This is a genomic window from Novosphingobium sp. BL-S-19 (genome assembly GCF_055521675.1).
Genome location: NZ_CM145498.1, coordinates 1,706,569 through 1,762,516, shown reverse-complemented (window position 1 = coordinate 1,762,516; position 55,948 = coordinate 1,706,569). Strand labels below are relative to the sequence as shown.

The following is a 55,948-nucleotide window of genomic DNA, read 5'->3' as shown; positions in this document are numbered from 1 at the left end:
TTCCCGTTGATACGCGGGGGCTGCACCTCGAACTGCCAGGCCGCATTGAAGACCGCGCGGCCAAAGCCCGATCCGCGCGGCGATTCTCCCAGGATCTGGCAATTGTCCACTTTGTAGTGCGGCTGGGTCTGGCAGGCGATCTCGCCCCAGCCGGACTGCGGACCACGATTCGGCAGATAGCCGGCCAGTTGGGCGTCGGTCGGCTCCTTGTACCAGGCAGCGTTATAGAGAACGACACCGCCGGGCCCTTCGCCGGGGCCGTAGACTCCACCCGAACCGCCAGCGGCCTGATCGCCCGAAGAGGACGAATCGCCCTTCATCTTGCCGATGTCGGCGGCGGCGAAATCGTTGCTGGACATATGCAGGAACGTGAATGCCTGCTTCTGCGCAGCCGCCGGCTTTTCCACCGGCTTGTCCGGCGCGATAACGGGTGTGACCGCCTTGTGCTCGGTATGCTTGGCCTGCTGCTGCTTGGGCTGCTGCGGGGTATCGCCGCCCTGTTCCTTTTCGTGATCAACCACATCGAATGTCGTAAGCGCCGATGTCTTCTTCACCAGCGCCGGGACAAGACCCGTCTGGGTGATCGCCAGCAGCAGCGCGATCACCAGAATGGCTGCTGAAAGCAGCGACGAGATTAAGCGCTGGCGCGGCGACCCGGGCTGATAGCCGGTGGGCGCCAGCTCGGATTCGGTGGGCATCACGCGGTCTGGATAGACGCGAGGAAGGTGCGCCGCAATTGCAGGCTTGTTGCCGTTTTATTGCGGGCCGGATGTGTTGCCCGAATGGCGCAGGGAGTGGCGCGTTAGCCGCTGAGGCCAAGGAACTTGAACGGCGCGTGGTCGACGAATTCCCCGGATGCCTCGCCAGAAAATGTGTGGTCCTGGTTCGGTCCCAGATCCAGTGTCTTCACCTTCCCGGTTTCCTTGGAGAAATCGATCTTCTTCAGGTCCACCCAGAAGGTGTTCGGGGTCAGCGCCGATTCGAAGAAATAGAGCTGGCGCTTGTGGTCGAACACCGTCCGCCAGCGGGTGGAAGAGATGTTGGGTTCCTCCGGCGTGTTGATCCCGTAAGGGACCGAGGCGTTGCGGATCACCGAAAACACGCTGGCCAGCGCCTTGTTCGGATCCTCATCCTTCGGGATCGCATTGATGTAGAATATCGCGCGGGCAAACCGGTCGGACGCGCGATTGGTGCCCGGCAGCATGACCGTGCCGCCGATCTGCTGCCAATAGCTGGCCAGCGCGAGCTGATGGTCGAAATGCGGCGAATTGGTCATGACCTGATATTGCCGGCCATGGTGGATCACCTGCTTGCCGCCAATGTATTCGACGATCGCGCTGTCTCCCGTGGCATCGGACATCGAAAGATGCAGCGTAGTCAGGCGATCCTCGCCCGGCACATTGTCGGTGACGATCGTGAACGGCTCCTTCTGAAGCGCCGTCACCGCCTCATCCACCGTCGCGAAGTTGTCTAGCATGTACTGCGCCCAGGCGGCGATCGTCAGGCCCGGCTTACCCTTGCCGTCGAAGTGCGGATATTCCGATTCCGCCAGCCAGAGCACATTCGCTTCCAGCCCCTTCTCGTTGACCCCGTCCGTGGTCGAAACGTCGTAGCCGCTGACGATCACGCTGCCGTATTTCGACGTCCACTTGATCGAATTGGGCCCGGCCTCCCCGCTGCGGGCGATACCGCGCGGCAGGATCCAGAGATTGCTAAGGATGTCGCTTTTCCAGTCCATCGAGCGCGCGGTGATGATGTTGCCATTGGGTCCCAGGTACACGGCCCGCGTGCAGGCATCGGCGGCAACGCCCGCCATCAGCATGGCCGAAAGCGCCAGCGCGCCGATCGGACGGAAGAACCTGGACGTGGCGCGCGATGCGGAATTGGGGAACATGCGGGGGCTCCTGTTCACGGTGAAAATCAGAAGAACATCGACAATCCCATCAGGGGTCCACGCTGCTGCATGTCCCAGATAAAGCGACCGCGACCGGTGAAGTCTTCCTGGTCGTACTTCTCGTAGATGAAGCGATAGCCGGCCCGCAGGATCGTCCGCTGGCCGAACACATGGGTGCGATAGCCGGCCAAGGCCACGGCATTCACGCTGATGTCCGATCCCGCCCCGAACCCGCCCGCATCGCCTTGAACAAAGAGATTCCAGTGGCTGGACAAATCCGCATTGATGCGGAGTCCCACGAAGGGATCGACCCAGTCCGCACCTTTGGAGATCTGCACCGCCAGCGGATCGACGGCGGCATCCGCCTTCAGATCGGTCCACCGCAGCCCGGCCGTGGGTTCGAACGAGATATTGCGCGGCACGCCGAAGGCCGTTTCGCCCGAAAGCGGGATGCTCCATGCCTTGTAATAGAAGCCGCCCGCCACGCGCGTGGTGCGGATGGAAAGATCGACCGGCAGCGAAAGCACCTGTTCCGTCTGCGACGTCTTCACATGCTGGGCATCGATATAGCCGCCCCAGCGGCCGCTGATGAATTCCACATTGCCCATCGCCGCAATGTCGAGATGCTTGAAAATATCCCCGAAGGGCAGATGGGCATTGCCCTGCAGGCCGGCCAGGCCAAGGTCACCGCCAAGCGATGCGCCCCAGACATAGGGGCTGACGATGATCGTCCAGTGCGTGCCCTTGCGGCCGGGCAAAGGCGCGGCAGAGACGGGATTCGCGACAGCCGAACCGTCGTCCTGCCCCAATCCGTCTGCAGAAACGCCGAAGTCCATTGCTGGCAGGGCGGCGTCGGAAGATGTCAGATCGTCACGTGCCTGCACCGCCGACGGAAGCGAGGCAGCCGCGCCTGCGGCGGCAACGGGTAGCAAGACGTAACGTAGCCAGCCCATCAACGTCTCCTTCACAGGAATACGTAATGGCGCGAAGGCTAACTATCTTTTCCTCAAGTATCAACCAAATAGGCGGGCGATCTTCTTGAGCGCGTTCACCACAAGTGCTGCAGGATACTTGTGAGCGACAGTACCTCGCAGGCATCGATGAGCCTCGGCCAAGTTGCCGAGGCTCCTGCCCGCGTGCCCAATCAGTAGCGGCGGGCCACCGCGAACTCCACCGCCTCGCACATCGCATCGCGCGCGGCACCGGCCGGGAAGATCGACAGCGCATCGCAGGCGCGCTGGGCGTAGAGCCGCGCGCGTTCGCGCGTCGCTTCCACGCAGCCGTGGCGGTTGATCAGTTCGACCGCATGGGCAAGATCTTCGTCCTCGGTACGGAAACCGGCGATGGCCTCTTCCCAGAACTTGCGTTCCTCGGCGTTGCCGCGGGCATAGGCCAGGATGACGGGCAACGTCATCTTGCCTTCACGGAAGTCGTCGCCCTTGTCCTTGCCCGATTCGGAGGCTTCCGAATCGTAGTCGATGGCATCGTCCACCAACTGGAATGCGATGCCCAGATTTCGACCGTAGGAATCAAGCGCCAGCTCCTCCGCCTCGCTCTTTTCGGCAACGATGGCCGGAATGCGCGTGGCAGCGGCGAACAGGGCGGCAGTCTTGGAACCGATGATCTGGAGGTAGTGTTCCTCGCTCGTCTCGATCCGGCGCTGCGCGGTCAGTTGGTCGACCTCACCCTCGGCAATAATCGAGCTGGCCTTGGAGAAGACCTTGAGAACCTTGAGGCTGCCGTCCTCGACCATCAGTTCGAAGGCGCGCGTGAACAGGAAATCGCCCACCAGCACCGTCGCCGGATTGCCGAATACGATGTTCGCAGCGGCCTTGCCACGGCGCATGTCGGACCCGTCGACCACATCGTCATGCAGCAGCGTGGCGGTGTGGAGGAACTCCACCGCTGCCGCCAGCTTGTGGTGGCGGTTGCCCTGATAGCCGCACAGCTCTGCCGCGGCGACCATCAGCATGGGGCGCATACGCTTGCCCCCGCCCGAAATCAGGTGGCCGGCCAGGGCCGGAATCAGCGGGATCTCGCTTTGCATGCGGTCGAGGATGACCGCGTTGACGCTGTTCATGCCCGGCGCGGTCAGCGCCAGCATGGGGGCCAGGGAAGGCTGCGATCCGCGCGTGCGCAGGGGAATGACATCGGCACTCATCGGTTCGGCGCATTGCGCGTTTGCAGGCATTTAGGCAAGAGCGAATGCCACGATACGGGCAAACGATCCGATTGGACCCATATCCCCGCGTGGACTGGAACCGCCCGCCAAGCCGTGCTAGCGGACCGACCCGATGACCGAAACCACGCCCGCAGCCGATCCCGTCCTGGCCTCCTTCCGCGCCAGCATCGACAATATCGATGCCGCGCTGATCCACATGCTTGCCGAACGATTTCGGATCACGCAGGCCGTGGGCGCGTACAAGGCCGAAAAGGACCTGCCCGCATCGGATCCGGGCCGTGAAGAGCGCCAGATCCAGCGCCTGCGCAAGCTGGCGGAAGACGCGCAGCTGGATCCCGATTTCGGTGAGAAGTTCATTCGCTTCATCATCGATGAAGTGATCCGCCATCACGAGCGCGCAAAAGCGGGCTGAACGGAGCGGCTGCCAGAGCCGCCTTAACATCGAAATTCCGAGCGGGATGCCGCCTCAGCGCCATCCCGCTCCGGCAGGCTCAATTCTCAACGAGGTCCTGAAGGCGCGTCATCAGCGCCTGGATGCGCGTGGCGGCTTCGGCGAAAGTCTCAAGGTCTTCCTTGTTGCCGTCTTCGCGCGCTTCCTTGGCGGCTTCAACATAGCCTTCCAGATCGGCTTCCAGAGCATCGACGATCATTTCGATCTCATCGGGCGACAGCGTGATCGTAACGGAATCGGTCATTAGGGGGGTATCCTCGATTACTGAGCCCGCGCCATGGAAGCGAACGGCCACTTCCGCAACTGCCGCCGACACCGGTTCCACCGGATTTTGCGCCTGAATTATGTCAGGCCAGAGATATCAGGCGCGGGATTCAAGCGAAAGATATCACGCGATCGCGCGCGGCAGGCATAGCCTTACCAGCAAGCCGCCAAGATCCTCGCTCTCGTCCAGTTCCACGGTTCCACCGTAAATTTCCACGACATCGCGCACGATGGCCAGCCCCAGCCCGGTGCCGGGCTTGCCGGTATCCAATCGCGCACCGCGATCGAATATGCGAATGCGTTCGGCCTTGGGAATACCCATGCCGTCGTCCTCGATCCAGATTTCGCACAGGCGCGAATCGCGCACCGCGTCCACCGTGACAAAGACGCTGCCACCGCCATACTTCGCCGCGTTCTCGATCAGGTTGCCGAGAATCTCCTCAAGGTCCTGCTTTTCCAGCGCCGCAACCGCATCGTGATTGCCGTCGAGATCGAATCGCGCCTGATCGTAAAGCCGCTCCACCGCACGCAGCACGGCTTCCAGGCTGGGCCAGACATCCGCGCGGGATTGCCCCACGGCGCGGCGGCCAACCGCCCTCGCCCGCGCAAGGTGATGGTCCACCTGACGGCGCATCACCGCCGCTTCCCGGATCACGGTATCGGCCAGATCGGGCGCCTTGGCGGTCGCCGCGTTCATCACCACGGTCAGCGGGGTCTTCAGTGCGTGGGCCAAGTTGCCGGCATGGGTGCGCGCTTCCTCTGCCTGCCGCTCATTATGCGCCAGAAGCGCGTTCAATTCCTCCACCAGCGGCTCCACCTCACGCGGGAGCGCGTCGTGGACCCGCGCCGAACCGGTGGTGCGCAGTTTCTGGATGGCGCGGCGCACGTGGCGAAGCGGGAACAGGCCGTACCACGTCTGCATCCCAGCCATCAGCAGCAGGCCAAAGCCCAACGCCACGAAGCTGTAGAACAGGATCGCGCGGATCATCTTGATCTGCTCGTCCAGGTCGGCACGGCTGGCGGCGACCGTGAACATCCATTTGGTGTTGCTGCCCGGCAAAATGATGGACCGTTCCATCACGCGCAGCGGCTCGCCAGCGAACTGGCCCGAATCGTACACATGCGGCTGCGCGTCGAAATGATCGGCCGGCACGTCCAGACTGCGATCCCATAGCGAGCGCGACGGGAAATCCTCATGCCCCTTGCCGCGAATCTGCCAGTAGAGGCCCGAATTCGGCTCAAGGAAGCGCTGGTCGCCCAGCGGGCGGTTGAAGAACACCTCGCCGTCCGGCCCGATCTCTGCCGATCCGATCATGCCGGTGAGCATGTAGCCCAGCTGCTCGTCGTAATTGCGGGTGACGAGGCCGGCCAGCGTGTGATCCAGCGCCAGCCCGCCGACCAGCAGGAGGATCGAGATCCATCCCGCCGCGATCAGCATCATGCGCCGCGCGAGCGAACCCGTGGACGCCTCATGCGGGAAACGCGCGCGCGAACCTTGCTGCGCGGGATCGGCGGTCACGGGCTCGGCGGCGGCCTCCGCCGCCCCTTCAGCCACGCGATCCTCAGCCGCGGCCGGGTTCTGCGGGATCGTCGAGACTGTAGCCAAGACCACGGATCGTCGTGATGACATCGGCACCCAGCTTCTTGCGAATGCGGGTGACGAAGACCTCGATCGTGTTCGAATCGCGGTCGAAATCCTGATCGTAGATATGCTCGATCAGTTCGGTGCGGCTGACCACCTTGCCCTTGTGATGCATCAGGTAGGACAGCAGCTTGTATTCCTGCGCGGTCATCTTCACCGGCTCACCGGCCAGCGTGACGCGGCCCGAACGGGTGTCGAGACGGACATCGCCCGCAGTCAGTTCGCTGGAGGTATTGCCCGAAGCACGGCGGATCAGCGCACGCAGGCGGGCGATCAGTTCCTCGGTCTGGAACGGCTTGGCCAGATAGTCGTCGGCGCCGGCGTCAAGACCGGCCACCTTGTCGGACCAGGAATCGCGCGCGGTCAGTACCAGCACGGGGAAGTCACGCCCTTCGCGGCGCCACATGCCCAGCACGGTAAGGCCATCGATCTCGGGCAGGCCAAGGTCGAGGATCACGGCGTCGTAATCTTCGGTGGAGCCAAGGAAATGTCCATCCTCGCCATCCGTCGAAAGGTCGACGGCATAGCCGGTCTGTTCCAGCGTGGTCTTCAGCTGGTTGCCGAGTGTGGGTTCATCCTCGACGATCAGGATGCGCAAATCGGTCTCTCCCTCGATGAGGTGCCCAGACTGGGCGGCATAAATGAATGAAGCAAATGGGATGAAAGGCCGAAAGCGTCAAGCGATCCGGCCGGTCGCTGCAACGCAAGGGCAGGAAACGTACAACCGGCCAATCAGCGCGATTGGCCGATCACGCGGCCGGTGCGGGCATCCACATCGACGAAATAGACCTTTCCATTCTGGATGAACTTGAGCCGGTACGCCATGGCGGCCGGATCGTAATCGGGGCCGAGATACTGCATCCCGCCCATGCGCGGCAGCACCAATTGCTCGATCTGGCGGATCGACAGGATATTGCCGGCCTTGCGCTCACGGCGTGCCTCGCCCTGATCCCCGCCCGGATCGGCGTGTGCGCCAAGCGTGGGCACGACCAGTGCAAACGCGGCAACCGCGATCGCACCCAACGATGCGCTCAAAGATGCGCTACCTGTTGCAAGGGAGGAGACGAAGCGTTTCATAATGCCTTGCGTGCCTAAGCACCGGGGCTTGAACAAGTCCTGAATGTGGCAGGAAGGAGGCACAGGCTGAAATGTGTTGCACGAATCCCACGCCTGTCTTGCAGCCTCCGCAGCGCAGCCCACCGTGAGAGGTCGCTTGCCAGCCCCCCGCTCTGGCCTGTAGGGCGCGCAGCCATGGCACTTGCACCAATTCTCAGCTGGGAAGGCCTTGGCCTGATCCAGGGCTCCGGCTGGCTCTTCCAGGACCTCGACATCAACATCGCCCCGCGCGACCGGCTGGCGCTGATCGGCCGCAACGGCGCGGGCAAGACCACGCTGCTGAAGCTGATCGCCGGCACCGTGGATGCGGACAAGGGCACGCGCTCCGTCCAGCCCGGCACGCGCGTGGTGACACTGGAGCAGGATCCGTTCTTCACCGGGTTCGACACCCTGCTCGATTTCGCGATCCACGGCGACGATGCGCCGCAACGGCACGAGGTCGAAGCGATCGCCGACCAGCTCGGTGTGGACCTCTCGCGCGAAGCCAAGAGTGCATCGGGTGGTGAACGCCGCCGCGCCGCGCTTTGCCGCGCCCTCGCCTCCGAGCCGGACCTGCTGCTGCTGGACGAGCCGACCAACCACCTGGACCTTGCCGCGATCGACTGGCTGGAAAGCTGGCTGCAGCGCTACAACGGCGCGTTCGTGGTGATCAGCCACGACCGTACCTTCCTGACCCGCCTGACCAACGCCACGCTCTGGCTGGACCGGGGCGGCCTGCGCCGCCGCGACATCGGTTTCGGCGGTTACGAGGCGTGGGAAGAGGAAGTCTATGCCGAAGAGGCCCGCGCCGCCGCCAAGCTTGATGCCAAGCTGAAGATTGAGGCGCATTGGCTGGAACGCGGCGTGACCGCGCGGCGCAAGCGCAACCAGGGCCGCCTTGCCAAGCTTTGGGAAATGCGTGCCCAGCGCGCCTCCATGATGGGCCCGCAAGGCGCGGCGAAGCTGGCCGTGGTGGCGGACGACAGCAAGACCAAGTCGGTCATCGTCGCCGAACACGTGACCAAGCGGTTTGGAGACCGCACGATCATCAAGGACTTCAACTTGCGCATCCAGCGCGGCGACCGCATCGGCGTGGTCGGCGCCAATGGTTCGGGCAAGACCACGCTGCTCAAGATCCTGATGGGCGAAATGCAGCCCGATGAGGGCAAGGTGACGCGCGCGGCCACGCTGGACGCCACCTTCATCGACCAGCAGCGCAGCCGCATGAATCCCGAAATGCGCATCCGCGACGTACTGGCCGAAGGCGGTGACTGGATCGACGTGGTCGGCGTCCGCAAGCACATCCAGGGCTACCTCAAGGACTTTCTGTTCGATCCCGGCCTTGTCGAGGCGAAAGTCGGTACCCTATCGGGCGGCGAGCGTTCGCGCCTGCTGTTCGCCCGCGAGTTCGCCCGCACGTCGAACCTGCTGGTGCTGGACGAACCGACCAACGACCTCGACCTTGAAACGCTGGACCTGCTGCAGGAAGTGATCGCGGATTACGATGGCACCGTGCTGATAGTCAGCCACGATCGTGACTTCCTGGATCGCACGGTGAACGTCACGCTCGGCCTCGATGGATCGGGCCATATCGACGTGATCGCGGGCGGTTATGCCGACTGGGAGGCCAAGCGCCGCCAGCGCACCAGCGCCGGCAAGGCCAAGACGAAGGCAGAGGGCGCCGCTCCGCCCCCTCCCCCGCCGCCGAAGAAGGGCAAACTGTCCTACAAGGACCAGCGCGACTACGAACTGCTGCCCAAGAAGATCGAGGAACTGGAAGCGGCCATTGCCCGCGACGAAGCGGCCATGGCCGATCCGGCGCTCTACACCCGCGACCCCGGCAAGTTCGCCAGCCTTTCCGCCGCTATCGACAAGGCGCGCGGCGACAAGGAAGCGGCCGAGGAACGCTGGCTGGAACTGGCCGAACAGGTCGAGGGATAAGCTCCCTTAGGAGATAAGAGACCGTTTGGAAAATGCCCGTGGGGGCATTTTCAGAGCGGCACCAGCCCACTCCCCCACCCTACCACCCATTGGTAGTATCCTGCGGGTGGTAGGGTGGGGGAGTGGGCTGGTGCCGCGAAATTCGCTCTCCGCGAATTTCCAAACAGACTCTAAGGCGTCAGGACGCCGTTACGGCGTCCTGAAGTTCCCCTTCCGGCGCATCCCCAACCGGGCTGCCGTCCAGCACCGCGCGCCAGAAGCGCACGAGGTTCTGCGCGTTCACGCCCCAAGAGAAGCGGGCGACATTGGCGGAGACCTGGTCCTGACTGGGCGGATCGGCAAGGATATCGCGCACGGCTTCGGCAATGGCGACCGGCGTGCGCTCTGCAAGGCGGCCCGCGCTGAGGTCCTGCACCACCTCGCGGGCACCGCCGATATCCGGAATGACGATAGGCGTGCCGCAGGCAAGTCCTTCGATCCAGACGTTCGCCAGCCCCTCGCTGGCGGAGGGCAAGACGAGCACATCGGCGGCACAAAGCAGGTGCGGCAGTAGATCATGCCCCACCTGCCCCAGGAACTGCACCCGATCGTCCACGCCCAGCGACTTGGCCAGCGCCCGTAGCGGGCGTTCGTCCTCGCCAACGCCCGCCAGCGCCAGACGCACATCGGGAAGCTGCGCCAGAGCCTCGATAACCAGCCGCTGGCCCTTGCGCGGAATCAGGGAGCCCGGCGTCACGATCAGCGGCCCTTCGGACCAGATGCCGAGATCAGGCAAGGCCGATACCAGCGCCCGCGCCGCGCCGCGCTCTATGGGGTGGAACCGCTCGCGATCGAGGCCGGTGTAGTGAACGACGATGCGGTCCGCCGGCATGCCCAGCGCGATCATATCGGCCTTGAGCGCCTCGCTCACCGCCAGCAGTCCGGCCGCCTGATGCGCGGCCTGCTGCATCTGCTTCAGCGCGGCGGGTCGCTGGCCCCAATAGTGGATGTCCGCCCCGCGCGACTTGATGGTCAGCGGCAGGCCCAGTTCACGCGCAACGATGGCCGCGGCGGGGCCATCGGGGAAGAAGAACTGCGCGTCCACCAGATCGAACGGCTGCTCCGCATGAAGCTGCCGGGCCAGCGGCAGCACCGCCTTGGCGATTCGCGCCGGGTTGCTGTCTCCACCGATCTTCGGGATCAGCGTGAATTTGGGATAGAGCACTTCGATCCCGGAAGCATCGCTCGCCTCGGGAAGCGCAGCCAGCGCATCGTAGGGCTTGCGGCGCGAAAGCGGCCATGGCGGCACGCCGACCGGGCTCACCATCACAAGGTCCACCGCGCAGTTAGCGACCACCGCGCGCATCTGGTTGCCCACGAAAATGCCGAAGGATGGCTTCGCGGGATTGGGAAACAGCGTGGCAATCGAGAGGATGCGCATGAGGTGCCTCTATGCGGGAGAAGTTAGAGCTTTCTGACCAGCATCTCCGCAACCGCCAGCCATTGCGGATGTTCCACAGGGACTTGCGCCCGCCCGACAGCCGGAGGCGAGAGCACGACGCCTTCTCCCGCGCAATCGATCAGGCGGCCGAATGCAAAGCGGCCGGCCGGGCGTGGCACCAGCACGTCGCGGTTGAGCAAACGCATGGCCTGCGCCGGCGGATATTGCCGCATCCACACCTGATCTCCGGCGCGGTATTCGCCGGCCGAACTCTCCACATCCAGCACCAGCCACGGCGCGTCGGCCGCCAGTTCGCTGGGCAGAACCGCCTCACGCGGGGCCAGCGGCGCTTCAGGCCCGGCCTCGGTCAAGACTGCGACGATCATCGCCGGATCACGCGCTTCGCTGCGCAGCAAGAGTTCCGGCTCAACCTGCAGTGCGGCGGCGATCCGGTTCATCCAGCCCAGCGAAAGCGTGCGCATTCCGGTTTCCAGCCGTCCGATGGTCTGCGCGGTCGTCGGCGGTTGGCAGGCGGCGGCGACATCGGCCAGCGTCAGCCCCTTCTGCTGGCGGATGTCGCGGATGCGGTTGATCAAGGCGGGCTCCGGAATAACCAATTAGGTTTTCATTTTCCTACACGTGATCCATTTTGGCAAGTTCCCTCCGATCCAAATCGGGAGGCATCGATGAAGCAGCATCTGGTGGAACGCGAACTTACCAGCGAAGGACCCGCCGCGAGCGACGGTCCAGCCAATGACGCAAGGACACGGCGGAATCGCCGTACCGTGACGGTCAATCTCGCCGAATCGTCGCTTTCCTGGCTCCACGCGCGGGGCCACCTCAGCGACCGGCGCTTCGCCGCCGGCGAATTGCTGCGCGCCGACTGGGAACGTGCCCAGTTGTCACCCCGCGTGACGATGCGTTGGGAGCCGGTGCGGATCGGCGGCAGCTCGGGCACTGCGGACCTTACACCGGGCGAGCGCCAGATCGCCGCCAAGGCGCGCTTCGACGGGGCGATCGCGGCCGCCGGTCCCGGGCTGGAAGACGTTCTGTGGCGCGTGGTCTGTGCCGGGGAATCGCTGCCCCTCGCCGAAAAGGCGCTGGGCTGGCCGGTGCGCAGCGGCAAGCTGGTGTTGGGCCTCGCCCTCGACCGGGTGGCGGATTACCACCGAATCCCGGAATAAGTCGGCTGGCACGAAAAAGGGGCCACTCCCTTTCCGGGAATGGCCCCTAATCCATTTCAAGCCGAACCGGCGTCAGGGACGCGCGCTACGCTCCCGCGCAAGGCGTTCCTGGCGGTCGATCTCGCTCTCGGTCTTGACGAAGCTGTCGCTGGTCACGCCCAGCCAGATCAGGATCGGGGCGGACATGAAGATCGAGCTGTAGGTACCGATGAAGATGCCCAGCGTGATCGCAGCGGTGAAGCCGAAGATCACGTCCGGACCCAGCAGCAGCAGCGACACGAGCATGATCAGCACCGACAGCGAGGTCGCGACCGTGCGCGACAGCGTCTCGTTCACCGAGAGGTCGAGCAGTTCGTTCATCGGCATGCGCCGGTACTTCTTCATATTCTCGCGAATACGGTCATAGACGACGATCTTGTCGTTCAGCGAGTAGCCCAGCAGCGTCAGCAGGGCCGCAACGATGTTGAGGTCGAACTCCATCTGCGTCAGCGAGAACATGCCCACCGTCAGCAGGATGTCCTGCACCAGTGCGAACAAGGCACCGGCCGCGAATTGCCATTCGAAGCGGATCCAGATGTAGATCGAGATACAGATCATCGCGAGGCCGAGCGCGACCATGCCGGTGTGGAACAGTTCACCCGAAACCTTGCCAGAGACCGAATCGACACCGTCGACACGGGCATCGGCGAAGTCATGGCGCACCTTCTCGGTGATCTGGCGTGCCATGCCGTCGGCCAGCTTCGGATTGTCATCCGCGCCTGCCGGCAGCTTCATGCGGACCGAGACTTCGTTCGGCTTGCCGAAAGTCTGGATCACCGGTTCGCCAAAGCCCAGCGAATCGACGCTCTTGCGCAGCGCGCCGACCGGTGCCGTCGCGCTATGTTCGAAGGTCACGCGGATCATCTGGCCGCCGACGAAGTCGACGCCCAGGTTGAGCCCGTGGGTGAACAGCAGCACGATGGACGCAGCCATCGCCAGCAGGTTGGTAATGAAGAACGGCCACTGCCAGCGCAGGAAGTGGATATTCGTGTGATCGGGGATAAGCTTTAGGAGCTTCATGCGCCGGTACCTTTATACGTTCAGGTCGCTGGGGCGGGTGCGACGCAACCAGCCCGCAACCCACATCCGGCTCATCGTGACGGCGGTGAACACCGAAGTGACGATGCCGATCATGAGGACGACGGCGAAACCACGAACCGGGCCCGAACCGAACGCAAACATCAGCACGGCCGAAATGGCATTGGTGATGTTGGCATCGAAAATGGCGCGGCTTGCTTCCTTGTAGCCCAGTTCGACCGACTGCACGACGCGGCGGCCACGGTGGCGTTCCTCGCGGATACGCTCGTTGATCAGCACGTTGGCGTCGACTGCGGCACCGATGGTCAGAACAAAACCGGCGATGCCCGGCAGCGTCAGCGTCGTTCCCAGCATGGCCATGATGCCAAGGATCATCAGCACGTTGAAGATCAGCGCCAGGTTGGCATAGGCGCCGAAGCGGCCATAGGTCAGGAAGATGAACAGCATCAGCAGAACGGTGCCGACGCCCATGGCGATGACGCCCTTCTGGATCGAATCCGCGCCAAGGTCGGGGCCAACGGTACGTTCCTCGACAACGGTGAGGTCGACCGGCAGCGCGCCCGAACGCAGCGCGATGGCAAGCTGAGTGGCCGACTGGACAGTGAAGCTGCCCGAAATCTGCGCACCGCCGCCAAGGATCGGTTCGCGAATGCTGGGGGCCGAAAGCACCTTGCCGTCAAGGATGATGGCGAAGCGCTTGCCGACGTTTTCGGTGGTCAGCTTGGCGAACTTTTCGCCGCCCTGCTGGTTGAAGGTGATCGAGACGACGGGCGCGTTGGTCTTCTGTTCGAAGCCTTGCTTGGCATCGGTCAGTTCGTCGCCCTTGATGCCACCCAGACGCTTCACCGCAATCACGGGAACGCCTTGCGCGGCAGGATCCTTGGGATCGGCCCAGGGAACGACCTGCGAACCCGGCGGCACGATGCCCTTGGCCAGATCGCTGGGTACGGCAGTTTCGTCCACCATCTTGAATTCAAGCTTGGCGGTCTGGCCCAGCAGGTTCTTCAGCGCCTGCGGGTCCTGAAGACCGGGCACCTGCACGTCGATGCGGGTGCCGCCCAGGCGGCGAATGTCGGGCTCCTTGGTGCCGAGCGCGTCGATACGCTTGCGCACGACTTCAACGGCAGTCTCCATCGCGTTGCTGATCGCAAGGTCGATGCCGGCCTGCGTTGGCACCAGGATGAACCGGTTGCCGTCTTGCACGGTGATGTCCCAATCGCGCTGGCCCGAAAGGCCGGCACCGGACGTCAGCGGCAGAATTGCCTCGCGTGCAGCGTCCACCTGCGCGGGATCGCGCACGGTGAAGCTCAGCTTGCCGCCGGAGCTGGAAACGTCACCGATGGAAATGCGCGGCTCGGCCTGGCCAAGGCGGGTGCGCACGGATTCTTCCATGCCTTCCAGACGTTGCTGGGTGACCTGATCGCGATTGGCTTCCAGCAGCAGACGGCTACCGCCTGCCAGATCGAGGCCCAGATTGATCTTGGGGCTCGGCAGTGCGCTTGGCCAGTTCAGGTTCGGCGAAAGCGAAACCAGCGAAGGCAGGGCGCAGGCGCTGAAAAACAGCGTCAGCGCCCAATACCAGGCCTTCTTCCAGGTAGGAAATTCGAGCATAGCCTCAGGCTTCTCTCAATAAGATGTAGGGCCGAAGCCTCAGTCGTTGGCGGGCTTGGAACCGGCAGGCGGGATCACGTCGACGATGGTCGACTTCACGGCCTTCACCTTCACGCCCTGCGCCAGTTCGATGTCGACATAGTTGTCGTCCACGCGCAGCACCTTGCCGACGAAACCGCCGCCGGTCAGCACTTCATCGCCCTTCTTCAGCTCTGACAGCTTGTTCCGGTGTTCCTTCTGCTGCTTCATCTGCGGGCGCATGATGAGGAACCAGAAGATACCGGCCATCGCCACGAAGGGCAGATACTGGATCCAGGCAGGCGGGGTGCCCGCGGGCGCGGCGGCGGCAAGCAGGTTGATGATCGAGCTTTGCATTGAGATGGAAGGCCTTCTTGTCGTTTCGTTCCGGCGCGAACAGTGCGTTACATCGAATCCGGGCATCGGATCTGCCGCACGCCCCGCCCCGAAACCCCCCGCCGGATTCATCGGATGGGCGCGGTTAGCAATAAAGCGGAAGGCTGGCAACGCGCGCACGAACGCCCTCCCCCCGGATCACGGGCAGATGGGCCTGATCGCCAACACTTCAAGAGCATTCGGCCCTTGCCAATTCATCCACAGCCTTGGCGCAACCAGAGCAAAGAAAGTGGCGAAAGGACGCTTGCGCTATCCGATCGACGTGCCTATAGGCCGCGCTCCGGTCGGGACGTAGCGCAGCCTGGTAGCGCATCACACTGGGGGTGTGGGGGTCGGAGGTTCGAATCCTCTCGTCCCGACCAATTTTCCAAAATCGTCGAATAGCAATCCTTCCCTTCGGGGAGCGGCTCCTCGCGCGCATCGACGACGGCGAACTCCGCCATTTTCCTACACGAACCGATTTGGCTATCTGGTTGCAGGCTACAATCCGAAATGGAGTGCCTGCCATGCCCCTGCTCGATTCCCTGATCGCCCCGGTCGCCAAGATCATCGACAAAGTGATCCCCGACCCCGAAGCGCGCGATCGCGCCAAGCTGGAACTGCTGAAACTGCAGAACATGCAGGAACTGGAACTGCTGCAGACCAGCCTTTCCGCGATCGTCGCCGAAGCCAATGCCGCCGATCCCTGGACCAGCCGGGCACGGCCTAGTTTTCTCTACGTGATCTATATCCTGCTGTTGTGGTCGCTGCCGATGGGCCTGATCGGCGCCTTCAGCCCTGCGATTGCAAAAGCCATCGCCGGCGCCATGACGACCTATCTCAATGGCATCCCCGAACCGCTCTATGCGCTCTTCGGCACCGGCTACCTTGGCTATTCGGCCATGCGCCAATGGGGCAAGACCAAGGGCTCGGATCGCTAACATTCCGCTAACGCTTGCCTGATAAACCTCCTCGCGAGCGGCTGGAATGCCGCCTTGCGAGGAGCGTCTGCGTGTTTCGGAATGTCGTGCGATCGATACTGCTTGCGCCGGCATCGGTGCTGGTGCTGACCGGGTGCGGCCAAAGCCGCGAGGCGGAACTCGAACAGCAGCTTGCCGAAGCCAAGGCCGAGGCGCAGGCGGCCAACGAATCCGCCGCCCGCGCGACTTCGGCCGAGAAAAAGGCGCGCGCCTCCGCCGATCTTGCCAAATTCTATGGCGGCGACGAAACGACGACGGACGATTCGCAGGATCAGCAGGACAAGGAAAAGCCGGGCGATACTCCCGTGGACACCGCACCAGCGCCTGCGCCGGGCGCCGCTGTCGCCGCACCTGCATCGGGACCGGTCGTTCCTCTGACACCCATCGAAGAAGGCCCATTCCGCGTCGGCGAAAAGCCCGCCCCCGTCGGCTGAACGCCGGCCGGCCGCTTGGCAGTTCGGGCGCATCTGCGCTAGACGGACGCCGCCGAGCGCGCCTCCAGCGCGCCGATGACATCATAGGGAATTTCGCGAAATGGCAGCCAGGCTGGTCTATGTTCTGAACGGCCCCAACCTCAATCGGCTGGGCCTTCGCGAGCCCGGCATCTACGGCTCGCAAACGCTGGACGATATCGCCGCCATGCTGGTCGAACGCGGAGAAGCGCTCGATTTCCAGATCGATTTGCGCCAGTCGAATCATGAAGGCCATCTTGTCGACTGGCTGCACGAGGCGGAGGACAACGGCGTACATGCCGTGCTGCTGAACGCCGGCGCCTACACGCACACTTCGATCGCGCTGCACGATGCGATCCGCGCGATCAAGGTTCCGGTGATCGAGGTTCACCTCTCCAACCCGCACTTGCGCGAGGAATTCCGCCACAAGTCCTGGGTCGGCATGGCCGCCAAGGGCACGGTCGCGGGCTTCGGCGCGCAGAGCTACCTGATTGCACTGGAAGCCGCGGCCACGCTTTAAGAGCGGGCCACGCACTCCAGATTCTCGCCCCTATCGGCGCGAACCGAAATGATGTGCTGAATGAATTCCTTCAGGCGCCCCTCTGCATCGGGCTCCATGCCATCCTGAACGATCGCGACGTCGCAGATGCCAGCGCGGGCAAGAGAAACCAAAGCAGGGCGCAATTCATTGGGCCCTGCCGAGCCAGACAATCCGATCACGATATGGGAGGTCGGTTGCCAACCCGTGCCGACGTCGTCGGCAGTACCGTGGCGCAGGCGATCCACCAGATTCGGGATAACCTTCCCGCCTTCTTTCCAGACACCGAATGTGCCGTCATATTCGGGAAGCGAGCGCCGTTCCGAGATCGGCACATAAACGCTGTCGAGGGTGGCCCCCAGCACGAAATCCGGTTCGCGCGCATGCCTACCCTGCGTGAACAACCAGAGGTTTCCAGACGCCAACGACAACGCCGCGCCCAGCAAAAGGACGCGGCGCTCTTTTCTTGTCATCGCCACCTGCAATTGCCCGCTGGCTACCCTCAGGCCTCCAGCGGGACGCCGGGCACGTTCTTGGCCGTGCGGATCGTCAGCGAGGTTTTCACGCTATCCACGTTCGGCGCGGGCGTCAGCTTGCTGGTGAGGAATTCCTGGAAGCTCTGCAGGTCGCGGCTGACGATCTTCAGGATGAAGTCGATCTCGCCATTGAGCATGTGGCACTCACGCACTTCGGGCAGGCCCTTCATGTGGTCCTCGAACGCGCGCAGCGATTCCTCGGCCTGGCTCTTCAGGCTGACCAGCGCGAAAACCGTGATCGTGAAACCAAGCTTCGAGGCATCAAGGTCAGCATGATAACCCTGGATGATCCCCGATTCCTCAAGGCTGCGCACACGGCGCAGGCACGGCGGCGCCGTCAGGCCAACGCGCTGCGCCAGTTCGACGTTGGTAATTCGGCCTTCGCTTTGCAGCTCCGCCAGAAGGCGGCGGTCGATTTCATCGAGATTGATCATGCGAATCTTTCCTTGCGGGCGCACCGGCGTCGTCCGGCCTGTAACTTCCACTCGAAAACGCTTGCGCCCCTGTAATATTATTATCCCTTAACGTAATCGTCCGGCATTGCAACGCCTAGAATCCGTCCACTTCCCCTGTCTGCACAGTTTGCTAGATGTTATGCTGGCTGCCAGACATCGTCCCAAATGGTGCGGAAGATCGCGGTTTGGCGGCAATTTTGCGGGTGGCTGTCCGGTGACCTCTCCTTAAGCCATTTACCTTAAGGATGTGGCCGGAGGGGCAAAGCAGTGTGAGTCTTGAGGTCCGGCGGCCCATTGGCGGATGGGCGGTTAGGACCGGTTTGGAGCTTGAATGCATTTCGACGATCGTCTTGCCACGGTGTTGCGACTGCCGACTACGGGCGAGGCCTTGGCACGTATCCAGTACCGACAACTGGTGGATATTCTCGGCCGGCTTCCAGCCAATGCCCGGTCCTGGGCGGTGGCTGCCGGCTTTGCGCAACTGCGAGAACTGGACAAGGTGATCCCTGCTGCGGACCGTGCGCGACTGATTGCTCAGCCGCTGCAGCCGCTCAGCAATCCCCGCCTGCTTGCCCGCCTTGCCGAAGCCGAACCGCAAGTGGCCACGGCCGCAGTGCGCACCGCCAAGCTGCCCGAAGACACCTGGTTGACGCTGATACCGGCGCTGCCCGTCCGCGCACGCGGCATCCTGCGCCATCGGCGCGACCTTGGCCCCAAGGTCGATTCCCTGCTGGACCGGCTGGGCGTGCAGGACCGCGCGCTGCCGCCGGCAGACGCACTCGAACTCGACGACCTGCTGGAAGCAGAGGCGCCTGCGGGTGTAGAAACTGCGGCTGTAGAAGAGGCACTGCCCGCCGAACCCGCTCCCACGCCCGAAGCGATCCCGGCGGCGCAGCTCGCACCAGCAATGCCGCGCATACCGGAAACGGTCACACCGATTCGGGCCGCCGATACGACGCCCTTCGCCGAGTTCGAACAGGCCGCCGCCTCGCTGGGCGTTGCGCCGCCGCCGACCAATACCGAAGCCGGCATCGGCGCGATCGTTCGCCGCATCGAGGAATTCCGCAAGGCCCGCGAAGCGCTGGGCAATGGCCACTCCGGCCATGATGGCGCGTTCGAAACCCCGCGCCTGCCGCTCGGCGATGCCGCGCCAGCCCTGCCGCGTGCGCCTGCGGCGATCGACTTCAGCACCGATGCGCTGGGCCGCGTCTCCTGGGTGGACGGCGTACATGCACCGTCACTGATCGGACTGGACCTTTCGGGCCAAAGCGAACATGCCGCCGCTTCGCCGGTGGCGGAGGCTCCGGCCGGCATCGCCTCCGCCATGCGCCATCGCCTGCCGCTGCGGGCCGCGCAGATCGAAATCAGCGGCGCCTCTGCCGTTCGCGGCTCGTGGCAGGTGGACGCCGTGCCCCGCTTCGACCCCGCCAGCGGCAGCTTTGTCGGCTATGTCGGTCGCCTGCGCCGCCCCGCCGTGCTGGCCGCCGTCGGTGCCGCCGTGCAAGGTGATGGCGAGGCCGATCGGCTGCGCCAGATCCTGCATGAACTGCGCACTCCCGCCAATGCGATACAGGTCGCGGCGGAGATCATCCAACAACAGCTCTACGGCCCCGCACCGCATGAATATCGCGCGCTCGCCGCCGCGATTGCAGGCGATTGCGCGCATATCCTTGCCGGGTTCGAGGAACTGGACCGCCTTGTCCGCCTGGAGACCGGCGTGCTTGGCCTGGAATCAGGCGAATGCGATCTGGCCGCGGTGCTGGCCGAAACGGTCAATCGACTGAAGGCCTGGACCGAGCCGCGCCACAGCGGCTTCGCCCTGCCCCCCGCCGCCGCACACGTCCCGCCCATCCCGCTGGACCGCACGGAGACGGAGCGGTTGGTCTGGCGTCTGTTCGCCGCTCTGGCGGGCTCGACCGCGTTCGAGGAAGTGCTGTCCGTGGAATATCGAACCGATCGCCAGGGCATTGTCCTCGCCATCGCGCTGCCCGCTTCGCTGGCCGCGCGGGTGGATGACAACCTTCACGAAATGCCGTCGGCCGAGCGTGGCAGCGCGCTTTCCACCGGCATGTTCGGAATCGGCTTCACCCTGCGCCTGGCCGCTGCAGAGGCCGCCGCCGCCGGCGGTAGCCTTCGGCGCGCAGGCTCCTTCCTGGAACTGTGCCTGCCCGGGTTGACCGCACCGGACGCAGACCATAGCCATTCATCGCAGAGCCGCGCGCTCTGAGCCTTGTCGCCCTGCCGGATGCGACCCGATCGGGGGAATAATTCAGTCTTGTCGGGGCCTAATCTCCTTCAGCCGCCCGAACCGCAGGCTTTCGCCCGTTTCCGGGACGATTTCGGCCAGCGCTTCATCGTCACCGTCGATACCGAGGAGGAGTTCGACTGGGACGCGCCGCTCGATCGTGACCGCTACAGCACAGTCACGGTTTCCGCGCTGCGCCAGTTCCAGGAGTTCTGCGAGGGGTTCGGCGTAAAGCCCACCTACCTCGTCGATTATCCCGTGGCCGATTCGCCCCGCGCGCCGGATGCGATCGGCGAAGCGATCAACGCTGGCCGCGCCGATATCGGCGTGCAATTGCACCCCTGGGTCAGCCCACCGTTCGACGAGGATGTGAACGAATTCAATTCCTACGCCGGCAACCTGCCGTTCGAGCTTGAGCGAGAGAAATTCGGCCGCCTTCATGCCCGTATCGTCGAGGCATTCGGCACCGCGCCGCTAATCTATCGCGCCGGGCGGTATGGACTGGGCCCGCGCACGCACGAGATTTTGGCCGAGCACGGCATCGCCATCGACAGCTCCGTCCGCGCCCGGTTCGACTACAGCAGCACCGGCGGTGCGAACTACCGCGATCATCCGCTGCACCCCTACTGGGTCGATGCCGATCGCCACCTGCTCGAACTGCCGCTGACAACGGTTTACTGGGGCCCGCTGCGGCAGATGGGCAACGTGATCTACCCGCACCTTTGGCGCACCCCGCAAGTGCGCGGCGTGCTTGCCCGCACCGGCCTGCTGGAACGTATCGCGCTTACGCCGGAAGGAATCAGCGTCGAGGAAGCCCTGCGCGGCGTGGACATCGCAATCGACGATGGATTGCCCGTTCTGGTATTTTCTTTCCACAGCCCTTCGCTGGCGCCCGGGCACACGCCTTATGTCCAGAACATCGGGGATCTTGAGGCTTTATACGATTGGTGGCGCCAGCTTTTCACGCATCTGGCCCATCGCGGCGTGCGTCCGACCAGTGTTGGTGAAATCATGGAGGCCGTAGCGCTTGCCTAGTGCGCCGCGTCAAGCTAACGGGCGTTTCACCCGGCGACGTCGATGGCGCCGGGAACGGTACGGGGGGCCTGTAGCTCAGCGGTTAGAGCTGGCCGCTCATAACGGCTAGGTCGCGGGTTCGAATCCTGCCGGGCCCACCATTACCGAGGTTGGGCCGAACACCGGCTCCGCCGGAACATCGACGACCGAAGGGTCGGGGAGTGGCGCAGCCCGGTAGCGCGCTTGCTTTGGGAGCAAGATGTCGCAGGTTCGAATCCTGTCTCCCCGACCATTTCGCTTTTCCAAGACATCCCAGAGCGTCCCAAGAGGGCCCAAGCGGATTTCTTAAGCCCATGTAATTCGTCGATTTTTCGTCCCAGAGAGACCCAGGGGGTGGACTTGCAGCCCACCGCCGATGTTGGCTGTGTGTTGGCTGGCTTTCGCGCCAGCCAACACACAGCCAACACTTGGCCAACAACCCAGAGAGGCGCGATGGAGACAGGAAATGTTGACGGATGTTGCCCTCAGGGCCCTCCAGCCCCGGGACGAAGCCTACAAGAAGTCGGACAGCGGAGGGCTCTTCCTGGTCATCCATCCCACCGGCCGCAAATCATGGCGTTTGGCCTACAGGGTCAATTCCAAACAGAAGTTCGCTTCCGGCGGGACCTATCCCGAAGTGAGCCTGAAGCAGGCGCGAGATTGGCGCGATGCAATCAAGGCTCAACTCACCCTAGGCATGGCACCCACTGCGACGCCCGATCCAGATGGCTACGGCATCAAGGCGACGGTCGTCGTGCCGCCAACGGAAACGTTCGAATCAGTCGCACGTGAGTGGTACGCCAAACGGCTTCCAGGTTGGACGCCACGCTATGCCGGCGTGATCATGCGGCGCCTCGAAGCCGATATCTTTCCGTATGTAGGCAACGAAGCCATTGCCTCGCTCAGTCCCAGGCAAATGCTGGAGGCATTCAGAGCGATCGAAGCTCGGGGTGCGGTTGAGATGGCCCATCGGGTCAAGAATCACTGCAGCGAGGTCTTTCGCTACGCGATTCCCGACGGCCGGTGCGCAAGCGATCCCTGCAGGGACCTGGCGCCCGGCATGGGCCGTCCCAAGCCGGTAAAGCACATGAGCAAGGTGGCAGCGAAAGACCTTCCGGCATTCTTTGCAAAGCTCAATCTCGATCAAGGCGATCGCATGAGCCATCTCGCGCTCCGCTGGACGATGCTGACGATGGTTCGAACGCAAGAAACACGATTCGCCGAGTGGTCGGAATTCGAGGACCTCGACGGCAGCGAGCCGATCTGGAGGATTCCGAGCGAGCGCATGAAGATGCGATCGGAACATATCGTACCGCTACCGCCTCAGGCGATTTCACTTCTGAAAGAGATTCGAGACCTGAACGTCTATCTCGCTGCCGGCAACATGAAGCTCGGCAGGTATCTGTTTCCTGTCGCCAACTCGAAAACCCTCACGATTAGCGAAAACAGGATGCTCGACATCATGTACCGGATCGGCCTGCGCGGAAAAGCGACCGTGCATGGCTTTCGAGGTCTTGCCAGCACGGTTCTCAACGAGAGCGGGCTTTTCGAACCCGATTGGATCGAGCATCAATTGGCTCACGTGTCGCGCGGGGTGAGAGCAGCGTACAATTCGGCCAGATACCTCTCCCACCGACGCAAGATGATGGAGTGGTGGGCGGATTATCTTGAAAAAGCCGAAAAACCGGGAAGTGAAGCTTGAGAGATTCCCATCCTCGGGGGCTAACCACCCTGCCCCCGAGGAACGAGGAACGACGCAAGACCCGTTACATCGTTGAAGCAATTCGCTGGCGGCGTGCAGCAGACTCCGGACAACTTCCGTTCTTGACTAGAGCTCAGCGGTGTCGGCAGCCGACCCTTACCGGGCGTTCAGAGGCAATTTTTGTTTCCCAGGTGCGGACGGGCAGCTTTCCCTCTCAGGGTTCCCAAGCTGCCTGCCAGAAGAGGAGGTCGACGAAGCCCTTGCTTGTCGATGGAATCAGAGACTCCGGGGCCGGCTGGTGCGCCGGCCCCGTCTAACGTCAATAATCCATCGCCGGCATCGGGGCGGATTTCTCCTCTTTCGGCAGTTCGGCCACGAGCGCCTCGGTGGTGATGAGCAGCGAAGCGACCGACGCTGCATCCTGGAGCGCAGTACGCACGACCTTTGCCGGATCGATGACGCCAGCCTTTACCAGATCCTCGTACGTGCCGGTGGCAGCGTTGAAACCCCAGTTGTAGTCCTCGCTCTCGAGCAGCTTGCCGACGATGAACGCGCCGTCCTCGCCGGCATTGTCAACGATCTGCCTAACGGGTGCCCGAAGAGCTCGGCGAACGATGTCGATGCCTGACTGCTGATCGTCATTCGCCACCTTGAGACCATCAAGTGCTTTCAATGCTCGCAGTAGTGCGATCCCGCCGCCCGGCAGGATGCCTTCCTCTACGGCAGCACGGGTCGCATGAAGTGCATCGTCGACGCGGTCCTTGCGCTCTTTGACCTCCACCTCGGTGGCACCACCGACGCGGATCACCGCCACACCGCCCGCGAGCTTGGCCACACGCTCCTGCAGTTTCTCACGGTCGTAATCGCTGGTTGTGTTTTCGATCTGTGAGCGGATCTGGGCGAGGCGGGCATCGATGTCGGAACGCGAGCCCGCGCCATCGACGACGGTCGTGTTATCCTTGTCGATGATGATCTTCTTGGCGCTACCCAACATCGAGACGGTGACGGTCTCGAGCTTGATCCCGAGATCGTCGCTAACGACATTGCCGCCGGTGAGGACGGCGATGTCCTCGAGCATCGCCTTGCGCCGATCGCCGAAGCCCGGCGCCTTGACCGCCGCGACCTTGAGCCCGCCGCGCAGCCTGTTGACGACCAGCGTTGCCAAGGCCTCGCCTTCGACGTCCTCGGCGATGATGAGTAGCGGGCGCCCCGACTGCACCACCTTCTCGAGCAGCGGGACGAGCGCCTGCAGATTCGAGAGCTTCTTCTCGTGGATGAGGATATAGGGATCGTCGAACTCAACCTTGAGCTTCTCGGCATCGGTGACGAAGTAGGGCGAGAGATAGCCGCGGTCGAACTGCATGCCCTCGACCGTTTCGAGTTCGGTCGCGAGGCTCTTGGCCTCCTCGACGGTGATGACGCCTTCGTTGCCGACCTTATCCATCGCCTCGGCGAGAATACGGCCGACTTCCTCGTCGCCATTAGCCGAGATGGTCGCGACCTGCGCGATTTCGCTGTTGGCGCTTACCTTCCTGGCGTGGCTTTCGAGATCGTTGACGACGGCGTTCACGGCGAGATCGATACCCCGCTTGACGTCCATCGGGTTCATCCCCGCGGCGACCGCTTTTGCCCCCTCACGAACAATCGCCTGGGCCAGAACGGTGGCGGTGGTGGTGCCGTCACCGGCCTTGTCGTTCTGCTTGTTGGCGACTTCGCGCAGCAGCTGCGCGCCCATGTTCTCGAACTTGTCCTTGAGTTCGATTTCCTTGGCGACGGTGACGCCGTCCTTGGTGATGCGCGGCGCACCGAACGACTTCTCGATCACGACGTTGCGGCCCTTGGGCCCAAGCGTCACCTTCACCGCGTTGGCCAGCGTATCCACGCCGCGCAGCATGCGATCACGCGCATCGGACGCAAACTTTACTTCCTTGGCAGCCATTGCCAAACTCCTTTCCGATTTTTCCTTCCTGAACGTTAGAGGGACGGCAGGCGTGCTCAGGCCGCCTGCTTCAGCTCAGCCTGGGTTTCGACTACGCCAAGGATATCGCTCTCCTTCATGATGAGCAGATCCTCGTCATCGATCTTGACCTCGGTCCCCGACCATTTGCCGAACAGGATCCGGTCACCGACCTTGACAGATAGTTCGGCGAGTTGCCCGCGATCGTCGCGCGTACCAGGACCGACGGCGAGGACTTCGCCTTCTTGCGGCTTTTCCTTGGCGGTGTCGGGGATAATGATGCCGCCTGAAGTCTTCTCTTCAGCTTCAATGCGGCGGACGACCACACGGTCGTGCAAGGGGCGGAAATGCATGGCAAAACCTCCAGATGCAAAACAAGATGTGATGGGCCTATCGCTCTTCTGCGCGACAGGTGCGGGCAAATTATGAAAACCCCTTTTGCGCTTCAAGAGGGTGCCAAAAAAATTTTGGCAGTCCCGCCCAACGAGTGCCAAAAGCGCGCGTTCGAGCGGCATGCAGCCACTGCATTGGCATCTTGACGCGACTCAATGAACCACCAAAATATCTCGTGTGCGGCATCACCGCGCACTTGATCACCGCGACTCAAGGAAAGGAGAGACGGCCATGTCGCAGCCATTCTCGCGTTTTCTTCACCCCTTCGATGTTGCACATCACCCGAGCCTGGAGCCGGAAGTGAAGCGTGCCATACTCGCATCGTGGGCTTCCGATCGGTCCGCGGTCCGAAATGAGCCCGCCTTGCGCAAACCGCCCGGTGCGAAACGCGCCGTACCGATCGACGACATCCTTGCCGCAATGCGCGATCTTGAACGAGGCGAGAATCCGATCCGCTCGCGCCAATGATGGACCGCAGCTTTCTGGCGCAGTTGGAAGGTTACGGGCTGACGACTGCGGAAATTCATTTCTACCTTCCGGATGCGCCCTCGATCTTGCAACTGTTCATCTGGCAGGAATACGATCTTGCGCCTGATTTTCCGGTGCTGTTCGACTTTCTCGACCACTGGCGGCGCGAGATCGAGGGCGCTCTCCATTCAGTCAGAATCGCCCATGACCGTCTGATCCGACCGACCGAATGGCGGCCGGTGAACCATGTCCTGCGGCTGGAATGATATTCTGTCGCGCCAGGGATGAGACGCCGTTGCCGCCGATGCATCCCGTTCTGCAAAAAATCTTCGAGCCCCATCTTGAAGCGGAATTCGACTACATTAGCTAGCGATTGCCGGGCGCCGCGTTCGGGCCCGGTGGGTCATGGAGAACGCCGGCTCTTTTGCTACCGGCGTAGCTCATGCCCAGATCGCTCAACAGAGGATTTGGAAAAATGAGAACCAACTTTGACTTTACGCCTTATCAGCGCTCGACGGTCGGTTTTGACCGGTTGTTCAATCTGCTCGAAGCAGGCGCGCGTGAGGAGGACGGCTATCCGCCCTTCGATATTTTGAAGCTCGGCGAGGATAGCTACCGCATTACGCTCGCGGTCGCTGGGTTTAGACCCGAAGATATCGAACTGGTCGCTCAGCAGAACTTGCTCATTGTCACCGGCAAGCGCGCTGAAGACGACAGCAAATGCGAGTATCTGCATCGCGGCATTGCGGCGCGCTCTTTTGAGCGGCGGTTCCAGCTTGCTGATTTCGTCGAAGCCGGAAATGCCACATACGAAAATGGCCTGCTTTCCGTCGATCTAAAGCGTGTCGTGCCCGAGGCGATGAAGCCGCGGCGCATCGAGATCCGCGGCGGCGAGCCGGTCACTGCTCGACTTGGCGAGACGAAGGATCAGGTTAGCGAAGCTGCCTGACCCTGGTTGCTGGCCTGTCGGTGTCGCGTCTTTCCCAATTTCCTTAGCGGCGGCGACAGGCCAGAGTGCCACTCGCGACCGATCCCGCCACGCCAGGGCGCAACGGCTTCCATCGGGGGCAGCGAAGGACTTGCAGCTCTAATCCACCGAAACGGTGATCTCTGATACGGCAAAGGAGAAGCAGCCTGGACAACGGTGCAAAGGATTTGTGATGCGAGGGGAAGAGCCGACCGGGACGGCTCCGTATGCTTTTCCGAGGCTTTGCGCGACAGAGTGGAGACAAAGAGGATGATCGTGTCCCCAGAGGTGGTGTAGCTTTTCTGGACCACCTTGCTTTTCGGCTTCAGCCTGAGCCGATCATGAGCCAGGTACTGCCGACAGCATGACAATAGGATTGTCGCTGAGCGGGGCCATCGTTTCAAGCGTCATGTAACGTGCGCGCTGGACGGCCCATTCGTCGGACTGTTCCATGAGGATGGCTCCGACGAGACGGGTGATGGCGGCTTCGTTTGGGAAGATCCCAACGACCTCGGTCCGCCGTTTGATTTCGCCATTGAGGCGCTCGATGGGGTTTGTGCTGTGTAGTTTGGCGCGATGCTCGCGCGGGAATGTCATGTAGGCCAACACATCGGGCTCAGCGTCGTCCATCAGCGTGGCTAGCTTGGGCAGTTTGGGCCGCACTTGGTCGGCGATCGAGCGCCACTGCTGGCTCGCAGCTTCTGGGGTTTCCTGGGCGAAGGCGGTGGCGATGAACGCGGAGACCACGCGCCTGCCGCTCTTGCCGGCATGGGCGAGTGCATTGCGCATGAAGTGGACGCGGCAGCGCTGCCAGGTCGCGCACAGCAGCTTGGAGACCGCCGCCTTAATGCCTTCGTGCGCATCGGAGATGACCAGCTTGACGCCACGCAGTCCTCGGCGCGTCAGTTTGCGCAGGAAAGCGGTCCAGAACGGCTCGGCCTCGGAAGGACCGATATCCATACCTAGCACCTCGCGGCGGCCATCGCTGTTGACGCCCACCGCGACGATCACCGCCACCGAGACGATACGCCCGTTCTGCCGCACTTTCACGTAGGTGGCGTCAATCCATAGGTACGGCCAGTCGCCTTCGATTGGGCGTTCGAGGAAGGCACCGACTTTCTCGTCGAGTTCCTCGCAAAGCCGGCTGACCTGGCTTTTCGAGATCCCATCCATACCCAGCGCCTTCACCAGGTCATCTACCGAGCGGGTGGAGATGCCCTGGATATACGCTTCCTGGATCACCGCGGTCAGCGCCCGCTCGGCCATGCGACGGGGTTCGAGGAAGCCGGGGAAGTAGCTTCCCTTCCTGAGCTTGGGGATGCGCAGTTCGACCGTCCCTGCTCGCGTCTGCCAGTCGCGCTCGCGGTAGCCGTTGCGCTGGACCAGCCTCGCCGCAGATTTCTCGCCATGGCCGGCACCGGTCAGGTTGCCGACTTCCATCTCCATCAGCCGCTCGGCGGCAAACGAGATCATCTCGCGCAGAATATCTGCATCCGGGGTCTTCTCTACCAGCGAACGCAAGTGCATCATCGGATCGGTCATCGTGATTCCTTCCGTCAAGTTTGAGCTTCGCAACCCAAACCTACCCGAAAATCACGGTGACCACCTCAGCCTTCAGCTACACCACGTCCTGGGACACGATCAAGAGGATGAGACAGATTGATCCCTCGGACCTGACTCTCTATGCGCTGACGAGCACCGAACTCACGCGGTTCTCACGCGGCGTCGCCCTTGGGCTGCTCGAACCGCCATGTTCCGTGATCCGTCGATCCGACACCGAAATTAGCGTCAGATTTCGCTCCCATCGCGAAGCGGAACGAACGAGAAAGTACATTTCCTAGCACTCGGATTGCTCGGCACTGGTAGCGCAAAGCGGTGCGAATGATCAGTCGGCGGGCCGCGCACCTTGATCAGCCGATATTTGAGGTGGTTGGCCACCCTTATAGGCCGGAAGTCGGGCTTGTGGATCGCAATCCGCCGGCCGTTGGATTATCGGGACATGCAGAATCGTTATTATCGGCATGCGTGCGAGACGCGTTCCCTGGTGCCAGGGCGTCAATGGCCAATCGATCTGTCGTTCTATATACGACGAAGTTTTACGCGGCTGACGAAGACGCGGAAGTAACCTCGCGCAGCCACAGTACCCTCAGTCACCAAGCTTCTTGGTTGATGAGCGTGGCAAGACGGAGGGGAGCCAAGCGGCTCCCCTCGCTGGCCTTATAGAGATTTGGCCATCAAGCGCTCAAGCCGCTCCACGAATCCCCGCGGGTCGGCCGGTGCTTCGCCCTCGGCGATCCGGGCTTCGTCGAGGAGAAGAAACGAAAGGTCGCGCCGTTCATCGTTCGTGGCACTGCTCTGCGCCAGCTTCCCGATCAACGTGTGCCCGGCATTGACTTCCAGAACAGGCTTCGCCCGCTCCGGTGCACGGCCGGCGGACGCCAGCATCTTCTCGAGCTGGAGGTCCATCGCGTTGTCGGGGGCGACAATGCAAACCGCGCTCGTGGTCAGGCGGTCTGAAATCCGAACGTCGGAGACATGATCTGCCAGGGCTTCCTTTGCGAAATCAATGAACCCGGTCACATCCTCGGCGGCCTTGGCTGGCTCGCGACCTTCCGCCAGGGGAATGAGGCTGAGATCGGCCGCACCCTGTGTAACCGACTTGAACGGCTTGCCTTCGTATTCCGCGCCCATCGACGTCCAGAAGTTGTCGATCTGGTCGGGTAGCAGCAGTACTTCGATGCCGCGTGCCTTGAAACCCTCAAGCTGCGGGGAATCGGCGATCCGTTCGAGGTCGGTACCGGTCGCATAGTAGATTGCCGTCTGGTTTTCCTTCAGTGCGGAAACGTAATCCTTGAGCGAGCGCCACTCACTGTTCGAGATCGTGGTCTTGAAGCGGGTAAGGCCGAGCAGGGTCTCGCGCCGTGCAAAGTCTTCGTAGAGACCTTCCTTCAGCACGGCCCCGAAGTTTTCCCAGATCGCCGCAAAGCGTTCGGGCTCGGCGTCGGCGAGCTTCTCCAGCTCGGAAAGAACGCGGTTACTCACGCCCTTCTGGATTGCCGAAAGGACGGGGCTGTCCTGGATCATCTCGCGCGACATATTGAGCGGCAGGTCCGCGGAATCGACGAGGCCGCGCACGAAGCGCAGATAGCGCGGCAGGATCTCCGCCTCATCGGTGATGAACACGCGCCGGACGTAAAGCTTAATGCGCCCGCTGCGATCGGGATCGAACAGATCGAATGGCTTGCTCTCCGGAATGAAAGTCAGCACCGAATACTCATGCCGCCCCTCTGCCCGGTAATGGAGCGTCAGGGCGGGCTTATCGAACTGGCCCGCCACGCTGCGATAGAAGTCGGTGTAATCTTCCTCGCTGATGTCCGACTTCGGCTTGGTCCACAGCGCCAAGCCGTCCGCGAGTTGCCGAGCTTCCTCGTCGCTTCCGGCTTCCTCGATGAAAATGGGGACGGGTACATGGCCCGATTGGGCCTTGACGATCCGCTCGAGGTTGTAGCGCTCCGCATAGCTTTTCGCGTCATCAAGAAGATGGAGAGTGACTTTGGTCCCGCGGGCAGGTGCTTGCGCTGGATCTACGGGCGCAATTGTGTACGTGCCAAGTCCATCGGACGACCAGCTGGATGCATCACTTTCACCCGCTCGCCGCGACACGACGTCGACTTTGCCCGCCACCATGAACGCCGAATAGAAACCGACGCCGAACTGACCGATTAGCTGCTGGCCTTCTCCGTTCTTGTCCGCGGAGAGCCTGTCCATGAAAGCCTTGGTCCCGGAACGGGCGATGGTGCCGAGCGTTTCGCCCATATCGGCAGCGGTCATGCCGATGCCGTTGTCCGCCACGGTCAGCGTGCCGGCATCCTTGTCCAGTGTGATGGTGATTTTCGGCTGCGGATCGTCGCCTAAAAGCGACGGATCGCCAATCGCTTCATAGCGCAGCTTCTCGCACGCATCGGCGGCATTCGAGATCAGCTCGCGCAGGAATACGTCCCGGTCCGAATAGACCGAATGGACCATCATGTGCAGCAGCTTGGAGACATCCGCCTCGAAGGCGCGGGTTTCAGAGGCGATAGCGGAATCTGTCGTCATCGTATCCTTGGCTCGCATGGTTCAGATTTGCCCCGGTCAGATGGAAAGCCCCTGGGCTCTCGTCAAGGCGTTGAGCGTGATAAGGGTTTATGCGGGAGCCACCGTTCTAAGGCCGACTTGCAGGCGTGTTGGGACCTTGTGAGGGTCAGTCTAGGAGCACCGCCGTTGGGATTTCGATTCTGCGCACTGCCTGGGCCAAAACAGCTGATCTTCGACCCTGGTCTTGGCACCGCCAAAGTAGGCGATGTTCTCCAGATTCAAAGCGCCTCCGAGTGGCTGGGATGTTGGACTGTCCAGAACGACAGTTTCGAAGACGCGGAACGAGATAGCTGGCATTCGATCGGGTCGGCGTGCGGTTTCGTGACCGACCCTTCACGGACACGCAGCCGCCGATTTTCCGTTCCCAGTTGCCGCCCGTCCGCTTTCTCATCTTCCATGCTCAAGATTGGCCGGCCCTGCCCGACCGGTTGCGGATTAAAACGTAAGATAGCTGCCATTGCTGAGGTCGGGGAGCACAACCGTCTGAGCGGATGCGTGAGCAAATTTGCCCCCAACTCACTTTATGCCTTTGAAATTACGCGTTTATATGACTGATAAAACAGTCGACCGTGACGCAAATTCAAGAAGCTGGGAGACCGATATTAGATAATTGTTGTTGATTCATATTAATTTTCTGTAGCAGTTTATCATTCCCTCTATGAATCATTCTCGTAACCCGCGACTGACTTCGTGCACCTCGCGTGTGCAGCAATAGGGGGGGCGGATGGCGTTGAGTCCGTTAGAAAATCCAGAATCGCCGGAAAGATCAGAAGCTTTTACGGTCGGCGACGAGAACTGCATTTCGGCAGGGCTTTCCCAGCTCGGCGACAGACTCGCGGAGTTAGTTAAGGATTGGCAAGGATTTGTCGGCAAGCAGTGCAATCACGGTAAGCCAGCCAGTGATCTTGGCGGTATCGCAGAGAGAATTTACACGAGCAGACGGAAACGCGATCATATTATTTACGCCGGAATATTTGGCGAACCATCTTGGGATATCCTACTCGATCTCTTCATCTCGGAGTGCAAGGGGCGCCAAATTTCAGTTACGTCGGCTTGCATCGCGTCTGCTGTTCCATCTACGACGGCGTTGAGGTGGATAACCATCTTGCTGAATGCTGATCTTGTCGAGCGTAGAGACGACCCTGCGGATCGCAGGAAAGTTTACCTTCAGCTCTCAACAAAGGGCCGAAGTGCAATGGAACAATATCTCCGGAATTACGGAGAAACCTGATTTTTCTCAACCATGGGTCGCCACATTATACAACGTGACTGTCTCCGTGGTCAGCCGACAGCGTGACGCACCGCTCGATGCCTCCCAAAATGGCAATTGAATGCTGCCGTACGAGGTGGCCTCAAATCGGCTTGCGCGCCGCTGCGGCCGCAAAATGTCAAGAATTTCCAGAAATCACTGCGTATACCGGTTCAAATCCATCATTCAGAATTTTACCGCAGCGTCAGATTATTGACGGTGCCGGTCTGCACAGTGGATTCGTATCCCATATATCTTTAGGTCAATCAAAGCAAAGTACTGATATTTAGTGATTCACAATTTGGATATATACCGTTGAATTGATAAATGACATGTTTGCTTTATGTTAATGTATGTTATAAACATTTCGCTCCTGTCGCCATGAGGGCCTCCGCTTCGCACGGCTGAAGCTCCCCCCCCACGGAGCCTTTAAGACACAAGGGAGCGCACACCCCGGCCATTCCTTGAATGGCCGGGGTGTGCACATTTAGCCAACACTGTCCTTTAACGGAAACGCGAAGACGTGCGTTCTGGCGAGTATCCAACTCGTCTGCGCGAGATACTCGTTCAATTACAATATTGGAGATCGCATAGGTCAATCATGGCCCCCACTGGGTGAGGCCTCGCCGCCGCTTGAACTGGCCGGCATTTTGCTAACGTCCGCCCGCCAAAAGTAGCGTATTTTCAGGGCTACGGCCGTGCCGCCTTTGGAGATGATCAAATTTTATGCACAATTGTTAATATAGGTTGTGGGAATTTTTGAAAAAATTGGTAGGGTGAAGGATCGTCGGCCACTTCCATTCAGGCTCCGGCGGCTGAAGGACTTAGTGCTTTCGCCTGGCGGAGTGGAGTTGTGAGCGAAATTCCAGCAGCAAAGTCGGATGTGGCCGCTCACTGTAATGGTGTTAGCCAGAATGGTGTTGCCCACGCAGCAGTCTTGCTTGTGGAAAGCCTAATCCATGGCTTGATTGCCCGATCAGTCATTGACGTTGAGCAGGCAGTCGAAATTGTGGAAGTAGCGATCGACGCAGGCATTGAGATTTCGCTACAGCACGGGCAATCAGCTTACGAAGATTCTGAGGCGATCTTGCTTCTCAGGAAAATTTCGGACAGCCTTCGGCACGATTTACCGGCCTAGCGCTACGCCTTTTGGCGCAATCGTCTATGGAGGTAATTTTCGTCAAAGCCCGCAATCTCTACCAATTTGCCAGGATCCTCGATGCATAGACTGCCTCTCTCAAGTGACATTGCGCCGGCGAGACGCAATTCCTTGAGCACCCGATTGAGGTGAACTGGCGTCATTCCCAGCGAATCGGCCAACAAAACTTGTGACAGCGGAAGCGTGAGCTTAGGGTTTGGGGCAAGTCCAATATTACGAGCGCGTAGATATAGCTCACACATCAAATGTGCGACGCGCTCGATACTCGTCCGCCGGCCCATGCTTGTTATCCAAGCCCGCATCGTGCCCTCATCAACAAGCTGCGACAAGTACATCGCTCTGGCAATGTTTGGCCGCTCATCCATAAGTCTGTCCATGTGCTCGCGGTCAATGGTGGCCACCGAGGCGCGTTCGATCGTTTGGATACTGTGGTCCATGTGTGCAAGAAGCCCAACGTGAAGGTCGCAGGAGTCGCCAGGCATCAGAAATGCCAAGACCTGCCGTGCGCCATTCGGTAGAATCTTGTAACGAAACGCCCACCCCTCGAGCACGATGAACACGGGTCCGGGCCGGTCCCCTTCACGGATCAGATCTTTTTTCGCTGCGATACTCTGAGGGTGCGAAGTCGCTTCCTGGAGGAGATCGATATCCTCGTCATTGAGTGACGCAAATCCGCGTAGTTTGTCGATGAAGCGATTGTTCATCCGGCACAATCCCACATGGCATTCGAAATTCATATTGTTCAATATTATTGATTAAAGTTATAGATAAAACAACAGGAACGCTCTTCCCGCTTATCGCGGAGCGCGCGGATAGTAGGGGGAGAGCGGCCTATGTGCAGGCGTTCAATCGATAAAATCACCATGACCGCCAGATTCCGGCAGATACGAAATCAGAATGTTCAAGCATCTACTGCAGACCGGATGATCTGCGGCATGGGTGAAATAGGGTTTTTATTGTGATCTGACATCATTGATGTTTCTTGTTGATATTAGTCTACCAAATATCGTTGGACATAACCCGTGGCACGCCGCACAACCATCATCAAAGATGTGAATTGCAACCACTTCGATCGTCATGATCGTAAATCATATGATGCGCGAACCGTTTTTGTTAAGCGTTTCTAGCGGGAAGCGTTCGCGGTATCCAAATCGTCGACCTCGGACAGTTGCGATATTTTATCCATATAATACTGATTCAGACTTGCCTCCAAGCCAGTATACGCTCTTGCCTCTAGATAAATTAATATCGTGCAGGTTGAAGTATGTATAATCGACTGAATACACCGAAATTCAGTACAGTAAGTGTCGAGCGGCGTGAATGGGTGGGGCGAAGCCGGTTGGTGGCTTCGAAATAGGCCAGCGGGTTACCCAACCCTCTGCCCGCTGGTCTATTGTGGCTTCACAGTCAGATGGCGGCTTTCCTTGGCTAGGTACGTTGAACAGCCTGATGGCGGGCATCCAATGTGCAGAATTGCGACCTCGGCAAAATAGCGCTGCAGCCTGAAATCGAAGGGCTGCGAACAGTCCCACGAATACGTCATTTATGAAACTCATGATCCAAAGAAAATTCGGCATTTTCCTAGGTTGGATCGCTGAATTAACATTTGTGCACAATCAATTTCGGCATGGAGGGGCAATGCAATTTAAATTCACGCGCCGCGCACCGTGGCAAGTGGGAAGTCGGGGGTGGGGGTTCGGTCTCACAAGTAGCAATGGTTCAGGCTTGGTGTTGGTCGATTCTGAGGCGCTGACCATTGCTTGCACCTTGCGCCCGACCACTGGGCGGAAAGGCAGGCAATCGTTCACATTCTCGATCTTCGACAATCTTGATGCTGCTCTGCGAGAAGTCCGAAATCGTGATACGCGCGAAGGAGATTATGACTTCGTCATCAGCAAGGAGGATGTCCTCACGGGCGCAATGAAATGGGGATCATCATTCATTGATTGCCATTGAAACGTGATAGGCTTTCCGATTCTGTCACTTTGTAACGCATGAATCGAGCCGGCGATTTGGCTCTATGGTTTGGCCGCAGGACGGAGCTGTACTTGAATCACAACTCGTGTTGCCGGTTTGAGGATTTTGCAGTGATAGCAACGAGATCGAGAAAAGCGTTCGCCATCTAGGGGGCGCCGAGCATCCCCAGGGATGCAGCGATCAAAGTTTTAGCGCAGCTGAGGAACATCGAAACGACTGCACCTTGCGCATGGAGTGGAACATGATCCGAAGCAGGGCTTGGATTTATCAAGCGACGTCAGAAAATGTACGATAGTCATTTGTCATACATGGCCGTCTTGCGCCGGCTACGGAACATCGCCTGATCGCGTTAGGGTTCGCGCGTCGAACCGTGCCTTACAGGTGCTGGCTGCGGCGGCGTGCCCTTGCAAAACGATCAGGTTTGAGGTGCTAGAACTCTAATCGATGAGGATTTTGGCGCTTTGGCTTCGATCTTGCACAAACCGAACCGCCTTCAGGCAGTCTGCCTTCGTAAGAAATCCGTAGCCTCCTGCTATTAGTGCGCCAGTGCTGGCATGAAGCTGCCACTGCCAATCGCCACCCGCAAACTGGGTCGACGTCAGCATGACCATTTCTGCGCGGAAAATCTGAAAGTAAGCCGGCCTCAAGGGGGTGAGCGGAATGGTCAATGCACCACCTTCGTTCTCCCACTCTTGGCGTTGGGCCCTGTCCATCATGTCCTCATTTAGGCCAGAATTCCCTATGGTTTGGCTCTTCTTGGCAATGGAGGCAGAAATATGTCGGGCCTTTTGCGCCCTTCGAGCCGAAATCTGTTCCTCGATTGCTCCGAGGAAGTGTTCGCAGAAATGGGCGGTTGAGACGTAATCCTGCTCGTACACTCCAAGATCGTGCCCAGACCCGAACGTTGCGTTGAGCTGTTCGAAAATAATCGGATCATCGTCGGCGAGGTGACCGATCAGAGCCTGGAGGATGCGTTCGTGAGCGAGTACTCGCCGTTCCAGCGTCGTGACCTCGCGTGGTTTCGCATTGGCTCCGCCTTCCCCGAAATCCGACGGCATTGGTTCTTCCTGTGTGGGAGGATTTTGACGTTTCTCAGCTTCCTTCGCCGCCGAGGCAAACGCGGAAAAAGAACGTGATTTTCTAAACGGTCTGTGTGACATGAGCTTCACCGCTTGAGCGGGAGCAACAAACTCTCAGTCGCGCTTTGCTCGAAATGGGGAGGCAGCGATATCAATAAAGTGGTGTTGATTTTTCGAATTTCAATAAAATATTTTATTATTCTGCAATTTTCTGGGGGGATGTAATATTATTATGGCGTAGATTTAAAGACAATATCGCTAAAAATGAGCCATGCCATTGATTATACCGGTTGATCGGCTTTCCTCCTTTCGACGATTTCTCTCCCACTTTGACATTCGATTCGAATGGCCGCTGTAAGGATGATGGTCGACAGCGTTGAACGACGGGACTGCGGGCGATTGCGGGCGAAGCGATCCTGGCGAGATGTGCACTGTAGGCGTCAGCTTTCTTAAGCTTGGCTCCCCAAACCGGACCGAGCACAATGTCCCAATCGCAGTCGCTCAGATGCTCTGGAAACCAGCGGCGACAGGGAGATCATTCATCGACCACCGAATTTCCCTTAACCCCTCATACGCAACGTTCGACGCCTTCAGGGCTCGCCATCCCAGTACGACAGCGGATCATTGAGCCACCCTGTGATGGCGCTTTCGCGCCAACCCGTGCAACGGTCGGCGATGCGAACCTGACGTGGAAACGTGCCGGCCTGAATTTTCCTGTAGAGCGTCGAGCGAGTCAGACCCGTGCGTTCAAGCACAGCAGAAAGCCGTAGAATTCTTTCGGGATGGTTTGTGTTGCCCCCCTCCCCGTTGCTGACCTGGGCCAGCCTCGCAAACTCTAACCCGTTCAACTCCGACCTCTCAGCCGCTGAAAACCGCGGTCCGCATTGAGGAAAGCCATTAATATTGCAGGTATCAATTCCGGTATCTGAACCTCGTCCCCGTAGGCGGCCGCATAGACTTTCGCATACTGCTGCAAGCTGTGGTGAAGTTCGGGCGCGACCATGATCGCCAGTTTGACCGGCGTCTTGTCCGGCAACTTCGCCAGCTTGATTGTGCTCATCGGCCACCCTCCCCTTTCCAGGGCGCCAGCACCAAGTCCTGCCGCACCAAGAGTCGCACAGGCGCACCCGGTCGAATATCGATGGTTGGCTGAACATCGAGATTGCGCTGGGTGATCTGATCCCCCGCTCGAGACACGCTGGTCTGTGCGGACTCCCGGATCGCCTGCACCAGATCGCTCTCGCCGGTAATCGAGAGCTCGGTGCCGACGCCCAGAAGTGTTGCAAACGCCACGCCCTTGAGCAGCCGCCCGGTATGGTAATTCACCCGGTCCGAGAGCCCAGAGTAGCCTGACGGATCAGCCGCCGGCATGTTATCGAGCCGAACCGACTTGCCATCGGGCATCACAAGGCGCTGCCAGATGACCAGTGCCCGGCTCTGCCCATAGGCCACGACGCTGTCATACTTGCCAATCAGCCTTGACCCTTGCGGAATGAGCAGGGTCTGACCGCTCGCGCTGTCGAAGACGTTCTGCGTGACCTGCGCAATGACCATCCCTGGCACATCGGAATTCACGCCCGTGACGAGACTCGCCGCAATGACGCTGCCCGCCATCAGCATGTACGGGGAAGCTGGACCCGCGAGATTGTGCGGGTTCACATCACCGCGCTCGTCGAGCTTCTCCGCGAATTGGGTTTTGCGGTCCGCCGCCGAACTCGATGTTTCGCCATTCGCTGTCTGTCCAAGGCCGATTGAAGCCTCCGGCGCAGTCGTGGCGGCAACGGATGGTGTGCCAGCTGCTACGCCCGCGCCCTGAATGAGCAGCGAGGATTGCCTCGCTGCCTTGAGCTCCGCAGCCTGTCGTTGCTGAGCTTCGTCGACGCGCGAAGCGGCGATCGGAGCAATACCTGCGTCCGCCAACTGGCGCTGCTGCGCCTTCAGGATCGGTCGTCCAAGATCTCCGGGCAGCGGCGGGCCTAGCTTCCTCACATCCCCATAGCTCTTGGGGAGCCCGGCCAGCGCATCGTCTGAAGGCTTCCGATCCGGCTGGGACATCATGCTGTCTGCCACGACGTGCCCCATGATCCTCGGCTTCAGCGCAATCCACGCCACACCGACAATTGCGATCGCAGCCAGAACACTCCCGCCGATAATCACTTCCTTGCGGAAGCGGGTAACACGCGGCGTGCGGGCGCGGATTGCCAGCGTCTCGGGATCGAGCTTCGGCCCTGACGTCCGAACCTCTGCCGGCTCGGCCTGCATCTCCTGCGAGATCACTATGGGGCGCAAAACCTGTGCGGCATCGCCTGCTTCCAGATCCTCGCTCATCACCGCGCCCTCCCCTCGCCGCCTCGAGTGATGCGCACTATCTGTTGCTTCTTTGCCCCAAGCCGAAGCTCGGCGACGCTGAAGATGCGGTCGATCACATAGAAGCGCCCCTTCATGCGGTAGTTGACCAGCTCGGCCGCGCCATCAGCACCGATCAGAAAAAGCGGCGGCGCTTCATCGACGCCGATCGATTCTGGAAACTCGATAAAGGTCTGCCGGCCATCATCGAAAGCCCGCACCGGCCTCCAGGTCGGCGTATCGCCGGTAATCACGTAGCCAAAGTAGAGCTGGTCGACACCCAGGCCGGCGGCAATCGGCTTTGCCGCCTCCGCAGCAGCCTGCGCGGCCTTGATCGCGACGAGTTCATCGAGCGGATAATTCCACGACAGTGCAGACATTCCCGCGCTCGGCCGACTGGTCAGCAGCAGATGGTAGGTGCGCCGATCGGTAGTGATGACGAGGTTGGCAACGAGCCCGGTGCTGAACGGCTTCACCATGACATGCGTGCGCTTGTCCTCGCCGCTTCCGCTGGAGGTATCGCCGATCACCCAGCGCGCGGTGTCACCGGCCGCAACCGCGACAAGCCCCTCACCCGGCTGCAGCGCGATGTCAGTGATCATGCCGGGCTGGGTATAGGCGTGGTACACAGTGCCATCGGACCAGAGATAGACCTGCCGGGCATTGACCCAGGCATTCGGCGATGGCTCGACGCTGGAGCGGCTCATGCCGCTGGTCGGCAGCTTCGCCCGCGCCGGCAAATCCGCCGGATGAACGCCCACGGCAAAGGCAGCCGCAGCCAGTAGCGAAGTCTTCATGGCAGTACCTCCTTGGTTTGGTCGGGATCGGGAAGTGCGGGCGCCTCTGACGCGGCCTCGTTCGCCGCTGGACTTGCTGGTAGAACTGCAGTGGTCGGTGCGGACGTTTCGAGTTCCCGGCTCCAGTCGATGGCATCGACATAGATGCCCAGCGGGTTCTTCCGCAGCGTCTCACTATCGCGCGGCGCCTGCTGGACGACGGTCAGGATCGCGGTCCAGTGGCTGGTGCCGGCCGCGCTGCCGCGCTCGAAAAGACTCTCGATCCATTTGACCTGAAAGCTTTTGTCCGAAGCCCGGACAACGCTGGTCACCTGGACCGAGACCGTGCGCTCGCCGAGCCCTGTCAGCGCGCCGGACGCCCGCGCGTATTCGCTGAGAAAGCGGCTGCCGCGCTGCGTCGAGAAGTCGTAGGCCTCGAGCCAGCCATCGCGCATGATTACCGGATCGAGCGAAATCCCCCGGACATGACCGATGAACTTGGAGAGAGCCCAGGCGATCTGCGGATCGGTCGGCTGATAGCTGGCTTCCGCCTCGCTGACCGCACGGGGTTCACCGAGCCGGTCGACTGCAACGACGTAAGGCACCACCCGGCTCTGAAGCGACTGCCAGATGAGGCCGCCCGCCATCCCACAGCACAGGCCGAGGCAACCGAAGGCCAAGATCCGCCAATTGCGCGCTTGGACGCGGGCGGAGCCGATCCGATCGTCCCAAAGCTGCGCGGCCCGCTGGAAGGGCGTTTCGGGAAGCGGGGTTCGCCCATAGAGCTGGACGCTGCGTTTGAAGCGCATGGGTCAGTCATTCCTTTCGCTGATGTCGGGAGTGGTGGCGCCGCCGCCGCGATCGCCCTGCTGGACAGCGTGGATGGCGACGTCGCGGCGATGACGAGCCGTCTGCTCGGCGCGCATGGCCTTGGCCCAGGCAGGCACCCCTTCTCCCCCTTCGGCGGACGCGTCCGGCGCGGAAGATGAAGGCGGCGAGGTATCGGATTGTGAGGAGGGTGCGGCTCCGCCGGAAGTAGCTGGCGAGGCGGAGCGCCCAGACGCTGAAGGACCGGCATGATCGCCGGCCGAGGCCGATGTCGCCGAATGGCGTACCGTCGAGCCTGCATGAGCCCCGCCGCCATGGCTGGCCGAACTTGCGGCGGCCGCACTGCTGCCCATTGAAGTTCCGGCACGAATACCGCCCAGCGCCGTGCCCGCAAGACGCGCGCCGGCCATCGCCCCTCCTCCTGCCAACATGGCGATGCCGCCCGCACCAAGCGCCGTGCCTGCAGCCGCCCCTGCCCCCAGTTGCGGTGCGCCCGAAGCAAGACCACTGGCGACCGATGGCGCGAAGATGCCGAGGCCGAACAGCGCCAGGCTTGCCAGCACCAGGCTCATGGCCTGGCCGATGTCTGGTTCCTGCCCCTGCAGCGCCTGGGTGAACTGATCGAAGAAGTTCGAGCCGATCCCAACGATCACGGCCAGTACCATGACTTTGATGCCCGAACTCACGACATGCCCCAGCACGCGCTCGGCCAGGAAACTGGTCCGGTTCCATAGCGCAAAGGGAACGAGAATGAAGCCGGCGAGCCCCACCAGCTTGAACTCGATGATGCAGACGAACATCTGCACGGCGAGGACGAAGAAGGCGAGGATGACCAGCAGCCAGGCGATCAATAGCACGGCGATCGTCAGGAAATTCTTGAAGAAACTGGTGAAGCCGAGGAGCTTCGAGGCCTGCTCAAGGAGCGGCCATGCTGCCGTGAATCCGGTGCCAGCCAGACGCCCGGGACGAAGCAGATCGTCTGCGGTGAGCGATCCACCACCGGCAGTGATCCCGGCCTGCGCAAAGGAATGGAAGATGATGTCGGCGAGCGTCGAGAAACTGTTGATGATGAAGGCGAAGGCGCCGACGTAGAGCACCTTGCGGATGAACTTGGCGAGCACATTGTCCTCGCCCCCAAGCGACCAGAACAAGCCGGCCAGCGTCACATCGATCGCGATCAGCGTGGCGGTGAGGAACCGCACATCACCGCCCAGCAGGCCAAAGCCGCTATCGATATAGCGGATGAAGGCAGTCATGAACTGATCGATGATGTTGAGGTCGTCCACGTGCGATCGTCCTGTCTGGGTGAGCGGGCCAGGCGCGCGATATCGCGCTCAGCGCAGCGCTGAGTGGTGGGTGCCCGCGGGCCACGGCCGGGGATGGAGCACGTGCCCCGCGGGCGCGGCGGCAGGAGAGGCGATCCGCCGCCGCTGTCGAGAAAGGAAAGCGGCGGCCTAGTTCGGTGTGTAGGCCGTGCCGGTGCCCAGGAATTTCCTGGTCGCTGCGTCGGCTTCGCTCTCGGACTGGGCGTTGTTGGCGTCGCTCACGGCCTGCGCACGAAACTGGGCGGCCAGCATTTGCTGGATCTGGAATTGCTGCTTGGCGGTCAGCGCGAGAAGCTGGTTGGTGACCTGCAATGCCTGCAAGGTGCCCTCGGCGGCCTGGCTGCGCTGCACCAGCGCATTCATCGTCGTTGCATCGGCCTCGACGTTCTCGGCGATCTGCGCCTGCATCGTCACCGTCTGGCGATAGGCTGCGACCTGCGTATCGAGCCGCGAGCGCGCAGCCGTCACAGAATCGTCAAGTTTCAGCGACTGGCTGAAGGCGTCGGGGTAGAGCTTGCTAAACTGCTGATCGACACTGGCGACCTTGAACTGGATGTTCTGGGCTTGGCCCATCAGCGTATCGATCTTCTGGAGCGTCTGGGTTAGGGTCTGAAGCTCGGGAAAGCTCACGGTCGAGAGGTTCTTCGCCTGATTGACTAGACTTTGCGCCTCGTTCTGCAGCGACTTGATCTGGTTGTTGACCTGCTGCAGTGCGCGCGCCGCGGTTAGCACGTTCTGCGCGTAGTTGGTCGGATCATACACGACCAGCGCATGGGCTGGCGGACTGGCGATCATGGCATCAAAGACGATGCCGCCGGCGGCCACCAAAGCGAGCATTCCGATGCCAGCACCCAGCTTCCGGGGCTGCTTTGGAGCATGTGGGCGAGACGAGATTTTCATCACCATTCTCCTTCACGTTCGTGTCACGAGAGTTCATTTCGCCCTGTCAGGTCAGTTCTCCGGACCGGGGTAGGTGCCGATCAGATCGGCCGCCCATGCGGCATGCGTTCCGGCAAGAAAGTGGGCGAAGAACTCGTCCTGGCCATGTTCGGCGAGCACGGCATCGATCCGCGCCTGTGTCATGGGATCAGAGCTGCCGCACAGCGCCAGCGCCACATCGCCCAGCCCGAGCTCGAACAACCGGTTCCCGCGGGCCGATTGCAGGTAGTAGTGGCGCTTGGGCGTCGAGCGGGCGATGAGCTCGATCTGCCGCTCACTGAGCCCAAAGCGCTCGTAGATCTCGCGGCTCTGCGGTTCGACCGCCCGGTCATTCGGTAGCAGAATGCGCTGCGGGCAGCTTTCGATCAGCGCCGGCGCGATCGGCGAACCGGCGATATCGGCGAGGCTTTGCGTGGCGAACAGCACCGAGACATTGCGTTTGCGCAGGACCTTCAGCCACTCGCGAATGCGCGCAGCGAACAGCGGATGGTCGAGGAAAATCCAGGCCTCGTCGAGCACCAGCAAGGTCGGGCGCCCGTCGAAGCGCTCCTCGAGCCGGTGGAACAGATAAGTCAGCACGGGACCGACAACGGAGCCGTGCCCCATCAGCGCCTCGGTCTCGAAGCATTGGAGGTCGGCGAGGTGCAGCGAACTCTCCGAAGCATCGAGCAGGCCGCCGTATGGCCCATCGATGGTGTAGGGCCCAAGCGCCGTGCGTAGCGCCTTCGATTGCAACAGTAGTGTGAGACCCGTGATCGTGCGCTCCGCTGGCGGTGCGCTCGCAAGGCTACCAAGCGCCAGCCAGACCTGATCCTTCACCTCCGGCGTGACGGTCACGTTCTCCTGAGCAAGGATCGCGCCGATCCATTCGGCCGCCCAGGCGCGCTGCGCAGGATCATCAATGTCACGCAGTGGCTGGAAGGCCAGCGAGCCGGCCTCGCCGCCAAGGCCAAGCGCGTGGTGCACGCCGCCGCTAGCCAGCACCGCCGCGCGCGCGGACAACCCCTTGTCGAAGATGTAGACTTGCGCACCGGGATAACGACGGAACTGCATGATCATCAATGCCAGCAGTACCGACTTGCCGGCGCCGGTCGGCCCGGCAACGAACATGTGCCCGACATCGCCGACATGCGTCGACAGCCGGAACGGTGTCGAGCCTGAGGTTTTGGCATGAAGCAGGACCGAGCCACCCAGATGATCGTTGCGTGCCGGTCCGGCCCAGACGGCCGAGAGCGGCATCAGGTGAGCCAGGTTCAGGGTATGGACCAGCGGCTGACGCACATTGGCGTAGACGTGTCCCGGTATTGACGAGAGCCAGGCTTCGACCGCGTTGACCCGCTCGCGGATCGTGGTGAAGCCGAGCCCGCCCAGCACGCGTTCGACCTGCCGCATCTTGGCGTCGACCGCGCTGCGTGTCGTGTCGCTGACGGTGATCGTCGTCGTCAGGTAGCCGAAGGCAACATGATCGCCGCCCAAGGCCTGAAGCGCTAGATCGGCATCGGCCACCTTGTTGTCGGCATCGCTGTCGAGAAGCTGCGCCGGCGTGTTGTACATCACCTCGCGCAGCATGGCGGTCAGCGATTTGCGTTTGTTGAACCACTGCCGGCGCAGGCTGGTCAGGACCTTGGTCGCCTCGGACTTGTCGAGCGCGATGAAGCGCGTGACCCAGCGGTAGGCGAAATCCTGGTGGTTGAGCGCATCGAGAATGCCGGGGCGGCTCAGGTTAGGAAATCCGAGCACCGAGATCGTGCGAATGTGGCGGTCGCCCAGCATCGGCTCGAGACCGCCCACGAGCGGCGTGTCGACGAGCAGGCCATCGAGATACATCGGCGTCTCGGGGACACGGACGGGATGGCGACGATCCGAGATCGTCGTGTGCAGATAGGTAAGCAGTTCCCTGCTATCGAGAACCCGGATCTCGGGCATGAAACCGTCGAAGAGATCAAGGGCGCGGTCGGTCTCGGCGATGAAGCCGTCAAGCGAAGCGCGCCAGTCGCGCCCCTTCTCGCCGTCAGCGCGCTCGACCAGTTTGCGGCCGGCGGCATCCTCGCTGTCAGCGGGCGGCAGCCAGGTCAGCGTGAGGTAGTACGCACTCTCGTAATGCTTGCGCTCCGCAAGAAATGCGGCGCGGCGCTCGCGGTCGACGAGCCAGCTTGCTGCATCCGGGAAGGCATCGTCGGGATAGCTGGAGGCTTCGCGCCGCTCGGCCTCGAAGAACAGCGCCCAGCCCGAGCCGAACCGGCGCAGGACATTGTTGGCGCGCGCCGCGATCGAAACCAGTTCGGCCTCGGTCGCCGATTCCAGATCGGGCCCGCGGAATTCGAGGACGCGCAGGAAGCTGCCGTCCTTGTTGAGGACGACGCCGGGCGCGACCAGTGCGGCCCAGGGCAGATGGTCGGCAAGGCGTCCAGCCTTGCTGCGATATTCGGCGAGGTTCAGCACGCGAGATATCCTTTCTGGCGCAAGTGGCGCAGCAACACGGGCGCAAAGTCGGGATCGCGCCGCGCGGCGAGCACGGCGAGGCTGTGCCCCGCTGCCCAGATGAAGAGGCCGGCCAACCACTGCTGGAGCCCGAGGCCAACGGCCATGGCGAGCGTGCCGTTGAGGATCGCGATCCCGCGCGGCGCGCCGCCAACGAGGATCGGAGCGCCAAGGCTCACATGGATCGGGACCTCGAAGCCCTCGATGTGCTGGCCGGCCGCATTCATGCGATCAGCGCTCCGCCGCCGAAGCTGAAGAACGAGAGGAAGAAGCTCGATGCGGCAAAGGCGATCGAGAGGCCGAAGACGATCTGGATCAGCCGGCGAAAGCCGCCCGACGTCTCACCGAAGGCCAGGGTCAGGCCGGTCACGATGATGATGATGACCGCGACGATCTTGGCGACCGGGCCCTGTACGGATTCGAGGATCTGTTCGAGCGGTTCCTCCCAGGGCATGCCGGAACCAGCAGCCCAGGTCTGCGCAGTAACGGTGAGCGACGCTGCCATCGCAGCGGCAGCGAGCACGGCGGCCCGTGGATCGGGGCGCATGCCGAAGCGCTGAAGTCGTGACGTCTTCATGGGGTCATTCTCCTTGCTTGGTGGAAGGGAAGCGGACGGACGGGAAGCAGAGCTCGTGCAGGCGGTATTCGCCGCGGACGGGATCGAAGCCTTCCAGGCTGGCGATGGCCGAAATCCGGCGAGCCAGGCCGCGCCCGGAAATGACGACAATGAGGTCGATGGCCTCGGCGATGAGATGGCGCGGCACCGTGACAACGGCTTCCTGCACCAACCCCTCAAGCCGATGCAGTGCCGCCGATGCGCCGTTGGCATGGATTGTCGCGATCCCGCCGGGGTGACCTGTGTTCCAGGCCTTGAGCATGTCGAGCGCTTCGGGCCCGCGCACTTCACCGACGATGATACGATCGGGCCGCAGCCGCAGGGTCGAACGGACGAGGTCAGCGATGGTGGCGACGCCCTGCCGGGTGCGCAGGGCAACCGTATCGGGCGCTGGGCTTTGCAGTTCGCGGGTGTCCTCGATCAGTACCACGCGCTCGTCGAGCGCGGCCATCTCGGCGAGCAGCGCATTGGCGAGCGTGGTCTTGCCGGAGCTGGTGCCGCCGACGACGAGAATGCTGCGGTGATCGAGGACGGCGGCGCGCAGCATTTCCGCGGCTTCCATCGGCATGATGCCGTCCGCGATATAATCTGCGAGCGTGTGGATGCGTGCCGCCGGCTTGCGGATGGAAAAGCACGGCGCCAGCGACACTGGCGGCAGCACGCCTTCAAAGCGCTCGCCGGCGCCTTCACCGTGCGGCGGCAACTCGGCGGAAACGATCGGACTGTCGGCGTGGACTTCGGCGCGGGCATGGCTGGCGACAAGGCGGATGATACGTTCGACCTGTTCGGGCGCGATGCGCACATCGGTGTCCACCCTGCCCTCGCCAAGGACATCAACCCGGAGCGCGCCGTCTGGATTGACCATGATCTCGATGACGCGCGGATCGCCGAGCGCCGCCTCAATCGCCGGACCCATGGCCGTGCGCAGCATGGCGCGCCGGCGCGCGGCAGTCTCGGCGCCATTCACAGCTTGTCTCCGGGCGCCAGCGTCCGCGCGGCCGTTGCGACCTGCCGCGCCACTTGCGAAAGAAACGCTTCAAAGCGGAGGTTGCCCGCCGAGCGCCCGACCTCATCGTTCTCCGCAAGCGGCGGGCTCACCATCAGAACATAGCGGATGAAAAGCGCGAGGGTCTCGAGCTCGATGTTGCTCTCCCGCACCAAGCGGTCGAGCTTTTGCGTCATGGCATCAAGCCGGCGACCGAACAGGCCGTCGAGTTCGGAGTAGGCGCCCCGATCGAGCCACGTGGTAAAAGCCGTTGCCAGGAGGTCGGACTTGCTAACGCCTTCGCCTGCGGCGAGGTTGGCAAGGCGCTCACTAACCGGCTTCGTCAGGAACACCTGGTGACGGATCTTTCGCGTCATGATCAAAGCCCCAGCTGGAGTTGGTCGGCGCGTTCGCCGGCATTAAGGGCATAGGTCGCACGCACTAGGCGCTGCTGGGCGAGGCGATCCATCGTGCGCTTTTCAGCCACGAGATCGTCGACATCATCGGGAAGTCCCAAGGCATCTGCCGGAACTGGTTCTTCAGCTGGGATGGATGGTCCTTCCGCCTCGGGCTGGCGTGCTTGGTCGAGGCCGTCCTCGTCCTCGTCTCCTGTCGCGACCATCGCCGCCAGACGGTCGTCTGTGGCCCGGATCTGATCTGACCAGTCGTTGGCTGACGACGCCGGGACGTCCCGATATCCGTCCTTGGCTGGCTGCGGCGGCGGAAGAACACATCCGGAAAAGGTCGGATCGCTGTAGTAGCGCAGTTTTGAAGCGCGGATGGGGCGCGTGCCGGACACCAGCACGAGTTCTTCGCTGGGTTCAAGCTGCATGACTTCGCCAGGCGTGAGCAGCGCGCGGGCCGTCTCCTGCCGGCTCACCATGACATGGGCGAGCCAAGGCGCGAGCCGGTGACCGGCATAGTTGCGCATGGCCCGCTGCTCGGTGGCAGTCCCGAGAGCATCGGAAATCCGCTTTGCCGTGCGCTCGTCATTGGTCGCGAATGCCACACGAACATGACAGTTATCGAGGATCGAATTGAATTCGCCGTAAGCCTTTTCGATCTGGTTGAGACTCTGGGCAATCAGGAAAGCGCGAACACCGTACCCGGCAAGGAACGCGAGGCTGGTTTCGAAGAAGTCGAGTCGTCCAAGGGCTGGAAACTCGTCGAGCATCATCAGGATTTGGTGACGCGAAGGCTTGCTCCGCTTCCCTGCCGTAGTCGTGCGGCTCGGCAGTTCCTCCGTCAGCCGGCGACCGATCTGGTTAAGGATGAGACGGATGAGCGGCTTGGTGCGGCTGATGTCCGAGGGCGGCACCACCAAGTAAAGCGACAGCGGATGCTTGCCGGAAACAAGGTCGGCAATGCGCCAGTCGGATACCGAAGTGACAGCCGAAACGGTCGGGTCACGGTAGAGCCCCAGGAACGACATGGCGGTCGAAAGTACGCCGGACCGCTCGTTCACTGACTTGTTGAGCACTTCGCGAGCTGCGGATGCCACGACCGGATGAACTTGCGGGGATTCCTGCGTGCCGAGATGGTTCGTCGACATCATCGCATGGAGCGTGTTCGCAAAGCTGCGCGCCGGATCGGACAGGAAGGTCGCTACGCGCGCGAGCGTCTTCTCCTTTTCAGCGTAGAGAACATGAAGGATTGCGCCGACCAGCAGCGAATGGCTGGTCTTTTCCCAGTGGCTGCGGCGTTCGAGAGCTCCTTCAGGGTCGACGAGGATGTCGGCGATGTTCTGGACATCGCGCACTTCGTGAATGCCGCGTCGCACTTCGAGCAGCGGGTTGTACCGGGTCGAACGTGGATCGGTCGGATTGAACAGGAGGCAATGTGAGAAGCGCGATCGCCACCCGGCCGTCAGCTGCCAGTTCTCCCCCTTGATGTCATGAATGATGGCAGAGCCGGGCCATGCAAAAAGGGTCGGGACCACGAGTCCCACGCCCTTGCCCGACCGCGTCGGCGCGAACGCCATGACATGTTCTGGTCCGTCATGCCGGAGATATTGCCCATCGACACTTCCGAGGAACACGCCGCGCGGCGCGAGCAACCCTGCCTTGCGGATATCCCGTGCGGTCGCCCAGCGCGCCGAGCCATACGTCGTGACGTGCTGGCTTTGCCGCGCTCGCCATACCGAACCGACAATGGCAACGCCGCAGCCGGCAAGACCGCTGGTAGCGGCAATGGCGCCCGCTTTATCGAAGACGATCGGTGCGTAGGCGTCGAAGTGATACCACCAGACGAAGATGGACCAGGGGCGGTAGACGGGAATGTTCCCAATCCAGAACCAGGCTGCGCCCAGTTCCGACTGATAGGCCAGCTGTGCCGCCGCCCACTGCGTCGAAATCCAAACGCCCGCGACTACTATCGCAAGCACAAGCAGGATCTGGTCGATAAGGAGACGGGTCGGGGTCATCGAACTCTCCGGCGCGCCGAAGGAAAACCCCTCGAAGCCCTGAGAGAGTCGCGAATTTAACAGGCCCGCAACAGGTACCGATAGTGCCCCTTAGCGTACACATAGGGTACACATACTGCCCCCTACTCCCGCAATGCACATTACTGGTCGGCGAGAAGCCACCAACCTGTCATCCGAGTCGATCTCGGCAAAGTCCGGACAGACCGAAGTGCGCCGCAGCTGAACAACTCCACCATTCGATTGGACTGTCGGTTCCCGCCCCCAAAGCTGACACTCGACGCCACATCCAGCCATCCTGAAAGCTGCCCTCCGTCAACCGAAGTGTGAGCGAACGTGAACGACCTGCATCGGCCGCGAAGAGACTGGCGGTTTACAGGAAAAGGTTCGACCGCCGACACCTCCGGATTGCACTCAGGAGCGGCAATATCTCCGCCCGAAAGCCGGCGACTTGGCAGTGTCTTGGCGGCCGGAGACTGTCTTCCTGTGGCGAGCGGCAGAGGCCTCCGCCGCTCGCAGGCCGGGACGATTACCAGTTCAGCCCGGCGCGCACGTAGAGATAGCGGCCGTTGAACCCGAAGGGCGAATAGTACGGGAAGCCGACAACACCGGTAGTGTTGAGCGCGGCGGGGACTTCGCGCGGATAGACGTCGAACAGGTTGCTTGCGCCGATCGCCAATTGCGCGCCCTTGGCGGGCTGATAGCGCAGTTCGAGGTCGGTGATCGTGTGCGATCCGGTCCGGTAATCGGCCGAAGCGGTAGTGCCCGGCTGCAGGACGTCGCCGTAATAGGTCGCGCGCAGCGTTGCGCCGAGAGCGCCGTGCGACCAGTCGACAGTGCCCGTGACCTTCTCGCCCGGCGTGCCTTCCTCGATGGTGAGGATGCGGCTGCGGGCGAAGAGCGTGGGCGCGGGGTCCAGCACCGATGTGGAGGTCGGCACCTTGGTCACCTTCACGTCGTTGACGTTGCCGGCCAGTGTCAGGTCGAAGGTGTGCTCGCCCGCGTGCAGGCGGTAATGCGCCACGGCATCGATGCCCTTCGCGGTCGAGGCGAGGCCGTTGATGAAGAAGCGCGCGGCAGAAACGTTGAAGGGCGCCAGCAACGCGGCGACTTGCGGACTGAAGCTGGCCTGGATGTTTTCCGACAGGCCCAGCTGATCGCGGATGTGGATGCGGTAGCCGTCGACCGTAAGGTCGAAGCCGCCGCTGCGTACGACGAAGCCGGCCGAAAGGTTGGTGGACTTTTCGGGTTGCAGCTTCTGCCCGCCCAGCGCCACGGCCACGTCGCTGGTGGACGGATAGGTGCCCGTCAGGATCGGCACGCCGTTCTGGACCACCGAGGAGACCGAGGTGAAGTATTGCTGCTGAAGCGAGGGCGCGCGGAACCCGGTAGAGGCCGTCCCGCGGATCGCGAAGGCCGGGCTGAAATCGTAGCGGAGCGACAGCTTGCCGGTGCCGGTCGATCCGAAGTCCGAATAGTGCTCACCGCGCCCGGCAAGGCCGACCAGCAGCTTGTCGGTCACTTGCGCTTCCAGATCGAGGTAGATGCTCTGGTTGCCGCGATGACGGTCCACTTCGTTGAGCGGAGAGAAGCCAAGGAACCCTTGCGCGCCGGGCGCCGCGCCCGCGACCGGGTTGGCGGCATAGTTGTAGGAGGCCGGCTCGCCCGCCTTGATCTCGAACCCTTCGCGCCGCGCTTCCGCACCGAACGCCACGTTGACCGACTGGAACACGTCGAACTTGCGCGAGACATCCACGCCGCCGACGAGTTGATCGTAGATCAGCGCGCCGTCGTAGAAATCGGTCTGGGACGAATTGCCGTAGCTGTAGTTGGCGGAGTCCAGCGTGCGGAAGTCGATCCGGTTGCGCCCGTAGCTGACGTTGACGTCGACGTTCCAGCCGCCCAGATCGCCCTTCAGCCCCAGCGCCGAATTGAGGTCTTTCGAGCGGGTGTTGATGAGCGGCAGGAAGCCGTTCGGATAGATTACCGAAACGGCCGTGGCCGCACTGGCAAGGCGGGGGAAGGCCGCGCTTTCGCTTTCGCGGTGCTGATAGCCCAGCCAGCCGTAAAGCTGCCAGTTGTCGCCGACCGAGGTGCCGGCATTGGCCCAGAGGCTGTACTGTTCGACCTCGGGATCGCCGAACCGTCCCGTCACGCGCGTGGGGGTGACGCGCGGGTCGTAGTCGGCGCGGTTGGTGGGGTTGCGGTTCAGGTATTCGCCCGAAAGCGTGAGATAGCCGTCCTCGCCAAAGCCGATGCCCTGCCAGACGGATGCGGTGATCGACCGTTCGCCGGTGACGCTGCGGCTGCCGCGCGCGGTGTCGATATCGGTATCGTAGATGCCGTAGGTCACGCTGGCGCCGCCGCCCGACCGGGCTTGCCTCAGGCGCAAGTTGATGACCCCGGCAATGGCGTCCGAACCGTACTGGGCGGAGGCGCCGTCACGCAGGACTTCGATCGTTTCCAGCGCGGCGGTCGGGATGGTGTTGAGGTCTACCGCAGCCGAACCGCGCCCAACCGATCCATTGGTGTTGAGCAGGGCCGCCGTATGGCCGCGCACGCCATTGATCAGCACCAGCGTGGCATCGGGCGAAAGGCCGCGCAAGGTGGCCGGGCGGATGGCATCCGTGCCGTCCACGGCCGAGGGGCGTGGAAAATCGATGGACGGGGCGATTGCGGCCAGCGCCGCGCCCAGTTCGGTGGTGCCCTGCCGGCGCAGGCTGTTGCTGCTCAGGACATCGACGGGTGAGGCGGTGTCGAGGCGCGAGCGGCCTTCCGCGCGCGTGCCGGTGACGACGATTTCGGATTGCGGCGCTTGCGCGCTTTCATTGGTGGATCCGGCGGCTGGTCCGACGGTTGGTGCTTCATCGTGGGCCTGGGCCCAAGCCGGGGCCTGGATGGCGACGAGCGCAGTGCTCGCCGCCAGAATGCTGGCGGTACGTCTCAAGTTCATGCTCCCTGTGAGAGATTGTTATCGTCGCGCTGCCCTCAGCATGGCGACTTTGGGTGTTTCCCTGTGTGGGGGATTCCTAGGGGGATGCGGGGTCAGCGGGCGTCACGCTGTCTGCCGTCTGGCCGAACAGAAGCCGCCGGGCCTCTTCTCTGAGCGGGGTTCCGGAATCGGGATTTACCTCGGCCACCAGATCGTAGGCGCGCTGCGTTGCGGGGCGGAGTGTGATTGCTTCGAACCAGCGCTGCAGGTTCGGAAAATCGTCCAGCGATTGGCCAAGGCGCTGCCACGGTACGATCCACGGATAACTGGCCATGTCCGCGATCGAATAGTCGTCGCCGGCCAGGAACGGGCGATCCGCCAGCCCCTTGTCGAGCACGCCGAACAGGCGGTTCGTTTCGCGCGTGTAGCGTTCGATCGCGTAGGGAATCTGCTCCGGCGCGGCATAACGGAAATGGTTGTTCTGCCCCGCCATCGGGCCAAGACCGCCCATCTGCCAGAAAGTCCACTGCACCGCCTCGCTGCGCTCCCGCGGGTCGGCGGAAAGGAATTTTCCGGTCTTTTCGGCAAGGTATTGCAGAATCGCGCCGGATTCGAAAACGGCCAGCGGCGGGCCGCCATCGACGGGATCTTCATCGACGATCGCCGGGATGCGGTTGTTCGGCGCGATCGCCAGGAAATAGGGCAGGAACTGCTCACCCTTGCCGATATTCACCGGGGTAATGCGATAGGGCAGCCCGGTCTCTTCCAGAAAGATCGTGATCTTGTGGCCGTTCGGCGTGGTCCAGTAATAGAGATCGATCATGGTCCCGATCCTTTCGCAGCAGAGAGATCAGGCCTCGGGCACCGTTTCGGTTTCCGGCTGGGGGACAAGGCGCAAGTACGGCTTCACGGTCGTCCAACCCTGCGGGAAAAGCGCCGTCGCCGCGGCATCGTCCAGAGAGGGGACGATGATCACGTCCTCGCCCGGCCGCCAGTCGGCGGGCGTCGCCACCTTGTGGCGGTCGGTCAGTTGCAGGCTGTCGATCGTGCGCAGGATTTCCTCGAAATTGCGGCCGGTGGACGCGGGATAGGTCAGCGTCAGGCGCAGCTTCTTCGCCGGGTCGATCACCAGCACGGTGCGCACCGTGGTCGTGTCGGAGGCGCCCGGATGGATCAGGTCGAGCAGGGTGGAAACCTTACGATCATGATCGGCGATCAGCGGAAAGTTGAGCGCGGTGCCCTGCGTCTGCGCGATGTCCTGAGCCCAGTCGTGATGGCTTGCCACCGGATCGACCGAAAGCCCCAGAACCTTAACACCGCGCCGATCGAACTCGGGCTTGAGACGGGCGACGGCGCCCAGTTCGGTAGTGCAGACCGGGGTGAAATCCTTGGGATGCGAGAACAGCACCACCCAGTTCGCACGCGCCCAGTCATGGAAATCGATGCGGCCTTCGGTCGAATCCTGCGAGAAATCGGGAACCGTATCGGAGAGTTTGAGGGACATGGGATCACTCCTTGTGTCTGAGTGCCGTACGGCGAACCGCCCCGCGTGACCTGCGGGCCCGCGAGAATCGGATGGGAATGAGGAGTGCCTGACGCTGTCATCTCGGCGTTTGCTGTTCGTCCGGCAGTGAGAGTATCTCACGCATCGGAGGCAACAACGACATTCTCAACTTATTTACTAGAGAATATGAGTCAATCGCAAGATTTGCTTCGCCATGGGCAAGCGTTCGTTCTTCGCCCACGTCCGCGATGAACGCTTTCCCCCCTTGCGGGCAAACTCAATTAATTTAGTAGACAATACAAGGTGGCCTGCGCAAAGCGCAGCCAGAACGGAGTCTGCCCTGCAATGTCAACGCCGATTAAGCTGAACTACGGCAGTTTCGGGTTCCGCGTCTTCGTCGGCATGGCCGTGGGTATCGTCCTCGGCTTTGCGGCGCAGTGGCTGGGGCCGGTGGGGCAAGGCGATCCCAACGGATTGACCGTCGCCCTGAAGACGACCGGATCGATCTTCGTCAGCCTGCTGAGCGCGACGGTGCCGCCGTTGATCTTCGCGGCCATCGTCAGTTCCATCGCGAACTTGCGCCAGCTGGAAAATGCGGCGCGTCTGGCTGGGCAGACATTGATCTGGTTCGCCATCACGGCACTGATTGCGGTCGTGATCGGCATCGGCGTGGGGCTGCTCGTCCGGCCGGGCTCCGGGGTTCACGCGGCGGATATCGCGGTCCATTCGCCCGCGACCGTGGGCACCTGGCTGGACTTCCTGAAAGGGCTGGTTCCCGGCAATTTCCTGGGCCTGACGGCGTCGACCAAAGTGGCGGCAGACGGCACGGTCACGACCGGACTGTCGTTCAACACGCTGCAAATCCTGGTGATTTCGCTGACCATCGGCTTCGCCGCGCTCAAGGCCGGGGATCGCGGTGAGCCGTTCCTGACGTTCGTGCGGTCGCTGCTGGCAGTGGTGCGCACCGTGCTCGGCTGGATCATCGCGCTTACGCCGATCGGTTCGGCCGCGCTGATCGGCACCGCGATCGCCACTTACGGCTGGAGCACGCTGCACCAGCTCGGCAATTTCGCGGTTGCCATCTATGCCGGGCTCGGGCTGGTCCTTTTCGTGGTCTACCCGGTGCTACTGATGGTCAACGGCATCGAGCCCTCCACTTTCTTCCGCAATGCCTGGCCGGCGATCCAGCTGGCGTTCGTATCGCGATCGTCGGTAGGCACGCTGCCCGTTACCGAGCTTGCTGCGGAACGCATGGGGATCGACGGTGCCTATGCGGCCTTCGCCGTGCCGCTTGCCGCGACCACGAAGATGGACGGCTGCGCATCGATCTATCCCGCGCTGGCGGCGATCTTTGTGGCGGACTTTTACGGCGTTCACCTTCAGGGGCTGGACTATCTGCTGATCGTGCTTGTTTCGGTGCTGGGTTCGGCGGCGACAGCGGGCATGACCGGCGCCGTGGTGATGCTGACCCTGACGCTGTCCACGCTTGGCCTGCCGCTGGAAGGCGCCGGACTGTTGCTGGCGATCGACCCCATTCTCGACATGGGTCGCACCGCGGTGAACGTGGCAGGGCAACTTGTGGTCCCGGCGATCGTCGCCAAACGGGAAAAGCTCTCGCCGGAACCCGTCGCCGCCTAGCAGAGACGGCGACGAGATGGCAATTTCCATTGGCTGATGCACTATTTTTGCATCCGCCCAATTGCCGATGTCGGCCCAAGCGTGGGAGGCTGGGTTTGTAACGCGTTCAAGAACACAGCCGCCCGCCGCTACGCCGAATTCCGGTTAAGCCCGTGGAAGACGGCCGGCAGCTTCCGCGCCCATGGACGAACCCGCTTTCGCGGGAGAGGTGCGTGGTGAGAGGTAGGGGTATATCGTGAGGTTTTGGTCGGGGTGAGGTTGCCGTCCGAGCGTGAAGTTCCCTTGAACGAGAGGAACTCACGATGGCTACGATCTCTACTCCCGCCCCGATCAGCCCGCTGCGCCAGCGCATGCAGCACGACATGATGATGCGAGGCCTGCTGCCGCGCACGCAAGACCAGTACATTCGGCACGTCCGGCGCTTCGCCGCCTACCTGGGACGACCACCCGATACGGCAACCGCAGAGGACCTGCGCAATTTCCAGATCCACCAGCACGAGAGCGGAGCCAGCGCAGGCACCATCAATGGCGCGGTGTCGGCGCTACGCTTCCTCTATACCGTCACGCTCCGGCGTCGGGACCTGGCGCGCGGACTGATCGCGACACGCCGTCCGGACAAGATGCGCGAAGTCCTCAGTGTCGAGGAGGCTACCCGGTT

54 protein-coding genes and 3 tRNA genes (2 of these 57 running past the window's edge) are annotated in these 55,948 nt (G+C 62.0%); 20 read left to right on the top strand and 37 right to left on the bottom strand.

Going from position 1 to position 55,948, the window contains the following annotated elements:
* From ACZ1JV_RS16525 to ACZ1JV_RS16510, 4 genes are all read right to left on the bottom strand, one after another.
* Positions 1-698: the 5' portion of a hypothetical protein gene (locus tag ACZ1JV_RS16525; protein ID WP_465152410.1), read on the bottom strand. It extends 64 nt beyond the left edge of the window; 698 of the gene's 762 nt are visible here — the first part of the coding sequence; it begins with the start codon at positions 696-698; its stop codon lies beyond the left edge, outside the window.
* 104 nt (positions 699-802) lie between these two features.
* Positions 803-1,894 carry a linear amide C-N hydrolase gene (locus tag ACZ1JV_RS16520; RefSeq protein ID WP_465152409.1) on the bottom strand — a complete coding sequence of 364 codons (1,092 nt, stop codon included), beginning with the start codon at positions 1,892-1,894 and terminating at the stop codon, positions 803-805.
* Between the two features lie 26 nt (positions 1,895-1,920).
* Positions 1,921-2,847 (bottom strand): hypothetical protein, encoded by a 927-nt coding sequence (locus ACZ1JV_RS16515; protein ID WP_465152408.1) that lies wholly within the window; start codon positions 2,845-2,847, stop codon positions 1,921-1,923.
* Between the two features lie 191 nt (positions 2,848-3,038).
* Positions 3,039-4,055 (bottom strand): polyprenyl synthetase family protein, encoded by a 1,017-nt coding sequence (locus ACZ1JV_RS16510; RefSeq protein WP_465138192.1) that lies wholly within the window; start codon positions 4,053-4,055, stop codon positions 3,039-3,041.
* Positions 4,056-4,188: 133 nt separating this feature from the next.
* On the opposite strand from ACZ1JV_RS16510, the gene ACZ1JV_RS16505 reads away from it, so the two are divergent.
* Complete coding sequence (locus ACZ1JV_RS16505) at positions 4,189-4,488, top strand: chorismate mutase (RefSeq protein WP_465152407.1); 300 nt, start codon at positions 4,189-4,191, stop codon at positions 4,486-4,488.
* 79 nt (positions 4,489-4,567) lie between these two features.
* On the opposite strand, the gene ACZ1JV_RS16500 is transcribed toward ACZ1JV_RS16505, so the two are convergent.
* The 4 genes from ACZ1JV_RS16500 to ACZ1JV_RS16485 form a co-directional block, all read right to left on the bottom strand.
* Positions 4,568-4,771 carry a hypothetical protein gene (locus ACZ1JV_RS16500; RefSeq protein ID WP_465138190.1) on the bottom strand — a complete coding sequence of 68 codons (204 nt, stop codon included), beginning with the start codon at positions 4,769-4,771 and terminating at the stop codon, positions 4,568-4,570.
* A gap of 144 nt (positions 4,772-4,915) precedes the next feature.
* Positions 4,916-6,232, bottom strand: coding sequence for a sensor histidine kinase (locus ACZ1JV_RS16495; protein WP_465152591.1), 1,317 nt, complete (start codon positions 6,230-6,232; stop codon positions 4,916-4,918).
* A 121-nt stretch (positions 6,233-6,353) separates the two neighbouring features.
* Complete coding sequence (locus ACZ1JV_RS16490; protein WP_132385684.1) at positions 6,354-7,031, bottom strand: response regulator; 678 nt, start codon at positions 7,029-7,031, stop codon at positions 6,354-6,356.
* A gap of 134 nt (positions 7,032-7,165) precedes the next feature.
* Entirely contained in the window at positions 7,166-7,510 is a 345-nt protein-coding gene (locus ACZ1JV_RS16485; RefSeq protein WP_465152406.1) for a PepSY domain-containing protein, read from the bottom strand.
* Between the two features lie 174 nt (positions 7,511-7,684).
* On the opposite strand from ACZ1JV_RS16485, the gene ACZ1JV_RS16480 reads away from it, so the two are divergent.
* The gene (locus ACZ1JV_RS16480; protein ID WP_465152405.1) at positions 7,685-9,469 is read left to right on the top strand and encodes an ABC-F family ATP-binding cassette domain-containing protein; all 1,785 of its coding nucleotides are present in this window, start codon (positions 7,685-7,687) and stop codon (positions 9,467-9,469) included.
* Positions 9,470-9,647: 178 nt separating this feature from the next.
* Here ACZ1JV_RS16480 and ACZ1JV_RS16475 read toward each other — a convergent pair whose 3' ends face one another.
* Positions 9,648-10,889: a glycosyltransferase gene (locus ACZ1JV_RS16475; RefSeq protein ID WP_465152404.1), complete on the bottom strand. Its 1,242-nt coding sequence runs from the start codon at positions 10,887-10,889 to the stop codon at positions 9,648-9,650.
* A 23-nt stretch (positions 10,890-10,912) separates the two neighbouring features.
* Positions 10,913-11,485, bottom strand: coding sequence for a helix-turn-helix domain-containing protein (locus tag ACZ1JV_RS16470; protein WP_465152403.1), 573 nt, complete (start codon positions 11,483-11,485; stop codon positions 10,913-10,915).
* 90 nt (positions 11,486-11,575) lie between these two features.
* Between ACZ1JV_RS16470 and ACZ1JV_RS16465 the strand changes: the two genes are divergently transcribed.
* On the top strand, positions 11,576-12,073 hold the full coding sequence (locus ACZ1JV_RS16465) for a DUF6456 domain-containing protein (RefSeq protein WP_465152402.1): 498 nt from the start codon (positions 11,576-11,578) through the stop codon (positions 12,071-12,073).
* A 72-nt stretch (positions 12,074-12,145) separates the two neighbouring features.
* Here the strand turns inward: ACZ1JV_RS16465 and secF are convergent, their stop codons facing one another.
* Genes secF through yajC form a run of 3 tightly spaced genes read right to left on the bottom strand, consistent with a single transcriptional unit; the run spans position 12,146 to position 15,136 of the window.
* Positions 12,146-13,132, bottom strand: a complete 987-nt coding sequence (secF, locus tag ACZ1JV_RS16460) for a protein translocase subunit SecF (RefSeq protein ID WP_465138184.1) — start codon at positions 13,130-13,132, stop codon at positions 12,146-12,148.
* A 12-nt stretch (positions 13,133-13,144) separates the two neighbouring features.
* Entirely contained in the window at positions 13,145-14,761 is a 1,617-nt protein-coding gene (gene secD / locus ACZ1JV_RS16455; protein ID WP_465152401.1) for a protein translocase subunit SecD, read from the bottom strand.
* Positions 14,762-14,800: 39 nt separating this feature from the next.
* A complete protein-coding gene (yajC, locus tag ACZ1JV_RS16450; RefSeq protein ID WP_465138182.1) occupies positions 14,801-15,136 on the bottom strand; it encodes a preprotein translocase subunit YajC in 336 nt (111 codons plus the stop codon).
* A gap of 324 nt (positions 15,137-15,460) precedes the next feature.
* Between yajC and ACZ1JV_RS16445 the strand changes: the two genes are divergently transcribed.
* The 4 genes from ACZ1JV_RS16445 (at position 15,461) to aroQ (ending at position 17,106) form a co-directional block, all read left to right on the top strand.
* Positions 15,461-15,537 (top strand) — tRNA-Pro (locus ACZ1JV_RS16445).
* Positions 15,538-15,681: 144 nt separating this feature from the next.
* Positions 15,682-16,095, top strand: a complete 414-nt coding sequence (locus ACZ1JV_RS16440; RefSeq protein ID WP_465152400.1) for a holin family protein — start codon at positions 15,682-15,684, stop codon at positions 16,093-16,095.
* Between the two features lie 71 nt (positions 16,096-16,166).
* Complete coding sequence (locus ACZ1JV_RS16435) at positions 16,167-16,568, top strand: hypothetical protein (protein ID WP_465152399.1); 402 nt, start codon at positions 16,167-16,169, stop codon at positions 16,566-16,568.
* A 100-nt stretch (positions 16,569-16,668) separates the two neighbouring features.
* Positions 16,669-17,106 (top strand): type II 3-dehydroquinate dehydratase, encoded by a 438-nt coding sequence (aroQ, locus tag ACZ1JV_RS16430; RefSeq protein WP_465152398.1) that lies wholly within the window; start codon positions 16,669-16,671, stop codon positions 17,104-17,106.
* On the opposite strand, the gene ACZ1JV_RS16425 is transcribed toward aroQ, so the two are convergent.
* A complete protein-coding gene (locus ACZ1JV_RS16425) occupies positions 17,103-17,603 on the bottom strand; it encodes a hypothetical protein (RefSeq protein WP_465152397.1) in 501 nt (166 codons plus the stop codon). The genes aroQ and ACZ1JV_RS16425 overlap by 4 nt on opposite strands.
* A 23-nt stretch (positions 17,604-17,626) precedes the next feature.
* Positions 17,627-18,094: an Lrp/AsnC family transcriptional regulator gene (locus ACZ1JV_RS16420; RefSeq protein WP_465152396.1), complete on the bottom strand. Its 468-nt coding sequence runs from the start codon at positions 18,092-18,094 to the stop codon at positions 17,627-17,629.
* A gap of 352 nt (positions 18,095-18,446) precedes the next feature.
* Here ACZ1JV_RS16420 and ACZ1JV_RS16415 point away from each other — a divergent pair, with 352 nt between their 5' ends.
* From ACZ1JV_RS16415 to ACZ1JV_RS16395, 5 genes are all read left to right on the top strand, one after another.
* Positions 18,447-20,342, top strand: a complete 1,896-nt coding sequence (locus tag ACZ1JV_RS16415; RefSeq protein WP_465152395.1) for a histidine kinase — start codon at positions 18,447-18,449, stop codon at positions 20,340-20,342.
* 48 nt (positions 20,343-20,390) lie between these two features.
* On the top strand, positions 20,391-21,395 hold the full coding sequence (locus tag ACZ1JV_RS16410) for a polysaccharide deacetylase family protein (RefSeq protein WP_465152394.1): 1,005 nt from the start codon (positions 20,391-20,393) through the stop codon (positions 21,393-21,395).
* Between the two features lie 64 nt (positions 21,396-21,459).
* Positions 21,460-21,535, top strand: a tRNA-Ile gene (locus tag ACZ1JV_RS16405).
* A 54-nt stretch (positions 21,536-21,589) separates the two neighbouring features.
* A tRNA-Pro gene (locus ACZ1JV_RS16400) sits at positions 21,590-21,666 on the top strand.
* A 213-nt stretch (positions 21,667-21,879) separates the two neighbouring features.
* Positions 21,880-23,115 (top strand): tyrosine-type recombinase/integrase, encoded by a 1,236-nt coding sequence (locus ACZ1JV_RS16395; protein ID WP_465152393.1) that lies wholly within the window; start codon positions 21,880-21,882, stop codon positions 23,113-23,115.
* 319 nt (positions 23,116-23,434) lie between these two features.
* Here ACZ1JV_RS16395 and groL read toward each other — a convergent pair whose 3' ends face one another.
* Both groL and groES read right to left on the bottom strand, forming a co-directional pair.
* Complete coding sequence (gene groL / locus ACZ1JV_RS16390) at positions 23,435-25,054, bottom strand: chaperonin GroEL (RefSeq protein WP_465152392.1); 1,620 nt, start codon at positions 25,052-25,054, stop codon at positions 23,435-23,437.
* Positions 25,055-25,110: 56 nt separating this feature from the next.
* Complete coding sequence (gene groES, locus ACZ1JV_RS16385) at positions 25,111-25,425, bottom strand: co-chaperone GroES (RefSeq protein WP_054436084.1); 315 nt, start codon at positions 25,423-25,425, stop codon at positions 25,111-25,113.
* Between the two features lie 271 nt (positions 25,426-25,696).
* On the opposite strand from groES, the gene ACZ1JV_RS16380 reads away from it, so the two are divergent.
* The 3 genes from ACZ1JV_RS16380 to ACZ1JV_RS16370 all read left to right on the top strand — a co-directional run bounded on the left by ACZ1JV_RS16380 (position 25,697) and on the right by ACZ1JV_RS16370 (position 26,882).
* Positions 25,697-25,933 (top strand): hypothetical protein, encoded by a 237-nt coding sequence (locus ACZ1JV_RS16380; protein WP_054436085.1) that lies wholly within the window; start codon positions 25,697-25,699, stop codon positions 25,931-25,933.
* The gene (locus ACZ1JV_RS16375) at positions 25,930-26,199 is read left to right on the top strand and encodes an usg protein (RefSeq protein ID WP_054436086.1); all 270 of its coding nucleotides are present in this window, start codon (positions 25,930-25,932) and stop codon (positions 26,197-26,199) included. The genes ACZ1JV_RS16380 and ACZ1JV_RS16375 overlap by 4 nt, the downstream gene beginning before the upstream one ends.
* Before the next feature lie 209 nt (positions 26,200-26,408).
* On the top strand, positions 26,409-26,882 hold the full coding sequence (locus tag ACZ1JV_RS16370) for an Hsp20 family protein (protein ID WP_465152391.1): 474 nt from the start codon (positions 26,409-26,411) through the stop codon (positions 26,880-26,882).
* Between the two features lie 357 nt (positions 26,883-27,239).
* Here ACZ1JV_RS16370 and ACZ1JV_RS16365 read toward each other — a convergent pair whose 3' ends face one another.
* Positions 27,240-28,442 (bottom strand): IS256 family transposase, encoded by a 1,203-nt coding sequence (locus ACZ1JV_RS16365; protein ID WP_465149753.1) that lies wholly within the window; start codon positions 28,440-28,442, stop codon positions 27,240-27,242.
* Positions 28,443-29,117: 675 nt separating this feature from the next.
* Entirely contained in the window at positions 29,118-30,998 is a 1,881-nt protein-coding gene (htpG, locus tag ACZ1JV_RS16360; protein ID WP_465152390.1) for a molecular chaperone HtpG, read from the bottom strand.
* A gap of 763 nt (positions 30,999-31,761) precedes the next feature.
* On the opposite strand from htpG, the gene ACZ1JV_RS16355 reads away from it, so the two are divergent.
* Both ACZ1JV_RS16355 and ACZ1JV_RS16350 read left to right on the top strand, forming a co-directional pair.
* On the top strand, positions 31,762-32,268 hold the full coding sequence (locus ACZ1JV_RS16355; RefSeq protein WP_465152389.1) for a hypothetical protein: 507 nt from the start codon (positions 31,762-31,764) through the stop codon (positions 32,266-32,268).
* A gap of 871 nt (positions 32,269-33,139) precedes the next feature.
* The gene (locus tag ACZ1JV_RS16350; protein ID WP_465152388.1) at positions 33,140-33,424 is read left to right on the top strand and encodes a hypothetical protein; all 285 of its coding nucleotides are present in this window, start codon (positions 33,140-33,142) and stop codon (positions 33,422-33,424) included.
* A gap of 2 nt (positions 33,425-33,426) precedes the next feature.
* Here ACZ1JV_RS16350 and ACZ1JV_RS16345 read toward each other — a convergent pair whose 3' ends face one another.
* On the bottom strand, positions 33,427-34,149 hold the full coding sequence (locus ACZ1JV_RS16345; protein ID WP_465152387.1) for a Crp/Fnr family transcriptional regulator: 723 nt from the start codon (positions 34,147-34,149) through the stop codon (positions 33,427-33,429).
* A gap of 841 nt (positions 34,150-34,990) precedes the next feature.
* Between ACZ1JV_RS16345 and ACZ1JV_RS16340 the strand changes: the two genes are divergently transcribed.
* Positions 34,991-35,401, top strand: a complete 411-nt coding sequence (locus ACZ1JV_RS16340; protein WP_465152386.1) for a hypothetical protein — start codon at positions 34,991-34,993, stop codon at positions 35,399-35,401.
* A 458-nt stretch (positions 35,402-35,859) separates the two neighbouring features.
* Here ACZ1JV_RS16340 and ACZ1JV_RS16335 read toward each other — a convergent pair whose 3' ends face one another.
* From ACZ1JV_RS16335 to ACZ1JV_RS16255, 17 genes are all read right to left on the bottom strand, one after another.
* Positions 35,860-36,582: a YegP family protein gene (locus tag ACZ1JV_RS16335; protein ID WP_465152385.1), complete on the bottom strand. Its 723-nt coding sequence runs from the start codon at positions 36,580-36,582 to the stop codon at positions 35,860-35,862.
* A gap of 509 nt (positions 36,583-37,091) precedes the next feature.
* Complete coding sequence (locus tag ACZ1JV_RS16330; RefSeq protein WP_465152384.1) at positions 37,092-37,349, bottom strand: helix-turn-helix transcriptional regulator; 258 nt, start codon at positions 37,347-37,349, stop codon at positions 37,092-37,094.
* Complete coding sequence (locus ACZ1JV_RS16325) at positions 37,346-37,561, bottom strand: DUF2274 domain-containing protein (protein ID WP_465152383.1); 216 nt, start codon at positions 37,559-37,561, stop codon at positions 37,346-37,348. The genes ACZ1JV_RS16330 and ACZ1JV_RS16325 overlap by 4 nt, the downstream gene beginning before the upstream one ends.
* The gene (locus ACZ1JV_RS16320) at positions 37,558-38,829 is read right to left on the bottom strand and encodes a TraB/TrbI/VirB10 family type IV secretion system protein (protein WP_465152382.1); all 1,272 of its coding nucleotides are present in this window, start codon (positions 38,827-38,829) and stop codon (positions 37,558-37,560) included. The genes ACZ1JV_RS16325 and ACZ1JV_RS16320 overlap by 4 nt, the downstream gene beginning before the upstream one ends.
* The gene (gene trbG, locus ACZ1JV_RS16315) at positions 38,829-39,644 is read right to left on the bottom strand and encodes a P-type conjugative transfer protein TrbG (protein WP_465152381.1); all 816 of its coding nucleotides are present in this window, start codon (positions 39,642-39,644) and stop codon (positions 38,829-38,831) included. Before trbG ends, ACZ1JV_RS16320 begins: the two co-directional genes overlap by 1 nt.
* A complete protein-coding gene (gene trbF / locus ACZ1JV_RS16310; RefSeq protein WP_465152380.1) occupies positions 39,641-40,432 on the bottom strand; it encodes a conjugal transfer protein TrbF in 792 nt (263 codons plus the stop codon). The genes trbG and trbF overlap by 4 nt, the downstream gene beginning before the upstream one ends.
* 3 nt (positions 40,433-40,435) lie before the next feature.
* Positions 40,436-41,737 (bottom strand): P-type conjugative transfer protein TrbL, encoded by a 1,302-nt coding sequence (trbL, locus tag ACZ1JV_RS16305; protein ID WP_465152379.1) that lies wholly within the window; start codon positions 41,735-41,737, stop codon positions 40,436-40,438.
* 168 nt (positions 41,738-41,905) lie between these two features.
* Entirely contained in the window at positions 41,906-42,676 is a 771-nt protein-coding gene (trbJ, locus tag ACZ1JV_RS16300) for a P-type conjugative transfer protein TrbJ (protein WP_465152378.1), read from the bottom strand.
* Positions 42,677-42,727: 51 nt separating this feature from the next.
* Positions 42,728-45,157 (bottom strand): conjugal transfer protein TrbE, encoded by a 2,430-nt coding sequence (gene trbE / locus ACZ1JV_RS16295; protein WP_465152377.1) that lies wholly within the window; start codon positions 45,155-45,157, stop codon positions 42,728-42,730.
* On the bottom strand, positions 45,151-45,423 hold the full coding sequence (locus tag ACZ1JV_RS16290) for a VirB3 family type IV secretion system protein (RefSeq protein ID WP_465152376.1): 273 nt from the start codon (positions 45,421-45,423) through the stop codon (positions 45,151-45,153). The genes trbE and ACZ1JV_RS16290 overlap by 7 nt, the downstream gene beginning before the upstream one ends.
* On the bottom strand, positions 45,420-45,773 hold the full coding sequence (locus ACZ1JV_RS16285) for a TrbC/VirB2 family type IV secretion system protein (protein ID WP_465152375.1): 354 nt from the start codon (positions 45,771-45,773) through the stop codon (positions 45,420-45,422). The genes ACZ1JV_RS16290 and ACZ1JV_RS16285 overlap by 4 nt, the downstream gene beginning before the upstream one ends.
* Before the next feature lie 4 nt (positions 45,774-45,777).
* Entirely contained in the window at positions 45,778-46,743 is a 966-nt protein-coding gene (trbB, locus tag ACZ1JV_RS16280; protein WP_465152590.1) for a P-type conjugative transfer ATPase TrbB, read from the bottom strand.
* A gap of 32 nt (positions 46,744-46,775) precedes the next feature.
* Positions 46,776-47,174, bottom strand: coding sequence for a CopG family transcriptional regulator (locus ACZ1JV_RS16275; RefSeq protein ID WP_465152374.1), 399 nt, complete (start codon positions 47,172-47,174; stop codon positions 46,776-46,778).
* Between the two features lie 2 nt (positions 47,175-47,176).
* Positions 47,177-49,219 (bottom strand): conjugal transfer protein TraG, encoded by a 2,043-nt coding sequence (locus ACZ1JV_RS16270; protein WP_465152373.1) that lies wholly within the window; start codon positions 49,217-49,219, stop codon positions 47,177-47,179.
* Between the two features lie 526 nt (positions 49,220-49,745).
* Positions 49,746-52,169, bottom strand: coding sequence for a TonB-dependent receptor plug domain-containing protein (locus tag ACZ1JV_RS16265; RefSeq protein ID WP_465152372.1), 2,424 nt, complete (start codon positions 52,167-52,169; stop codon positions 49,746-49,748).
* Positions 52,170-52,245: 76 nt separating this feature from the next.
* Entirely contained in the window at positions 52,246-52,971 is a 726-nt protein-coding gene (locus ACZ1JV_RS16260; protein ID WP_465152371.1) for a glutathione binding-like protein, read from the bottom strand.
* Positions 52,972-52,998: 27 nt separating this feature from the next.
* The gene (locus ACZ1JV_RS16255) at positions 52,999-53,652 is read right to left on the bottom strand and encodes a peroxiredoxin (RefSeq protein WP_465152370.1); all 654 of its coding nucleotides are present in this window, start codon (positions 53,650-53,652) and stop codon (positions 52,999-53,001) included.
* Positions 53,653-54,009: 357 nt separating this feature from the next.
* On the opposite strand from ACZ1JV_RS16255, the gene ACZ1JV_RS16250 reads away from it, so the two are divergent.
* Together ACZ1JV_RS16250 and ACZ1JV_RS16245 are read left to right on the top strand one after the other, a co-directional pair.
* Positions 54,010-55,290, top strand: coding sequence for a dicarboxylate/amino acid:cation symporter (locus ACZ1JV_RS16250; RefSeq protein WP_465152589.1), 1,281 nt, complete (start codon positions 54,010-54,012; stop codon positions 55,288-55,290).
* Positions 55,291-55,592: 302 nt separating this feature from the next.
* Positions 55,593-55,948, top strand: partial view of a tyrosine-type recombinase/integrase gene (locus tag ACZ1JV_RS16245; protein WP_465152369.1) — the beginning only. Its footprint extends 550 nt past the window's final position; the window shows 356 of its 906 coding nt (coding positions 1-356); the start codon lies at positions 55,593-55,595; its stop codon lies beyond the right edge, outside the window.

Excerpts from the sequence above, each read along its gene's own strand:
- ACZ1JV_RS16520 (WP_465152409.1), bottom strand. The coding sequence starts at position 1,894 with ATGTTCCCCAATTCCGCATCGCGCGCCACGTCCAGGTTCTTCCGTCCG.
- ACZ1JV_RS16515 (WP_465152408.1), bottom strand. The coding sequence starts at position 2,847 with ATGGGCTGGCTACGTTACGTCTTGCTACCCGTTGCCGCCGCAGGCGCG.
- ACZ1JV_RS16510 (WP_465138192.1), bottom strand. The coding sequence starts at position 4,055 with ATGAGTGCCGATGTCATTCCCCTGCGCACGCGCGGATCGCAGCCTTCC.
- ACZ1JV_RS16505 (WP_465152407.1), top strand. The coding sequence starts at position 4,189 with ATGACCGAAACCACGCCCGCAGCCGATCCCGTCCTGGCCTCCTTCCGC.
- ACZ1JV_RS16500 (WP_465138190.1), bottom strand. The coding sequence starts at position 4,771 with ATGACCGATTCCGTTACGATCACGCTGTCGCCCGATGAGATCGAAATG.
- ACZ1JV_RS16495 (WP_465152591.1), bottom strand. The coding sequence starts at position 6,232 with ATGATGCTGATCGCGGCGGGATGGATCTCGATCCTCCTGCTGGTCGGC.
- ACZ1JV_RS16485 (WP_465152406.1), bottom strand. The coding sequence starts at position 7,510 with ATGAAACGCTTCGTCTCCTCCCTTGCAACAGGTAGCGCATCTTTGAGC.
- ACZ1JV_RS16480 (WP_465152405.1), top strand. The coding sequence starts at position 7,685 with ATGGCACTTGCACCAATTCTCAGCTGGGAAGGCCTTGGCCTGATCCAG.
- ACZ1JV_RS16475 (WP_465152404.1), bottom strand. The coding sequence starts at position 10,889 with ATGCGCATCCTCTCGATTGCCACGCTGTTTCCCAATCCCGCGAAGCCA.
- ACZ1JV_RS16465 (WP_465152402.1), top strand. The coding sequence starts at position 11,576 with ATGAAGCAGCATCTGGTGGAACGCGAACTTACCAGCGAAGGACCCGCC.
- secF (WP_465138184.1), bottom strand. The coding sequence starts at position 13,132 with ATGAAGCTCCTAAAGCTTATCCCCGATCACACGAATATCCACTTCCTG.
- secD (WP_465152401.1), bottom strand. The coding sequence starts at position 14,761 with ATGCTCGAATTTCCTACCTGGAAGAAGGCCTGGTATTGGGCGCTGACG.
- yajC (WP_465138182.1), bottom strand. The coding sequence starts at position 15,136 with ATGCAAAGCTCGATCATCAACCTGCTTGCCGCCGCCGCGCCCGCGGGC.
- ACZ1JV_RS16440 (WP_465152400.1), top strand. The coding sequence starts at position 15,682 with ATGCCCCTGCTCGATTCCCTGATCGCCCCGGTCGCCAAGATCATCGAC.
- aroQ (WP_465152398.1), top strand. The coding sequence starts at position 16,669 with ATGGCAGCCAGGCTGGTCTATGTTCTGAACGGCCCCAACCTCAATCGG.
- ACZ1JV_RS16420 (WP_465152396.1), bottom strand. The coding sequence starts at position 18,094 with ATGATCAATCTCGATGAAATCGACCGCCGCCTTCTGGCGGAGCTGCAA.
- ACZ1JV_RS16415 (WP_465152395.1), top strand. The coding sequence starts at position 18,447 with ATGCATTTCGACGATCGTCTTGCCACGGTGTTGCGACTGCCGACTACG.
- ACZ1JV_RS16395 (WP_465152393.1), top strand. The coding sequence starts at position 21,880 with ATGTTGACGGATGTTGCCCTCAGGGCCCTCCAGCCCCGGGACGAAGCC.
- groL (WP_465152392.1), bottom strand. The coding sequence starts at position 25,054 with ATGGCTGCCAAGGAAGTAAAGTTTGCGTCCGATGCGCGTGATCGCATG.
- groES (WP_054436084.1), bottom strand. The coding sequence starts at position 25,425 with ATGCATTTCCGCCCCTTGCACGACCGTGTGGTCGTCCGCCGCATTGAA.
- ACZ1JV_RS16380 (WP_054436085.1), top strand. The coding sequence starts at position 25,697 with ATGTCGCAGCCATTCTCGCGTTTTCTTCACCCCTTCGATGTTGCACAT.
- ACZ1JV_RS16375 (WP_054436086.1), top strand. The coding sequence starts at position 25,930 with ATGATGGACCGCAGCTTTCTGGCGCAGTTGGAAGGTTACGGGCTGACG.
- ACZ1JV_RS16370 (WP_465152391.1), top strand. The coding sequence starts at position 26,409 with ATGAGAACCAACTTTGACTTTACGCCTTATCAGCGCTCGACGGTCGGT.
- ACZ1JV_RS16365 (WP_465149753.1), bottom strand. The coding sequence starts at position 28,442 with ATGACCGATCCGATGATGCACTTGCGTTCGCTGGTAGAGAAGACCCCG.
- htpG (WP_465152390.1), bottom strand. The coding sequence starts at position 30,998 with ATGACGACAGATTCCGCTATCGCCTCTGAAACCCGCGCCTTCGAGGCG.
- ACZ1JV_RS16355 (WP_465152389.1), top strand. The coding sequence starts at position 31,762 with ATGGCGTTGAGTCCGTTAGAAAATCCAGAATCGCCGGAAAGATCAGAA.
- ACZ1JV_RS16345 (WP_465152387.1), bottom strand. The coding sequence starts at position 34,149 with ATGAACAATCGCTTCATCGACAAACTACGCGGATTTGCGTCACTCAAT.
- ACZ1JV_RS16340 (WP_465152386.1), top strand. The coding sequence starts at position 34,991 with ATGAAACTCATGATCCAAAGAAAATTCGGCATTTTCCTAGGTTGGATC.
- ACZ1JV_RS16335 (WP_465152385.1), bottom strand. The coding sequence starts at position 36,582 with ATGTCACACAGACCGTTTAGAAAATCACGTTCTTTTTCCGCGTTTGCC.
- ACZ1JV_RS16325 (WP_465152383.1), bottom strand. The coding sequence starts at position 37,561 with ATGAGCACAATCAAGCTGGCGAAGTTGCCGGACAAGACGCCGGTCAAA.
- ACZ1JV_RS16320 (WP_465152382.1), bottom strand. The coding sequence starts at position 38,829 with ATGAGCGAGGATCTGGAAGCAGGCGATGCCGCACAGGTTTTGCGCCCC.
- trbG (WP_465152381.1), bottom strand. The coding sequence starts at position 39,644 with ATGAAGACTTCGCTACTGGCTGCGGCTGCCTTTGCCGTGGGCGTTCAT.
- trbF (WP_465152380.1), bottom strand. The coding sequence starts at position 40,432 with ATGCGCTTCAAACGCAGCGTCCAGCTCTATGGGCGAACCCCGCTTCCC.
- trbJ (WP_465152378.1), bottom strand. The coding sequence starts at position 42,676 with ATGAAAATCTCGTCTCGCCCACATGCTCCAAAGCAGCCCCGGAAGCTG.
- ACZ1JV_RS16290 (WP_465152376.1), bottom strand. The coding sequence starts at position 45,423 with ATGAATGCGGCCGGCCAGCACATCGAGGGCTTCGAGGTCCCGATCCAT.
- ACZ1JV_RS16285 (WP_465152375.1), bottom strand. The coding sequence starts at position 45,773 with ATGAAGACGTCACGACTTCAGCGCTTCGGCATGCGCCCCGATCCACGG.
- trbB (WP_465152590.1), bottom strand. The coding sequence starts at position 46,743 with ATGCTGCGCACGGCCATGGGTCCGGCGATTGAGGCGGCGCTCGGCGAT.
- ACZ1JV_RS16275 (WP_465152374.1), bottom strand. The coding sequence starts at position 47,174 with ATGACGCGAAAGATCCGTCACCAGGTGTTCCTGACGAAGCCGGTTAGT.
- ACZ1JV_RS16270 (WP_465152373.1), bottom strand. The coding sequence starts at position 49,219 with ATGACCCCGACCCGTCTCCTTATCGACCAGATCCTGCTTGTGCTTGCG.
- ACZ1JV_RS16265 (WP_465152372.1), bottom strand. The coding sequence starts at position 52,169 with ATGAACTTGAGACGTACCGCCAGCATTCTGGCGGCGAGCACTGCGCTC.
- ACZ1JV_RS16260 (WP_465152371.1), bottom strand. The coding sequence starts at position 52,971 with ATGATCGATCTCTATTACTGGACCACGCCGAACGGCCACAAGATCACG.
- ACZ1JV_RS16255 (WP_465152370.1), bottom strand. The coding sequence starts at position 53,652 with ATGTCCCTCAAACTCTCCGATACGGTTCCCGATTTCTCGCAGGATTCG.